At 45.1% G+C, this 52315-nt stretch carries 40 protein-coding genes and 1 tRNA gene; 11 read left to right on the top strand and 30 right to left on the bottom strand.

Annotated elements, in window-relative coordinates; all coding sequences use genetic code 11:
- Positions 1–565 precede the first annotated feature (565 nt).
- The 5 genes from QT984_RS00005 to QT984_RS00025 all read left to right on the top strand — a co-directional run bounded on the left by QT984_RS00005 (position 566) and on the right by QT984_RS00025 (position 11519).
- Complete coding sequence (locus QT984_RS00005; protein ID WP_333058429.1) at positions 566–931, top strand: response regulator; 366 nt, start codon at positions 566–568, stop codon at positions 929–931.
- Positions 932–1187: 256 nt separating this feature from the next.
- Entirely contained in the window at positions 1188–1691 is a 504-nt protein-coding gene (locus QT984_RS00010; protein ID WP_333058426.1) for a chemotaxis protein CheW, read from the top strand.
- Positions 1692–1781: 90 nt separating this feature from the next.
- Positions 1782–7574 carry a PAS domain S-box protein gene (locus QT984_RS00015; RefSeq protein ID WP_333372696.1) on the top strand — a complete coding sequence of 1931 codons (5793 nt, stop codon included), beginning with the start codon at positions 1782–1784 and terminating at the stop codon, positions 7572–7574.
- Positions 7575–7945: 371 nt separating this feature from the next.
- Positions 7946–10861: a hybrid sensor histidine kinase/response regulator gene (locus QT984_RS00020; protein WP_333372699.1), complete on the top strand. Its 2916-nt coding sequence runs from the start codon at positions 7946–7948 to the stop codon at positions 10859–10861.
- Positions 10862–11039: 178 nt separating this feature from the next.
- Complete coding sequence (locus tag QT984_RS00025) at positions 11040–11519, top strand: chemotaxis protein CheW (protein WP_333058420.1); 480 nt, start codon at positions 11040–11042, stop codon at positions 11517–11519.
- Between the two features lie 65 nt (positions 11520–11584).
- Here QT984_RS00025 and QT984_RS00030 read toward each other — a convergent pair whose 3' ends face one another.
- From QT984_RS00030 to QT984_RS00055, 6 genes are all read right to left on the bottom strand, one after another.
- On the bottom strand, positions 11585–12832 hold the full coding sequence (locus tag QT984_RS00030) for an adenylate/guanylate cyclase domain-containing protein (protein WP_333058419.1): 1248 nt from the start codon (positions 12830–12832) through the stop codon (positions 11585–11587).
- A 241-nt stretch (positions 12833–13073) separates the two neighbouring features.
- Entirely contained in the window at positions 13074–14354 is a 1281-nt protein-coding gene (locus QT984_RS00035) for a transposase (protein ID WP_333372703.1), read from the bottom strand.
- 152 nt (positions 14355–14506) lie between these two features.
- Entirely contained in the window at positions 14507–15091 is a 585-nt protein-coding gene (locus QT984_RS00040; protein WP_333055591.1) for a PepSY domain-containing protein, read from the bottom strand.
- Positions 15092–15407: 316 nt separating this feature from the next.
- Positions 15408–15905: a Fe2+-dependent dioxygenase gene (locus QT984_RS00045; protein WP_333055592.1), complete on the bottom strand. Its 498-nt coding sequence runs from the start codon at positions 15903–15905 to the stop codon at positions 15408–15410.
- 46 nt (positions 15906–15951) lie between these two features.
- Positions 15952–17349 carry a HAMP domain-containing sensor histidine kinase gene (locus QT984_RS00050; RefSeq protein ID WP_333055593.1) on the bottom strand — a complete coding sequence of 466 codons (1398 nt, stop codon included), beginning with the start codon at positions 17347–17349 and terminating at the stop codon, positions 15952–15954.
- Positions 17315–17992: a response regulator transcription factor gene (locus QT984_RS00055; protein ID WP_333055594.1), complete on the bottom strand. Its 678-nt coding sequence runs from the start codon at positions 17990–17992 to the stop codon at positions 17315–17317. The genes QT984_RS00050 and QT984_RS00055 overlap by 35 nt, the downstream gene beginning before the upstream one ends.
- A gap of 185 nt (positions 17993–18177) precedes the next feature.
- Here QT984_RS00055 and QT984_RS00060 point away from each other — a divergent pair, with 185 nt between their 5' ends.
- Positions 18178–18900 carry a pentapeptide repeat-containing protein gene (locus QT984_RS00060; protein WP_333055595.1) on the top strand — a complete coding sequence of 241 codons (723 nt, stop codon included), beginning with the start codon at positions 18178–18180 and terminating at the stop codon, positions 18898–18900.
- Between the two features lie 208 nt (positions 18901–19108).
- Here the strand turns inward: QT984_RS00060 and urtE are convergent, their stop codons facing one another.
- The 19 genes from urtE to QT984_RS00155 form a co-directional block, all read right to left on the bottom strand.
- Positions 19109–19807, bottom strand: coding sequence for an urea ABC transporter ATP-binding subunit UrtE (urtE, locus tag QT984_RS00065; RefSeq protein ID WP_333055596.1), 699 nt, complete (start codon positions 19805–19807; stop codon positions 19109–19111).
- A 211-nt stretch (positions 19808–20018) separates the two neighbouring features.
- Entirely contained in the window at positions 20019–20765 is a 747-nt protein-coding gene (gene urtD, locus QT984_RS00070) for an urea ABC transporter ATP-binding protein UrtD (RefSeq protein WP_333055597.1), read from the bottom strand.
- A gap of 179 nt (positions 20766–20944) precedes the next feature.
- Positions 20945–21673: a TIGR00266 family protein gene (locus tag QT984_RS00075; RefSeq protein ID WP_333055598.1), complete on the bottom strand. Its 729-nt coding sequence runs from the start codon at positions 21671–21673 to the stop codon at positions 20945–20947.
- Positions 21674–21859: 186 nt separating this feature from the next.
- On the bottom strand, positions 21860–23002 hold the full coding sequence (gene urtC / locus QT984_RS00080; protein ID WP_333055599.1) for an urea ABC transporter permease subunit UrtC: 1143 nt from the start codon (positions 23000–23002) through the stop codon (positions 21860–21862).
- 27 nt (positions 23003–23029) lie between these two features.
- A complete protein-coding gene (locus QT984_RS00085) occupies positions 23030–24184 on the bottom strand; it encodes an ABC transporter permease subunit (RefSeq protein WP_333055600.1) in 1155 nt (384 codons plus the stop codon).
- A gap of 487 nt (positions 24185–24671) precedes the next feature.
- Positions 24672–25991, bottom strand: a complete 1320-nt coding sequence (urtA, locus tag QT984_RS00090; RefSeq protein WP_333313055.1) for an urea ABC transporter substrate-binding protein — start codon at positions 25989–25991, stop codon at positions 24672–24674.
- A gap of 539 nt (positions 25992–26530) precedes the next feature.
- Positions 26531–26603, bottom strand: a tRNA-Ala gene (locus QT984_RS00095).
- 120 nt (positions 26604–26723) lie between these two features.
- Positions 26724–27452, bottom strand: coding sequence for an HAD family phosphatase (locus QT984_RS00100; RefSeq protein ID WP_333372707.1), 729 nt, complete (start codon positions 27450–27452; stop codon positions 26724–26726).
- A 129-nt stretch (positions 27453–27581) separates the two neighbouring features.
- Positions 27582–28481, bottom strand: a complete 900-nt coding sequence (locus tag QT984_RS00105) for a class I SAM-dependent methyltransferase (protein ID WP_333210705.1) — start codon at positions 28479–28481, stop codon at positions 27582–27584.
- Between the two features lie 252 nt (positions 28482–28733).
- Entirely contained in the window at positions 28734–31298 is a 2565-nt protein-coding gene (locus QT984_RS00110; protein WP_333055604.1) for an ATP-binding protein, read from the bottom strand.
- A gap of 295 nt (positions 31299–31593) precedes the next feature.
- The gene (locus QT984_RS00115; protein ID WP_333055605.1) at positions 31594–32319 is read right to left on the bottom strand and encodes a TVP38/TMEM64 family protein; all 726 of its coding nucleotides are present in this window, start codon (positions 32317–32319) and stop codon (positions 31594–31596) included.
- 99 nt (positions 32320–32418) lie between these two features.
- Positions 32419–33405, bottom strand: coding sequence for an arsenosugar biosynthesis radical SAM (seleno)protein ArsS (gene arsS / locus QT984_RS00120; RefSeq protein ID WP_333055606.1), 987 nt, complete (start codon positions 33403–33405; stop codon positions 32419–32421).
- 231 nt (positions 33406–33636) lie between these two features.
- Positions 33637–34032 carry an arsenate reductase, glutathione/glutaredoxin type gene (gene arsC, locus QT984_RS00125; protein ID WP_190732266.1) on the bottom strand — a complete coding sequence of 132 codons (396 nt, stop codon included), beginning with the start codon at positions 34030–34032 and terminating at the stop codon, positions 33637–33639.
- Between the two features lie 43 nt (positions 34033–34075).
- The gene (arsH, locus tag QT984_RS00130; protein WP_333055608.1) at positions 34076–34732 is read right to left on the bottom strand and encodes an arsenical resistance protein ArsH; all 657 of its coding nucleotides are present in this window, start codon (positions 34730–34732) and stop codon (positions 34076–34078) included.
- A gap of 6 nt (positions 34733–34738) precedes the next feature.
- Positions 34739–35890, bottom strand: a complete 1152-nt coding sequence (arsB, locus tag QT984_RS00135; protein ID WP_333055609.1) for an ACR3 family arsenite efflux transporter — start codon at positions 35888–35890, stop codon at positions 34739–34741.
- Between the two features lie 36 nt (positions 35891–35926).
- Entirely contained in the window at positions 35927–36955 is a 1029-nt protein-coding gene (locus QT984_RS00140) for a PstS family phosphate ABC transporter substrate-binding protein (RefSeq protein ID WP_333210710.1), read from the bottom strand.
- 116 nt (positions 36956–37071) lie between these two features.
- Entirely contained in the window at positions 37072–37431 is a 360-nt protein-coding gene (locus QT984_RS00145) for a metalloregulator ArsR/SmtB family transcription factor (RefSeq protein WP_333055611.1), read from the bottom strand.
- A 97-nt stretch (positions 37432–37528) separates the two neighbouring features.
- Positions 37529–37783, bottom strand: a complete 255-nt coding sequence (locus QT984_RS00150) for a hypothetical protein (protein ID WP_172188171.1) — start codon at positions 37781–37783, stop codon at positions 37529–37531.
- 177 nt (positions 37784–37960) lie between these two features.
- Positions 37961–38635 (bottom strand): HEAT repeat domain-containing protein, encoded by a 675-nt coding sequence (locus QT984_RS00155; RefSeq protein WP_333055612.1) that lies wholly within the window; start codon positions 38633–38635, stop codon positions 37961–37963.
- Positions 38636–38924: 289 nt separating this feature from the next.
- On the opposite strand from QT984_RS00155, the gene QT984_RS00160 reads away from it, so the two are divergent.
- Both QT984_RS00160 and QT984_RS00165 read left to right on the top strand, forming a co-directional pair.
- Positions 38925–40178 carry a transposase gene (locus QT984_RS00160; RefSeq protein WP_333055613.1) on the top strand — a complete coding sequence of 418 codons (1254 nt, stop codon included), beginning with the start codon at positions 38925–38927 and terminating at the stop codon, positions 40176–40178.
- Positions 40179–40272: 94 nt separating this feature from the next.
- On the top strand, positions 40273–42732 hold the full coding sequence (locus QT984_RS00165) for a CBS domain-containing protein (RefSeq protein WP_333272442.1): 2460 nt from the start codon (positions 40273–40275) through the stop codon (positions 42730–42732).
- A 373-nt stretch (positions 42733–43105) separates the two neighbouring features.
- On the opposite strand, the gene QT984_RS00170 is transcribed toward QT984_RS00165, so the two are convergent.
- The 5 genes from QT984_RS00170 to QT984_RS00190 form a co-directional block, all read right to left on the bottom strand.
- Positions 43106–45463 carry a polysaccharide biosynthesis tyrosine autokinase gene (locus tag QT984_RS00170; RefSeq protein ID WP_333055615.1) on the bottom strand — a complete coding sequence of 786 codons (2358 nt, stop codon included), beginning with the start codon at positions 45461–45463 and terminating at the stop codon, positions 43106–43108.
- 328 nt (positions 45464–45791) lie between these two features.
- Positions 45792–45965 (bottom strand): hypothetical protein, encoded by a 174-nt coding sequence (locus QT984_RS00175; protein WP_333055616.1) that lies wholly within the window; start codon positions 45963–45965, stop codon positions 45792–45794.
- A 536-nt stretch (positions 45966–46501) separates the two neighbouring features.
- Positions 46502–47932, bottom strand: a complete 1431-nt coding sequence (locus QT984_RS00180; protein WP_333055617.1) for an MFS transporter — start codon at positions 47930–47932, stop codon at positions 46502–46504.
- 393 nt (positions 47933–48325) lie between these two features.
- A complete protein-coding gene (locus QT984_RS00185) occupies positions 48326–48877 on the bottom strand; it encodes a hypothetical protein (protein WP_333055618.1) in 552 nt (183 codons plus the stop codon).
- 210 nt (positions 48878–49087) lie between these two features.
- The gene (locus QT984_RS00190; protein ID WP_333055619.1) at positions 49088–49765 is read right to left on the bottom strand and encodes an ATP-dependent Zn protease; all 678 of its coding nucleotides are present in this window, start codon (positions 49763–49765) and stop codon (positions 49088–49090) included.
- A 57-nt stretch (positions 49766–49822) separates the two neighbouring features.
- Between QT984_RS00190 and QT984_RS00195 the strand changes: the two genes are divergently transcribed.
- The 3 genes from QT984_RS00195 to nth all read left to right on the top strand — a co-directional run bounded on the left by QT984_RS00195 (position 49823) and on the right by nth (position 52077).
- On the top strand, positions 49823–49984 hold the full coding sequence (locus QT984_RS00195; protein ID WP_333096380.1) for a hypothetical protein: 162 nt from the start codon (positions 49823–49825) through the stop codon (positions 49982–49984).
- A gap of 35 nt (positions 49985–50019) precedes the next feature.
- Entirely contained in the window at positions 50020–51114 is a 1095-nt protein-coding gene (gene rseP, locus QT984_RS00200; protein WP_333345370.1) for an RIP metalloprotease RseP, read from the top strand.
- A 300-nt stretch (positions 51115–51414) separates the two neighbouring features.
- On the top strand, positions 51415–52077 hold the full coding sequence (gene nth, locus QT984_RS00205; RefSeq protein WP_333231660.1) for an endonuclease III: 663 nt from the start codon (positions 51415–51417) through the stop codon (positions 52075–52077).
- Positions 52078–52315 lie beyond the last annotated feature (238 nt).

Here is a 52315-nt window from a genome sequence, read left to right on the forward strand (position 1 = left end):
CTTATAGCCCGTCCACTCATGACGGGCTATAAGAGCCCATCCCACTTTCAAGAGTGGAAGTTATTTAATTCTCATTCTTAATAGCGACTGCTGAGGGAGATTGTGCTGTATTTTAACAAGAAAAACTTATTTGAATACCTGTAGTAATCTCGCTATGGCTCCTTTTAAATTGCTATTAATTCCGATACTTAAATATTTTAGCACCCTCATTTAGGCACTGTCCACAACTAGATTATTGGGAATCAAGCTAAAAAAAATACGTAGAATATCCGGCTTTTGTCTGCTTAGGGAGCTTTCTACTGAGAGTAGTTGGTTTCAAAACAGCGAATTACCACGAATCAATTACTAATTGCCGATTAATTTATTCAGAGCGATTCTGTTAGTCAAGTAAATTTTTATCGTTTTTGATCGCTGACAGCTAACCTTCAGCCCTAGGATCGGCTATATAATGTATTTGGAAGTACATTAATTTGTCCGCAAAGCGGTATAGTCCCATCGCCGCCGATCGCGTCAGCTTCTAAATAAACATAGTCCGCTGTCAATAACAGCAAGGAAGTGGGGAATCATGTCCAAAATTTTAGTAGTGGACGACGTTAAGAGCGAACTAGAAATTATCTGCCGCATTCTTCAAGATGCCGGATTGGATGTGATGCGGGCAGGTGACGGCGAAGAAGCGATCGCCCTGATCCGCAAAACCCCTCCGGCTTTGGTCGTTTTAGATGTAGTGATGCCACGAATGAACGGGTTTGAAGTGATCAGAGAATTGCGGGGCGATCGCACAACTGCCAAATTGCCCGTAGTATTTTGTACTCATAAAAACACCGAGATCGATAAAGCTTGGGGAACTGATTTAGGGGCCGACGCTTACGTCAGTAAACCCTTTGAACCTCAACAACTCGTCCACATAGTGCAGCGCCTGCTTTCAGCGTAAACCGAATATAAAGCGATCGGCCGCTTCCCAAAAAACATTATACCGACAAACCCCGTTTTTTTTAATAAACTGGGTTTTTGAATTCCATAAAAGTTTATGTTTAATGATAAAAACCTGCTTATTTGCCCAACCGCGATTTATTTAACGGAAACATTTGAGGCACCCAAAGTGATGCTGAAAAACTCGATGGGCGATCGGCTTTAGGGTCAAAGCAACACTCTAATTTGTAAGCTACACTAGAAACTAAAAATAAGCCATGAAAATAACGGCTCCCCCCGCTGGGGGGAATCAGACAAGTGCAACAAAGCAATTTCTCCTGTTCGGTCAAGGAGGCAGTCTGTTCGGCATAGAATTAGAGGCAGTGCGGGAAGTCCTTTCCCTCAAGGAACAACCGATTTCCCTGGTTCCCAATACCCAGCCATTTTTGCTGGGATTAACCAACTTGCGGGGCGAAATCTTAGCAGCGGCAGACTTTGGACTGTTTGTAGGTATTGAGTCGGTTGACACCTACCACCCAAACAGCCGCATCTTAGTGGTAGAAGCGCCCGATCCACGAGACGTGAGATTGTTGTCGAAAATGCGCCTGGGATTAGCCGTCTCCCGCGTCGAAGGAGTTTTACCTCTCAATCCCGATCGCATTGTCTCAGCACTAGATGTCAGTCCCGACCTAGCTCCATTCTTAAAAGGTCTGTACAATTCCGAAGGACGCTTGCTAATGATTGTCGATGTAGAAGCGATCGCCCATTCCGAACGCTGGTAAAAATCAACAATACAGATAAGTCTGCAACGGCTGTGCATGAATAAATTTAACTAACGATCGTCGGCATCCGATTTGCCCATCCTTAATTTTATGATCGAAATTCTCTATACCTGGATCGCAACGACTTTGACTCTGACATTGCCTGACTTTTCCCAATCGGTGGTAATTGGAGCTGCTAATTGCATCATTTGTGTGTGTTACTTTGCCATCGCCTGGATAATCAGCTTAGGTTTGTGGCGAAACCGTCAATTCGGGTTCGACATCTTCGCCACAGCCACAGCAGGCATATTTTGGAGCTGCGCTTTCGGCCACAGTGGCCACGCCGCCGAATACCTAGGGCTGCCCCACTCTCAGGTGGCACAAAGTGTGTTCGATTGGATAACTGTAATGGTGGCGCTCGTTTTTTTGAGTTTGTCCAACCGTTACGGATTCTTAGTAGGTTCCAAGCAAATCTTGAGCTCTAAAAAAGAAACAGAACAAGCACTGAGCGAAACTACCCAGCGATTTCACGCAATCTTCGACCAAGCTTTTCAAGCGATCGCAGTATTAGATCCAGACGGTACTCTGATCGAAGCAAATCAGACAGCGCTAGAATTGGGCGATTTCCAAGCATCAGAAGTGCTGGGGCTGAAATTTTGGCTGACACCAGGGTGGGCATCATCTCCAACCAACCAGCAGCGCCTAAAAACGAACATTAAACAAGTCTCGGCAGGCAAGTTTGTCCGGGAAGAATACGAAATCACCGGCCCCAACAACCATGTGACAGTAATTGATGTGTCCTTTAAGCCGCTGTTAAATGAAACAGGAGAAGTATTTCAAATCCTCGCCGAAGGCCGCGACATTACCCAGCGCAAACAGACAGAAGCGACCTTGCAGCAGCTAACGGCAGAACTAGAGCAGCGAGTGAATGAAAGAACCGAGCAGCTCCTGCAAACTAATGCACAATTGGAACAGGAAATTCGCGATCGCACCACAGTACAAGAGCAATTAAAAGCCTCAGAAAAATTTTTAAACAACATCCTTAACAGCATCCCCGACCCGATTTACGTCAAAGACAAACAGCACCGCTGGTTAATATTAAACGATGCTTTTTGTCAACACCTAGGTCACAGCAGAGAAGAACTAATTGGCAAATCCTACGACCAGTTTTTGCCCAAACAGGAAGCAGAGACATATCGAAAAAAAGACGAATTAGTTTTTTTGACAAATACCAGCACCGAAATCCAAAAAACTATCACAGACCAAGCAGGAAACACCCGCTTTGTCTCCGCCAAAAAATCTACCTTTGTAGATGCCGACGGTAGACAATTTCTCGTTTGCGCGATTAGAGATATCACCAATCGCGTGCAAATGGAAGAACAACTGCGGCAGACACTGGCAGAAGTAGAAAGCTCCCAAAACTTGCTGCGAACAGTCATTGACGCTACGCCAGACTGCATTTTTGTCAAAGATCGAAACTTGCGCTACACCCTAGTCAATGCAGGTTTCGCCGCCGCCTTCGGCAAAACCCAAGCAGAAATTATCGGTAAAGACGACGCAGAAATTGGTATATCGGTCGATCGCATCTTCGCCAACTTCCAGGCCGAAACCGATTCCGAGAACCAAATCCAAAACTTCCGGGCCGGCAACCACCTCGCGCCCGCCTCCAACGACTTAGCCACCTTAGCCGACGGCAAAGTACACACCTTCGACACCCAGAAATTGCCCCTCAAAGATGCAGAAGGCAACATTTTAGGAATGGTCGGCTTCGCGCGCGACATCACACAGCGCCGGAAATCTGAACAAGAACTCTTGCGATTCAAAGCAATTTTAGAAACCACAACAGACTGGGTAGGCATAGCCGACACCCAACAGCGCACCATTTATATCAACCGCGCAGCCAGAGAAATGTTGGGAGTTGGCGAGGACGCCGATTTAACCGGAATCCGCATTTCTGACCTGACATCCCCCAAAAGTATCGACACTCTTGTGAACGTCGGCATCCCCGCAGCTTGCCGGGACGGGGTGTGGAGCGGCGAGACAGTTTGGCAGAGTTTAGACGGCGAAGAAATACCAGTTTCTCAAGTAATTGTTGCCCACAAATCCGAGAATTCAGAAGTTGAATTTATCTCAACGATCGCCCGCAACATTACAGAACGCAAGCGCGTAGAAGAAGCCTTGCAGCAGAACTTGCAAATGCTCGATCTTGCCAGCGATGGCTTGATCGTTCGGGATATGGACGGCACCATTAATTATTGGAGTCAGGGAGCCGAACGGATGTACGGCTGGACAAAAAAAGCCGCCATGGGGAAAGTCACCCATACTCTATTGCACACCATTTATCCCCAGCCTTTAGCCGCTATTTCGGCACAGTTAGAAGAGCAGGATTATTGGGAAGGAGAAGTAATTCACACCACCAATTATGCTACCAAAATTACCGTATTCAGTCGCTGGAATTTGCAGCGAGATGAACAGGGAAAACCGAAAGCAATTTTAGAAACTAACAACGACATCACGGAGCGCAAGCAAGCAGAAATCGAAAAGCAAAGATTGATTTCGCTCGTAGAAAGCAGCTCGGATTTTATCGGCACTGCCACCATGGAGGGAGAGGCAACATACCTGAATGTCGCGGGAATGAAACTAGCAGGATTGCTAAATATTGAAGAAGTCAAAAGCAAAAGTATGTATGACTTCTTCTCAGTAGAAGATGGTAAGATTTTCCAAGAAGAAATCGTGCCGGCTACTGTACGAGACGGTTTTTGGCAGGGCGAATTCCGCTTGAGGAACTTTCAAACCGGCGAAGACTTTCCCGTTGACTTCACCCTATTTACAGTCAAACACCCAGAAACCGGCGAGCCGATGGGGTTCGCAACAGTTACTCGCGACATCACCGATCGCAAACGTGCAGAAGAGATGCTGCGCGATCGCGAAAGACTGTTCCGAGCCATTTTTGACCAATCGTTTCAATTAGTGGGGCTGCTCAAACCAGACGGAACCGTTTTGGAAGCCAACCAAACAGCCCTCGACATCGCCGGAATGGAGCGCGAAGACTTCGTAGGAACGCAGTTTACAGATAATTTGTGGTGGCAAATTTCCCCAGAAGCCAAGCAAAAAGTGCAAGCAGCGCTCACAAAAGCCGCCGCCGGCGAGGTTGTCCGCTACGAAGCCGACGTGCTCGTTGCTGGGGGTGCTGTGATAACTGTGGACTTCTCCCTCAAGCCGATCGTAGACGACAGCGGCAAAGTCGTGCTGCTGATTCCCGAAGCTCGCGACATCACCGATCGCAAAGCCCTAGAACGAGAATTAGTTTTGCGTCAAACCCGGTTTGACGCATTTTTCACAGCCGCCCCGGCCTCAATGTTTATTTTTGACGAGCAGTTGCGCTTCGTCCAAGTTAACGAGAAATTAGCGGAAACCACAGGCGTCTCAGTTGCCGAACACCTCGGCAAGACGGTGAGGGAAGTTGTACCCCAAATGGTCGATACCCTACAGCCGATGTTGCAGCAGATTCTCGCCACCAACCAACCGTTTTTAAACGTTGAGGTGTCGGGTACAACCGTCAACGAACCGGGCCTCGTGCGAGATTGGCTGGCGTCATATTTTCCTTTGCCCGGAGCTGACGGCAAACCCATCGGTGTCGGCGGTGTGGCGATCGAAATTACCGATCGCAAAAAAGCAGAAGAAGAGCGCGATCGATTTTTTACCCTTTCCCTAGACTTGATTTGTATTATAAGTTTTGAAGGCAAATTCAAGCGTATCAATCCCTCTTGGGAAAACACACTCGGCTACAAGGCGCATGAACTCGAAGACAACTATTATATCGATTTAGTCCATCCAGACGATCGCGAATCAACCCGAAAACAAGCGGAAAAAGTAGCTAGTGGCGCCGAATTAAAATCTTTTGAAAATCGCTACCGCTGCAAAGACGGTTCCTACAAGTGGCTGTCGTGGAAAGTGCGACCTGTAACCGAACAACAGCTCATGTATGCAGTCGCTCGCGACGTTACTGAAAGCAAACAGGCGATGGTGCAACTGGAAAAAACAACAGCCCAATTAGCCCGTTCCGAAGACCAATTTCGGCAACAAACCAATCTCTTGCAACTGCTAATAAATAGCATTGGCGACGGCATAATTGCTGCCGACGAAAAAGGCAATTTTGTGTTGTTCAATCCCGCCGCCGCAGATATCTTTGGCACGGGTTCGACAGATACTCTTCCCGACGAATGGTCGGCAAGATACGGTTTATTCTTGCCCGATACGGTAACTCCCTATCCCACAGCCGAGATCCCCTTAACACGGGCAATTAGAGGAGAATCTCCTGAGAACGTAGAGGTTTTCACCCGCCACGCAGGGAATCCAGAGGGCCTGTGGGTGAAAATTACCGGCCGGCCGCTCAAAGACGAAACGGGCGCACTCAAAGGCGGCGTAGTCGTTTGCCGCAACGTCACCCAGGAAAGATCGTCCCAGCAGCAAATGCAGCAGTTGGCCGAGACACAGGAACGCTTGCTGCAAGAACTCAAAACGCGGCAAAATGCCCTAGACGAATCGGCGATCGTCAGCGAGACCGATCTGCAAGGCATGATTACCTACGTCAACGACGGATTCATTGAAATCTCCGGTTACAGCATGGGAGAACTCCTGCACCGCAACCACCGCCTCGTCAATTCCGGCTACCATCCCAAATCATTTTTTGAAGAAATGTGGGTGACACTTTCTCGCGGTTTGGTGTGGAAAGGGGAAATCAAAAACCGACGCAAAGATGGCTCGTTTTACTGGGTAGATTCGACGATCTCCCCCATCTTTGATACCAGTGGCACAATAGTCAAATATATCGCCATTCGCTTTGACATTACCGAGCGCAAAGAGGCAGAAGAACGACTAGGAAAATTAGCAGCAGAACGTAAAGCTGAAGCTGATTCTCTGACGCAGCAAGTCCTTAAATTGTTGGGAGAAATTAAAGGCGCGGCTCAAGGCGACTTGACAGTCAGGGCGGAAGTGACTAACGATGTTTTAGGTGCTGTCGCCGACTCTTTCAACTTCTTAATCGGTTCTCTGCGGAAAGTAGTAACGGGAATTCAAACTTTAGCCGAACAGGTAACATCTGCCACCGACGAGTCAATTAACAATACCAGTCAACTCACCCAACAGGCAGAAATTCAAGCAGCAAAAATATCTGCCATCATGCGCGAAATAGAGCGGATTGTGAATTCGATCCGCGACGTGCGAGATGTTTCGGTGCGGGCAGAAACCGTTGCCCAGCAGTCTTCTCAAACGGCTGAAGTCGGCGGTATGGCGGTCGATCGAGCTGTCGAAGGTATTAACGGGCTCCGGTTGACGATCGCCTCTACCTCGAAAATGATGAAGCGTTTGGGCGAATCTTCGCAGCAAATTGGCAAAATTGTGACTTCGATTTCTCAACTTGCTTCGCAAACTAATTTATTAGCTCTGAATGCTACTATTGAGGCGGCGCGAGCCGGCGAACAAGGTTTAGGCTTTGCAGTTGTTGCTGAAGAAGTGCGGAAATTAGCAGAAAGATCCGCCGGCGCTACTGAGGAAATCTCGGAAATTGTCGGTACGATTCAAGAAGAAATCAGCCGCGTGATGAAGGCAATGGAATCGGGGACGCTGGAGGTAGTGGAAGGCACTAAGCTAGCAAGCGAAGCCAAAACTCACCTCAATGCCATCATCGAAGTTAGTCGAGAAATGAATGCTTTGGTGCAGAATATTACTATCGCATCTGCCAAGCAAACTGTTTCGGCTGAGGGAATTGCTAACAGTATGCAGCAAGTCAACGAGATTGCGAATACAACTGCACAAAAAGGTGCGGATGTCAAAGCATCTTTGGACGAGCTGTCTGGTTCTCTGGGCCAATTGCAAAAGTCGGTGGCGAATTTCCGCAGTTAGTTATTCGTCATTAGTCATTAGTCATTGGTCATATTAAATCCGGTTAAATACCACAATTCTGTAGGGGCGGGTTCATCAAAAATCTTGAATTATTACCGACAATCTGCATAAACCCGCCCCCTCCCAACGCAAAAAGTGCGCTCGCATTTCTGTCGTTGGGGCAAGAAACCGGGTTTCTCCGAAAAATTCGGGTTGAGTACGATAAATCTAGGAAGAAACCCGGTTTCTCCGAAAAATTCGGTTTGAGTACGATAAATCTAGGAAGAAACCCGGTTTCACCAGATTATTTGAGTGGTGCGGGTTGAAATGAACCGGACATAATCTAAGAACTGACTAATGACTAATGACTGCTAACCAATGACTAATTTAATATGAATGATGACGATTTAAACGAATTAATAGATGCTTTTACCGCAGAATGCGAAGAGTTTCTTCAGTCAATGGAGACGAATCTGCTGGCGATGGAAGCTGCGGGTTTGAAAGAGCGACAAGCTGCCGTTAAAGAAATGTTTCGGGCGGCTCACTCGATTAAAGGTGCGGGTTCGATGTTGGGCTTTCAAAACGTATCGGCGGCGGCTCACACGCTGGAGGACTGTTTTGTCATTTTGCGCGATCGCACAGACTTGGCGGCCCTGGAACCGACTACTGTGAGTGTTTTGCTGCAGGGGGTGGATGCTCTCAAAAAGATTACGATCGAATCAGTTCAACACTCCGATGTCACAACTCCGGATCAAACGGAAAACTTGGAGGCGATCGCCCAAATTTTCGCCCAGTTCCAGGCCAAGTACGGCAAGTCAGAACCGTCGCCAGTCACCGCAGCCAGTCAATCGCCCGCCCAGGAAACCCTGAAACTGATTTTTGAACAGCAAGTGCCGGCACTCTTCAATCGCCTAGAAACCGAGCTTTCCCAAGCTGACGAGGCAGATTTGGCAACAACTGTCACCGCCCTCAAGCAGGTTTACTACCAACTCTCCGGTTTGGCTGGAATGCTGCAATTGCCGGATTTTGGGAAAGTCGCCGCCGCCCTCAGCGCTTTGATCGACTCTCCCGACTTGACTCTACAACGGTTGCAATCCGACGGTTGGGCGATCGCCCAAAACTTGCAAACCGCACGCCAACAAATATTGGAAGGAAGGGCGATCGACCTCCCCGAAATCTCCCCCTCCCCGACTCCCCCCGACTCCCCCCGACTCCCCGACTCCCCCCGAATCTCCCCCTCCCCTTCCCCGACTCCCCCGGAAATCTCCCCCTCCCCGACTCCCCCCGACTCCCCCCGACTCCCCGACTCCCCGACTCCCCCGGAAATCTCCCCCTCCCCCTCCCCAACTGTCCCCCCCTCCCCGACTCTCCCAGTCCCCAACCTGCAAAGGCCAACAATCCGGGTAGACTTAGAACGCTTAACTGAATTGGTGAATTTAGTCGGGGAATTAGTCATCAACCGTACAAATTTAGAACTTCAAGAATCCGAACTGCGCGGCGAAGTCAAGCGCATCCGCCGCAATATCGTAGATTTAAACCAATTCGGCGGTCAGTTGCGAGAAGAATACGACAGACTGAGCTTTGCAGAATGGAGAGGGGGAAACGGGAACTCTGGATTGGGAAAACTTGCAGCAGCAGAACCAGAATTCCCCATGATTGCTAACGGCAAATCCTCTCCGGTTCATGCTCACTTCGATATCTTAGAGATGGATCGTTATACAGAGTTCCACTCGACAGCCGCAGAAGTCATCGAAACTGCCCAAGCAATTTCTCACTCCGCCACCAAATTAGACACCTTAGCCATGAAATTCGAGCGCAGTACCGACCAACTGCGCCGCATTACCGAACAACTACGCAGCCGCGTCATGCAGTTGCGAGTCGTGAGTTTCAGTCGCGCCGTCGATCACTTGCCCAGAGCGCTGCGGGAGATGTGCCTCACATACGATAAAGATGTCAACCTGCTGCTAGTGGGAAGAGATACCAAAATTGACGAAAGTTTGCTCGAGGCTTTGCGCGACCCCTTAATACACTTAGTGAGAAACGCTTTCGACCACGGCATCGAAATGCCCGAAGTTCGGCAGGCAAGCGGCAAGCCGGCCAGCGGTCAAATAGAAATAGAAGCCCGCCACCAAGGCGGCCAAACTATTATTACTGTCGCCGATGACGGCAAAGGCATTGACCCGGAAATGATTCGCCGTAAAGTTGTCACAAAGGGTTTGGCTACGGAGGAACAAGCTCAAGAATTTTCCATTGCCGAACTCTACGATTTTCTGTTTTGGCCGGGTTTCAGCACTACAGAAGAGGTCAGCGACCTTTCGGGGCGGGGAGTCGGGCTCGACGTGGTGCGAACAAATTTGCGGACTGTGCGGGGGACTGTGAAGGTAGACTCTCGCCTGGGAAAAGGTACGAGTTTTATCATTAAACTGCCACTGCTGCTGTCGATTACTGATGCTTTGATGGTGAAGACAGATCACAATAAAATAGCAGTGCCGCTGGATGCAGTCGAGGAAATTCTGCACATTAAAGCCTCGGAAGTTCACATTGCCGGCAATCAGCCGATGCTGTGGTGGCGGGAAGAATTTATTCGTTTGGTGAGGATGCAAGATTTGCTCGAATACAGCGTCCTCCCGCCGGATGCCCCCTCTCCTGACCCTTTGACCCAAGAGGAAATTCCTGTCCTGGTTTTGGCTTCTACCGAAGGAATGCTGGCGGTGGCCGTGGAACGGCTGATCGGTCAGCAGGAAATTGTGGTTAAACCTTTGCCACCGCCTCTATCCAAGCCTCGCGGCGTTTTGGGGACTACGATTTTGGGGGACGGGCGCGTGGTGAATATTCTGGATGTGGACGATTTGGTGGGCCAACCTGTGGTAAATAGTTCGATCGCCGCTGTCTCCGGTAAAGTGCAGGAGATGCCGGCGAGTGCGAGTCGGTCACCGCAGATTTTGGTAGTGGATGATTCCTATACAATTCGCCAGTTGTTGTCTCTGACGCTGACTCGTGCTCGCTACCGGGTGGTACAGGCGAAAGACGGCGTGGATGCCCTGGAAAAGTTGCAAAATGGTCTTGATTGCAGTTTGGCGATCGTGGATATTGAAATGCCTCGGATGGATGGATTTGAATTGTTGCGATCGATCAGATCGACCCAGCGGTTTGCTAAGATTCCCGTAGCCATGCTGACATCCCGTAGCGGGCCCAAACATCGGCAAATGGCAATGGAATTAGGCGCCAATCAATACTTCACCAAACCTTACAGCGAAGCCCAACTTTTACAAGCTATACCCAAATTAATCCACCACTCAATAATTTAAGCCAAAATCTCAAATCTCCACTCAAATAATCCCTAATCTCAAACAAAACTTAGATCAAAAGTAATTGCACCAGCGAATAATAGTGGTCAACTACGCAGCCGACTTACCTACTAAAATCCAATAATCTTCAATCCAATAATCCTCAATCTAAAATCTAAAATCTAAAATCTAAAATCGAATGACTCACGCCAATTACAATCGCCGCTTTCGGAGCAAGAAACAAGCCACTGTTAGAATTGCCCCTAAAAAAATGGTTTCCTTTGAACTGGGGAACGTCTACTATGCTGTTCCTATAGAACGAGTGCAGCGTATTGTTAAAGACTTTACTCCCTACGGTTTTTTAGATAGCGGTCAAAGTTTAGTGCGACACCAAGAAGAACTAATTACGCTGATTAGTTTATCTAAAATATTTCCCAGCATCCAGACTATTGCCGACAACAACTACCTGATTGTTTGCAGTTTAAATAAGAGCGATCGCCTGGGAATTCCGGTTCCTAATATGCCGAAAATATTGGAAATATCCGAAGAAAACTTATGCGAAATTCCCGAATTGTACCGCCAAGATCAACTCCCTAACGCCGTAGAAAAGTTAATTCGCTCGCCAGACGGTACAGAAGTTTTTTATCTAAACTTAGAGCTATTTCACCAGAGGATATAATCAGAGTTTTCTGATTGAATATATCGCCATTTTTTTACTCTATGTTCGCAATCCGTGACGGCTAGCTATATTAACCGCCATGCAATTAAAGCTGCTGTTTTACCTTTAGCCACTATCGGTTCACAAGGTTCCACCGTTAGATGTTGTGACATCCCTTGATAAACAGCATCAGAAATAGTAATTGCACCACCAGGCGTGGCACTTTCTAAGCGTTTAGCTGTATTGACAACATCACCAATCACCGTATAAGTCCGAACATCTGCACCGCCAAATAGCCCTTCAATAACGCTTCCGCAATGCACCCCGCATCCCGCACCAATTCCATATAATTCAAGCATTTCTGAAGCAGCTTTACTCATAGATTTAGCCGCAGCAATTCCCTGTTGTGGCGTAGCATAAATAGCCATAATTTCATCGGCTGTAAAAGTTATTCTTAAAGGCTGAAACTGAGAAGCTGCTGGTTCAACACAACGGTAATATTCATTGAGAACCGCTGCAACTGTCTCAGGGGAAGTTTTTTCGCACCAACTTGTAAAACCGCGAATATCCATAAATAAAATCGTGCGATCGCACTTTTGAAAAGCCAAACCTGCTGGATTATTAAGCGCTGTGTCTACTACATGACTTCCCATTCCCCATTTTGCCATATTTCCTAGTAGTTGAGCTGTTTTTTCTAGCTGCTTTCTTTGTTTTACAATCTGTAGTGACTGCAACCCCAAAAGCAAACCGATAAACACCATACTCCAAGTAAGAAACCAGTGCGTTGCCGTCCGCGAAAATGTCACTATCAATTCTAAATTAGCAATTAAATATTGAGACTTAATCCCAATCACAACATAAAAAGCTACCACCATCAGAGCCCTTACCAAACTTTCCAGTGGAATCAGCCAATCATCAATACCCTTAGCCCAATGGAATCGCAATCCTTGCAAAGTAGCAATCATCAGAGAAAATAACCAAAAGACAATGTGACTCAGATTTTGGAAAAAATCTAGCCCGTCTATCGGCACATCAATCAGCGTATAGATACCAACGCAGATCAGGTTTCCCCAAAAACGGTGGCATTTCGAGCTCGACAGATACCAAGCCTGAACAAGCATTGCTACTATCAGTAAATATTCAGTTGGGTCTGTGATAAATTGGAACAAACCCGCTAATATCAAGTCTGATAAAGTCTTCAGAATTAAAAAGTGACCGCTGTTACTTAATACTTCACTGAGAAATGCACTGGTGCGACTTCCTTGTAGCCGACTTTCCCATACATTTTTTGAATTTAGACTTTTTTTTGCCGTTTCAATACCTCTATTCATCATCTTAATTAAAGGTCAGTGACCAGATAATTATTGTATACCAGTTCCCCAAAAAAGATGCAACTGTAAAGAGGATTAAAACCACGATATTCATCAGTCATTCCCGGAAAAAAAATCTATAGCGGTTCTCAAAAAAGTGAGATATGCCCTATGCCCTATGCCCTATGCCCTATGCCCTATGCCCTATGCCCTATGCCCTATGCCCATGAGTACCTCATTTTTCTGACAATACTCCGGACAGTTTTTAAGCAGCGAGAGTACCATAGGATAGGACTGACGGAAGGTTAGGGTGATTTAAAATTAAATTCTGGTCTAAATCTAACTTCTCAATAAAGGTGTAAAGTATATGCCTATTGAATTCAAGGCGTTTATAAGAAGCCATCGAAAACACGAATGGAGCGGGAGATGAATGACGATTATAAGCTTCATATTTGGCTAAGTTTAAAGCAGTCAGACTGGCATTAAAATGAAAATCCAGGCGTTGACCACTACAAGATTGGCAATCGGATAAACCTGTAAATTGTTTGGCATCACGAAAAATAAATTCAATTTGAAAACGAGCCCGATAATACTCAAGTATTTGCTCACCTGTCAGATCGAGAGCAGTGCTGAACAATAAAATATTTTTAATTTTACCGTTAGGTTGAACTTCTTGAAGACAAGCTAAACGTATTTGACATTTTAAACAAACACTCCATACTACTAATGAATAAAGCTTAACCCCCGGCTTGATTTCTTTGATAAAAGTTAAGTTTTTTAATTTGTTACAGTCTACTTTTCCATCATATTTGCGAGGGGCACCTATTTTGTTTTTTTCACCTGTATAGATGTAATTCAAGTTGGCATCAGACCGTAATTTGCTAATCAAATGTAAATTTGAATCCCGTACAGCATCCCAGAACTTGGCGCGACAATAATAACCGTCAGCTACCAAATAACGTACAGATTCTGGCAAGATAAAACGAGTTTCTTTTAAATGTTTGGCATAGTCGTCAACTCTTGTTAATTCAGGCGTTGAGCTTTTAACTGCCTCTTTTTTTGTCTGTTTTTTTGAAGTTTTTTTCCCTTTAGTAGTTAGGGGACTTTTGGGTAGTTCTGTAGGAGGACGCCAGGGCGTTTGTTGTACGCTCACACTATAAGATAAATGAGTTTCAACTTCGACAAGAGAAATGACAGAAATTTCTAATCCCTCTTCAGGTCTGCCAGCTACACCATTATAAAATGTAGCTTTACCTTCAGTCTTTTTGCCACTTTTGTTAATAAATGAACAATCGATTGCAGCAATAATTGTTCGCTCAGAATTCAATGCTTTCTTGATAAAACATTGATGGAATTCACTAAAACTAAATTTTTTCAAAAAATGACGACGATAAGTTTTTTCACTCAAGGAACTATAACGGCTCAGATTGGTAAAATTCACTTTGCCATAAACAAGTAATATGGTGGAAAATAAAATTACCATAAACTTTTTTTGGGATTGACTAATCCCTGACATTTGTTGTAAGATAGATTCTAGAATATTCATCGGGCATTTTTTTAAGTTCGTGTGTTTTTTGAGCTTAACGTAAAAAGTGCCTTTTTTTTGATTATCGGTTAAAATCTCAGGGAGTTTTTGGCTCTGCTCGCGGAGCGCCGCTGTTCCAAAACTGTCCGAAGTATTGTCTGAGAAAGGCTATATTAGCTATCTTCCTCTGTTGTTTGCGGGCGACGTTTCCGAAAAATACCAGTCATATTGATTCCTGTTACCAGCAGCAAAATCACACCCAAACCCACCAAAAACACATAGATTGGCATCAAAAAATCTCCCAAATATTCTCCTTGGTGGATATTCAAAAAAACTTCTCCTACCTCTTTCGGCATCTTAAACCAGCTTCTGCCAACTCGATAGATTACACCTGTCACCGTACTGACTGTTAAAGGCAATAAAATAATCGGTGCAGCAATACGGTGAACCTTACGAAAATCAAGTTTAGCACCTGGTCTTTCAGGGCGTGCGCCACCCAAAAATTTGGTCATCGTCAAACCAGTGACTATCAGCCCAATCACTCCCAAAGCCAGCAAAAGCACATAAAAAGGTCTGAGTTCCTTTCCGAGATAGCTTCCTTGGTGAATCACCATAAAAATCTCGGCAGCATCATCTTCTATACCAAACCAACTTTGTGCGAGCCGATAGGTAACACCAGTTAATGCAGTCAATAGTAAAGGGATGAAAATAATCGGTGCAACTTGGCGGTGAAGTTTGCGAAAATTAATCCTAGCCATCTATTTATTCTCCTATTTTTTAGAGGTTTTGTTGTTGACAAATCAGATTCTCTTGGACGCACGGGTAGGCAGAAACCGGGTTTTTGCGAAAATATTTTGTGATCCCCGCAGATTCGGTAAAAAACCCGGTTTCTTTGGTCAAAATGGGTAATTCATGTTGCAAATAATTTCATTTTGATAGAAAGTGCCGTCACTTGTGTATCCATAATTGCTAAAACTCCCTGAAGTACCGCTTTGATAACCATAATTACTATGACAAAACAAAGTAAAGAACTCGGAAAGACCTAAAATGTATTTCATCCGCCTCCAAAACCTCCTAAATAGTCCTGGACGCACGACATCTATATCTCGTGTGAATGTAGGGGCAATCCCCCCGGTGGTTGCCCTTATTCCTTGGTCTCTTGCGTAAGTCCTGCTCAACCATTGAACCAGCAGCAAGTTTAAAAGCTTGTTGTCCTTGGGTACTTTCAATCACTAATTCCCCGCCCGTATAACTTGCAGGATAGCTGAGAAATAGAGTGAGAGACAAATCCGATCGCATTAGTTCTTCATCTCCCATAATCGCATTATCAATATGTGTGCCGTAGTACATTCCTCCCTGATAGCGACTCAACATAATCGGACGCATCGCTTTAGGGCGCGCCGCTATTTGGAATAAAGAATTTCGTTTTAGTGCTTGGTTGACTAAATTTCTGAGTTCTTGAGTTGGAGCCGCATCATTTTTTAGTTGAGCGTTATTTTTTACTTGTTGGGCGTACCAACCTGCTGTTAACTTCCCATCAACAAATTCAGCATTGGAGAAAGCGGTGAACAAGGAGAATCTGGGAAGAAGAGTTAAGGTTTTTTATTAATATCAACTCTTAAGCTACTGAGGATAATTTTACATGAAAACAGCTACCTACTCCTAGCTGACTGGTAACGCTAATTTCTCCTCGATGGCTTTGGACAATTGCTTGGGCGATCGCCAATCCCATCCCCAAACCCCCTTCGCGGCGATTTCTGGCTCGATCTGCTCTCCAAAATCTGTCGAAAACTAACTTTACATCTTCTGGAGCAATGCCGATACCAGTATCCTCTACACTCACAATTGTCGATCGGTTCTGTCTGCTCAGAGAAACAGTCACACTTCCGCCCGCTGGTGTGTAATGAATTGCGTTTCCGAGCAAGTTGGAAAACAAACGAGTTAGCTGTGCAGCATCTCCCATTACAGACGTATTAATGGCTAAATTTGACTTGAGAATAATTTGCTTTTCTTGAGCTTGCAGTTCCCACAAATCTAGCAAATCCTCTAATAGTTCATCTAACGGCACCGCTATCCACTCGCGGGCGATCTTGGCTGCTGGTGCATCCATTCTAGTTAATAAAAGTAAGTCTTCAACTAACTGAGTCATCTGTTTAGTAGCAGAGGCGATCGCCGCCATTTTCTTAACATCCGCTGCATGAATTCTCTCTGGATGACTCTGCATAACTTCCACAGAAGTTTTAATCGCTGTCAGCGGACTTCTCAACTCATGGGAAGCATCAGCAGTGAATTGTTTTAACTGCTGAAAACTATCCTCAATTGGCTTGAGAGATTGCTTAGTCAGCCACAAACCACCAACCGCAGTCAAGCTCATAACAATAATACTCCCATAACCCAAATTCCAGCGGAGTCTGCTGAGAACTTCTTCGACTTCTTTAGTAGATTCGCTGGTGCGAATATAACCTTTTAATTCTTGCTTTTTATTATCATAAGAAATGTAAACTGGAATGGTCGCCGAGCGAATTTGCCCGTTTTGTATGGTTTGGAAACCCGATTTTATCGGTACTGGCGGTAAAGTATTGCCGGAATTTCCTAACATTTTACCTGCTTCATTAAACCATTCTACAGCTTGATCTGGTTCCCGCAGATTTTGCCAGGGAATGTCTAAGTCTCCGTCTTTATCTAACTGGCGCGTTACTTTTTTCCGATGGAGTTCAATTTGAATATCATCATTGCGCTGTTCACTTTCTTGGTCAGATTCATCGCCTTTTTTTTCTGGATTTTCTGAAATATGCTGCTTTTCGATCGCAACTAAACTGTGAGAAGCTGCTTGAGCCAAAACCTCCAATCTCTGGTCTAATTCTTGATACAAACTGCTGGCAAATAATTCATAAACAGCAATAGCAGAAGTTCCTAAAATAGCTACCATTACTGTTAAGTAAGATAGCAATAAACGCCATCCCAAAGCTTGAAATTGGGGATTAGAGGTTTTGGTTGAGCCGATAACCGATGCCATAAATAGTCTCAATAAAATTAGCTGGTGCACCTGCAGCTTTCAGTTTTTGCCGCAAACCCCGGAGATGAACTTTTACGGTTTCTTCTCCTGGCGAGTCTTCAAAAGCCCATATATGGTCTAGGATAGCACTCCGTGTTAAAACGCGCCCTCCTGTTCGCAGGAATAATTCTAGCAAACTGTACTCCTTTGGTGTAAGATGCAGCAAATTATCGCGATAAGTAACTTCGCAGGTATTCGGGTTTAAACGCAGATTTTCCCACTCTAATACTGGTGGTAAAGTTGTACTTCCCCGCCGCAGTAAGGCTCTAATTCTTGCTGCTAATTCGGGCAAATCAAAAGGTTTAACGACATAATCATCGGCTCCCGCATCTAATCCCATGACTTTATCATTGCTGGTGTCTCTGGCTGTTAGCATTAACACGGGGGTTTTTAAACCTTGTCGGCGCAAGCGCTGACAAAGGCTAATTCCATCTAATTTTGGCAGCATCACATCTAGCAGAATTAAGTCATAAGTAAAAGCTTCTGCAAAGTTCCAACCTTCTTGACCGTCGGCGGCTATATCTACGGCATAATGTTGGTCGGTGAGGGCTTCTGCTAATGCTTGGGCAATGCGATAGTCATCTTCTACTAACAGAATCTTCATAGCTCGCTGCTAAATACTGACTGCTAAATACTGACTGCTAAACAGCAATATAAAAGATAATTGGCACACCAGACGGTTCCGAAGTATTTGATCTAAGTTGAGATTTATTGATCTCAATGTAGGGCGTTCGCTTTTCGGAGTATCATACAATATCAATGGTATTTTTGCACTCTTGTTATTTATTTATGAGAAAAATCACAATATTATCGATCGCCCTACTAATTTTTGCAGCAACTCTCGAACTGCCGAAGGTGGGGCTGCAACTAAGTGCGATCGGGCAAATAGAAACACCCCAACCAATCCCAACACCCCAACCAATCCCAACACCCCAACCAATCCCAACACCCCAACCACAAACACCCCAACAAATCCAAACACCCCAACAAATCCAAACACCCCCAATCCAAACACCCCAACCAAAAGCAAACGACCCCAAAAAGCTCGGCTACGTCTCCCCACAATTTGCCGAAAATTTCTCCCAGCAACAAATCGACCAAATCAACGCCAACGTCGAAACGCTGCTGCTAACTCAAAGCTGCTCCCGCTGCGACCTCCGAGCCGTAAAATTAGTTAACCTTAACTTAAAAAATCCCATCCTGACAGGATCGGATTTATCAGATGCCAACCTCAGCGGTAGTCGCTTCGAGATATCAGATTTTGTCAACACCAATCTAGCTCGCACAAACTTAAGCGGAGCCGAATTAGTAGGAGCGAGAATCAGCAACGCTAACCTTAGAAAAGCTAACTTGACAAAGACAAATCTAGACGGTGCAGACTTGCGATTTTCTGACTTGAGAGATGCCAATCTTTCCGATGCCAACCTCCGCAATGCTAATATAGATGGCGCTACTATCGATCGAGCAAGTATGGCCGGCACCACAATGCCAGACGGCAGAAAAAATCAATAATATAGTCTCGTTTCCGGCGCGATTGAAATCGCTTCTTGTCAAACAAAGTCCGCATGGTGCGCGGACTGCATCCCTTCCAGGCTCTGCCTCCTTGTCCTTGTTCCCAGGCAGAGCCTGGGAATAAACACCTAGAGGCTCTGCCTCATTTCCAGATTGTTAATTAATCCGTGTATCCGTGTCCAAATCCGTGTCGTGCCTTCCTTCTGAATCAAACAGCCAAAAACCTCTGAATCACCTCATCACTTAACTCGCTAGTGCTTCCCGAAGCCACAATCCCGCCTTTTTGCATAGCATAATACCAGTCAGCTTGCCGCACAAAATGCAAATGTTGCTCCACCAACAAAACAGAAATTCCCCTAGTCGCAACCACACGGCGCACCGCAGCTTCAATATCTAAAATAATCGATGGCTGAATCCCCTCCGTAGGTTCATCCAAAACCAGCAACTGCGGCTCACCCATCAAAGCCCTAGCAATAGCTAACTGCTGCTGCTGTCCCCCGCTCAAATCACCTCCCAGGCGATCGAGCATAGTTTTCAAAACCGGAAATAACTCAAAAATTTCATCAGGAACTTCAGGATTTTTGGTTTTGCTTGGTTTCGCTTCCAAACCTAACAAAAGATTTTCTTTTACAGTCAAACGTGGAATAATTTCACGCCCTTGAGGCACATAACCAATGCCTAATCTAGCCCGCTGGTAAGTCAACTTAGAAGCAATAGATTGTCCGCCAAAAGCAATAGTGCCACTGCGCGGTTGCAGCAACCCCATAATCGTTTTTAGCATCGTAGTTTTGCCCACACCATTGCGGCCGATCAAGCAAACCATTTGCCCAGCATTTACGCTTAAATCGACATCGCGCAAAATGTGACTTTCGCCGTAATAAACATTCAAATTAGAAACTTGTAGCATAGTTTTTAGATGGGTAATGGATAATTGGTAATTGGTAATTGGTAATTGGTAATTGGCCTCGTGTCCGTTGAATTACCCGCGCTCAAATTTGGTCGCTGGGGCGGGTTTCTGTAGATTGTCGGTGAGGATGAAAGATTGTTGGTTAACCCGCCCCTACAAATCTTGTGGTTAATTTACCAAAGATGATACGTCAACTGTCAACTGTCAACTGTCAACTGTCAGGTTTTCCCAAATATACCTCAATTACCCGATCGTCATTTTGCACCTCATCCATAGTCCCCTCACACAAAACCGCACCCTGATGCAACACCGTCACCTGCCGCGCAATTTGCCGCACAAACTCCATATCGTGTTCAATTACCAACACCGAATGACTTTCGGCCAACGAAATCAGCAACTCCCCAGTTAACATCGTTTCCTCATCCGTCAAACCCGCCACAGGTTCATCTACCAACAACAAATCAGGAGATTGAGCCACCAACATTCCAATTTCCAACCATTGCTTTTCCCCGTGAGAAAGCAAACCCGCCGAAATATCAGCCTTAGCAACTAAACCAATGGTTTCTAACAAACCAGAAACCGTGCGTTTTTCAGCAGCAGAAGCAGGCTGGAACAAAGTTGAAAAAACATTTTTGTGGCGACTGCAAGACAATTCCAAATTTTCGCGTGGCGTTAAATTCAAGTAAACTCGCGGCGTCTGAAACTTGCGGCCAATTCCCAAACGCGAAATCCTATCTTCCGACAACTTGCGTAAATTTTGTCCCTTAAATAACACCCTGCCCTCAGTCGGCTGCACCTTCCCAGTAATTGAATCGAGAAAAGTAGTTTTCCCCGCACCATTGGGCCCAATAATAACTCGCAGTTCGCCCGCATCCATACTAAAATTTAAACCGTTGATGGCTTTAAAACCATCAAAACTCACAGTCAAGTTTTCTATTTCTAATACTTTGCCATTCATAGGTAATTTCTCCGGGTAGGGTGCGTCAGTTAAAAGTCTCTCGGTAAGCCAGAAAATCTGTGGGCTGACGCACCTGAGAGCGCTGATTTTCTCTGAGAAGGTGCGTCAGTTAACAGTCTCTGGGTAAGCCGGAAAATCTGCTAGCTGACGCACCCTACACAAGCACATAAATGGTTATTTTACTCTAAACTAAAACTGCTAGAGCTGCTCGAAATAGGAGGTGGAGAAGCAGCTAAAATCCGTTCAGCTAACTTCGAGAGTGGCAAACTTTGCACGTATACTTTTCCCGGCCCAGTCATCTTTGCCAAAAACAAGCCTTCACCTCCAAATAAAGCATTTTTAAACCCGCCAACAAACTGAATATCGTAATCTACAGTCGCTGCAAAAGCTACTAAACAGCCGGTGTCTACTCGCAACACTTCGCCAACTCCCAAATTTTTCTCAACTATTGTTCCTCCCGCATGAACAAAAGCTAGCCCGTCACCCTGCAACTTTTGCAGAATAAAACCTTCTCCGCCAAAGAAACCGGCACCGAGCCGCTTCGTGAAAGCTACCTCAATGTCAATGCCGTTGGCCGCACAGAGAAATGAGTCTTTTTGACACAAAAATTTACCGCCAAGTTGGCCTAAATCAAGGGGAATTACTTTACCCGGATAGGGGGCGGCAAAAGCTACGCGGGCTTTACGATTTCCGGCGTTGACAAAGGTGGTAATGAAAAAACCCTCTCCTGTCAGCATTCGTTTGAAACCTTGAAATAAGCCGCCGCCTGTGGATGTTTGCATTTGGATGTCGCCTTCCATGTATGTCATGGTTCCAGCTTCAGCCCTGACGCCTTCTTTGGGGTCGAGTTCAATCTCGATGAGTTGCAAATCGTCGCCGTAGATTTTGTAGTCAATAATATCTGCCATATGTTGTCCCTCAAGTTAAAGAACGAAGCTACTTGCTACGGATATCTAAGTAGGTGGACATATATATTGCGTCTCCTCAGAGAGAAACGCAGATTTTCCCAAGTCTATTGCGATTGCTTTGTTTGTCTGTTGTAGGTGACATTTATTTATGTCAGCCTACTTATAAATTACACGATATTTTTGCACTCAATGTTCAAGTTCTTCTTTTTCGAGCTGCACTTGGGGGTCTTGTTCCAGGCTGGGGTAAGTAGATACGTACTTCGGTTTTCTGAACAAGCTGCGGATTTGGTCGAAACTTTGATCTTGCAGCCATCCGACTATGCCGTCGGGCAGGACTGTGACTACTATTAAAAATAGCGCGCCTTGGAAAAATAGCCACACTTCGGGAAATTGTTCGCTCAAAAAACTCTTGCCAAAGTTGACTAGCAGCGCTCCTAATATTGCTCCAGATAATGTGGCGCGGCCTCCCACTGCGACCCAGATTACCATTTCAATTGAAAAGGCAATATCCATTGCTTTTGGCGAAATGATTCCGGTTTGTACGGTAAATAATGCGCCGGCAATCCCGGCTAAACCGGCGGAAATTGCAAAGACTAAAACTTTATATCCTGTGGGATTGTAACCTGAGAAACGCAGGCGCACTTCGTCGTCGCGAATTGCTACTAGCAGGCGACCGAAGCGTCCGCTGGTCAGCCATCGGCAGAGGGCATAACTTGCTGCTAGAAATAGTATGGTGAGAATGTAGAAAATATATTGAGTATCTCGGTCATTGACTGTGGCTCCGAACAAGGTTTTAAAGTCGGTGAGTCCGTTGGTGCCGTTAATCAGTTTTTGCTGACCGTTAAAGAAGTTGAAAAATACAATGGTTGCTGCTTGGGTAAGAATTGAAAAGTAAACGCCTCGAATCCGATTGCGGAATACTAAATAACCTAAAAGTGCACCCAAGATGGCGGGGATGAGAACTATTGCTAATGCTGAGAAGGGAAATGAATAAAATGGTTGCCAAAACCAGGGGAGTTCGGTAACGCCGTAGAGGTTCATAAATTCTGGCAATTGACTGCTGGCGGTTGGGGGAATTTGCAGTTTTAGGTGCATGGCGAAGGCGTAGCCGCCGATCGCAAAAAACACCCCATGTCCTAAACTAAGTAAACCCGTGTATCCCCAAATTAAGTCTATGCCGAGGGCTGCAATTGCTAGTGCTAAAAATCGCCCTAATTGATTGAGCCGAACGTCGGGGAGTATTCCTGGGAGGAGTAAGATGAATGTGAGGGCGATCGCGCTGACAATTGCCGCTTCTTTTACCCAGGGTTTTTGATGTTTTTTCTGCATTTTTCGCTACACTCGCAGTTGTAATTTTTAATTTTCTACCGTCCGCCCTTTTTGCGGGAAAATCCCTCCCGGCTTCACTTGCAGAAAAGCCATAATTAAGGCGAATACCATTACTTTTGCCATGCTGGTTGTGGCGAAAAATGTGAAGAAGTCGGCTAAAGGCTTGATAGGAGCGAACATTAATGCTAGAGTTCCCGAACCGATCAGGTAATTGGCAGTGCCGATCGCGATCGCAGCAACTACACTCCCCACAATCTTGCCAACACCGCCCACAACCACCACCATAAAGGTATCGACTATATAATTTTGTCCGGTATTTGACCCTACCGAACCAATCAAACTAATCGCGCACCCAGCGACACCAGCCAAGCCTGAACCCAAAGCAAAAGTCAGCGCGTCTACTTGTTCGGTAGGAATACCCAAACACGCACTCATGCTGCGATTTTGCGTCACGGATCTAATCCGCAATCCCCACACAGACTTTTGCAAAAATAGGTAAATTCCCGCCAAACAAATTCCGGTGAGGACAATAATAAAAATTCGCGCGTAGGGCAACTGAAAATTGCCCAGCGGTATGCCGCCCCGCAACCATTGCGGTGCAGTCACGTCCACATTTTGAGCGCCAAACCAAGGTTGAGTTACGGCCAGTTTGTAAGTTTGCCCTAAAAAGGTGCTCACCGCCCAGGAAATACCCAAAGATAAAGGCAAAATTATGGCGATAATTGTGCTGCGAATGCGATCGAAATCCAGGCGCGATTTCAGCACCCGCAAACCGCCAAAAAACAGCAAACAAAACACCGCAATCCCAATTACCAACACCCAACTCACGCTGCGGACAAACTGCTGCAAAATTAAACTTACGCCCCAAGTTGCCAGCAGAGTTTCTAGCGGCCGCCCGTAAAGATAGCGAATCACTCCCCGTTCGAGAATTAATCCTACCAATGCAGCCACTAAAAAAGCTAGGGGAATTGCAAATAAAATGTAGGTTTCAAAAGCAAATCCTCCGATACCTTTGAAGACATTTTGCACTACGAAAGTTGTATAAGCCCCCAGCATCATCAACTCGCCATGAGCCATATTAATTACGCCCATCAGCCCGAAAATAATCGCTAATCCCAGGGCTGCAATTAGTAAAACAGCGCCGATGCTAAGGCCGTTAAATAAACCATCTAATATCGCCAATTGTGTTACTCCTGCATCAAGTCGGTTAACTTTGTTCGCGGATAATTAGGGGCTGATTTTACCCCATTGGTGTCAAGTTAAGCATCGAGTTTTATATAAAAAATGCTTAGATTCAGTATCTCGATTCCCCTAAATCCCCCTTAATAAGGGGAGTAGGGGTTGACTTTGAAGAGTCCAGTTCCCCTATATTAAGGGGGAATTTGAAGACTCCGGTTATATCATGTCCGATCGAGTGACTGCGATTAAAAGGGCGGGTTTTTGAGATTGTCAATTATTGGCAGATATTTTTCGTGAACCCGCCCCTACCGTATTAGGAGTAATCGACCGGACATGATATTACCTCTTATTAACGGGAGTAGGGATTGACGAAAGAATGCTCTTACTCCCCCCTTGGTAGGGGCGGTGCTACCCCTACTCCCCGTGCCCGCCCTTGGCTAGGGGGGATCGGGCTTCACCCAAGCGTATTGAAATTGGTATTACCTACTTATCAAACTTTGAATTTGCCACCTTTTGCGGGGTCTGACCAATCGCAAGCAAAGCCTTGTGTTTCAGCAACAAATTGATTCCAAGGCACCGGCTTCACTGCTTCGGGTGTAGCAAATGCGATGTTAAATAAACCGTCATCTCTAACTTCGCCCAACCGCACAAATTTAGAAAGGTGATGGTTAACTTCCATCGTTACTGTGCCCCCCGGCGCGTCAAAGGTTTGACCCAAAGCGGCTGCCCGTACTTTTTCCAAATCGTCGGCTGTCCCTGCTTTTTCGACAGCTTGCTTCCACAGGTAAACCATGATATAAGCTGCTTCCATCGGGTCATTGGTCACTCTATCTTTGCCGTATTTTGCCTTGAAAGCTTCCACAAATTTTGTATTGGCCGGAGATTCCACAGTCATGAAGTAATTCCAGGCGGCGTAATGGCCTTTAAGATATTCTACGCCGATCGCCTTTACTTCTTCTTCTGCAATACTGACTGACATTGACGGATATTTGTCCGGGCCCAAACCTGCACCCTGCAACTGTTTGAAGAATGCTACGTTGCTGTCGCCGTTGAGGGAATTAAAAATGACGCCGCCGTCTGGCAAAGCTGCCTTAATTTTACTAATAATTGGCGTGACTTCTGTCCCACCCAAAGGAATGTAATCTTCCCCAACTAATTCGCCACCTTTGGCTGCTAGCTGGGCCTTGATAATTGTATTGGCAGTGCGGGGAAAAACGTAGTCAGACCCGACTAAGAAGAATTTTTTGCCTTTATTTTCTAGCAGCCAGTCCACTGCGGGTTCGATTTGTTGGTTCGGGGCTGCCCCAGTATAAAAGATATTTTTGGAACACTCTTGACCCTCGTATTGTACGGGATACCAGAGCATATGATTTTTTTCTTCAAATACTGGCAATACTGCTTTGCGGCTAGCGGATGTCCAGCATCCGAAGACGGTGACAACTTTATCTTGGTCGATCAATTTTTTGGCTTTTTCGGCAAAAGTCGGCCAGTCTGAGTTGCCGTCTTCTATTACTGCTTCGATTTGTTTTCCGAGAACGCCACCAGCTTTATTGATTTCTTCGATCGCTAATTGTTCGGCATCGACAACGCTTTTTTCGCTGATGGACATCGTGCCGCTCAAGGAATGCAAAATTCCTACTTTGATCGTGTTTCCGCCCCCGGCTGCTGCTGGTGTAGTTCCTGTTGATGTGGGAGAAGCGGCTGGAGTTGCTGTTGGAGTTGGAGTTCTACAAGCTTTGAGAAATAAACTTGATGTTAGGGTAGCAGAACTGTATAAAATAAATTTCCGCCGATCGAATCGCTTTGTCATTTTTTCTTGTTACTCTTGAATAGATGAGTCAGATGATTGAGAATAATAACACATAGCGACTTGATATTAAGACTCGCGCCAGCAGACTGTTGTATTTTTAGCTACAAAACTTATTGTTTTTGACAAAATGAATGTTTTGTGGGATTGAGGGCAACTGCGCCAGAAACCGGGGTGATACCATTTTAGATTTTCGATTTTCGATTTTAGATTGACTGATGACATCAGGGTTGGGATCGCGGGCGTAGCGGATTTTTTTGGCAAACCTGGTTTAGACGCCCAAATACGTCTTTTCAGGAATTAGTGTGACATTAGAAACCCGGTTTCTTTACATAAATTATCTTATTGATGCTACCAGTTAGGCAGCAACCGGGTCGATCGCACACTCATAGAAAGCGGGTTTCTCGCTCTCGACAGGTTATTGATGCTAAAACTTAAGCAGCAACCGAGTCGATCGCACTTGCATAGGCGAGTATCAAAGCAGGTGACGATCGCACTTCGCTTTGAGTACGATCGTCACCTGTAGAAATACCCCTAATTTATGGAGAATAGCGGACTCGAACCGCTGGCCTCTGCGGTGCGATCGCAGCGCTCTACCAACTGAGCTAATTCCCCTGATTGAGTTTTAATTTAGCATTTTAGATGCGAGATTGCCGAATCTAAAAGGCTGACAGGTTTTGCTTGCTCTCACGTTCGCAGACCGTCACTTACACTAGCACGTAACTGCTAAAAAGGTCAAGTGTTTTCCGCAGCCGGCTCAGTGGGGGCGATCGAGCAAAATGCCGCCACTCTATCCAACTCTAAATCAGCAAAATAGTCCACCGTCCAATTAGCTTGGCGCTGAATCATGTGAAACGGGTAAGTGTGAGTCACACCCGCAACCTGAATCCCCGCTTTTTTCGCCGCTTCAATCCCCGCAAAAGTATCTTCTAGCGCCAAACACTCGATCGGTTGCAGGTTAAAGTCGGGATATTTCTGGTTGAGAAGTTCCACAGCCAATAGATAGCCGTCGGGTGCTGGTTTGCTTGCCGTCAAGTCATCGCCTGCAACAATTAACTCAAAGTTTGCTGCCAAACCGGCCCGATCTAACACCAATTCTATATCCGATCGCATTGCCCCGCTAACTACGGCCATTTTCAGTCCGGCGGGCCGAATTTTATCAATAAATTCTGCCAAACCGGGATAAATCGGCAGTTTCTCCAAAGTATCTATTTGAGCTTTGTAAGCTTCGGCCTTGCGCTGCAGCAGTCGATCGAGATATGTTTCTGTTAGATATCGTCCCCGGCGCTTGAGCAGTTCGGTAATGCAAGCGCGATCGCTCCTTCCCAAACAAATTTCTCGAAACTCCCCACGTTTGAGCTGGAGATTTTCATCGAGCATCAATTGTGCGATTATTTTCTCGTGAATTGGCTCGTCATTAACAATCACACCATTAAAATCAAATAAAACTGCTTTTAGAGTCATTAGTCATTAGTCATTAATCATCAGTCATTAGCAAGTTAGTAGGGGCGGGTTTTACCAACCATCTCAACCTAAAACTAACCATCTATGAAACCCGCCCCCAAAGGGCGAAAAATACACCTCAACAATAAGTCAAGCCGGAGCTGGAATGCCCGGTAAATCGCCATCAAAATCAGGAGTTCGATCGCCCCAATTCCACCCCCTCGCCACCTTAGCCTGTTCCAAATCTTCCCCCGGCAAAGGTTTCACGCCCTGCGTCACCTGATTCACCCACCAGTGTTCGTGAGTTTGCACCCCCGCGAATCCTGCAGCCCCCACCCAAGCATCGAGGCTGCCAGCCGCGTAAGACTTAATATAAGGCTCTTCAAAGATATCAGTCAGCCACTCTGTCTGCCGCAAAGTTTTTTGGTTTCCGTCCAAAATTGCCACTTGTCCCCCAACCTTCAGCAGTCGGAAGCTTTCTCGCAAAATTGCCCGCGATACAGCAGGTGGCGTCTCGTGAAACAGCAAGGAAGCTGCGACTAAATCGAAGCTAGCATCGCCAAAAGCAACGCTTTCGGCATTTCCGTGCAACCACTGGATATTTAAGCCGGCTTTTTGCGCTTTCATGTCGGCAACTACCAGCATATAAGGCGACAAGTCCAGGCCGACAACTTCCGCTTCGGGAAAAGCCTGCTTGAGCATGAGCGTTGTCGAACCGGTGCCGCATCCCAAATCGATGATTCGGCGCGGTTTCACCCGCACAGCGTCAATTAAGCCTTGCCTGACGACTGTTTCGTGGGGAGGCAAAACATATTGCGTGATGGGATCGTAGGAAACGGCGGCACTGGGGTTGAGATAGCCGCGTTTAATGCCGTGAAAGTTTTGGCTGCTGTAATATTCGGGATAAACTAAGTTGGGTTGTCGGTAGCGATCGCCCGCTGTTTCCCAGTCGATACCTTCGTAGAGTCGTTTCAGCGCTTCTTCGTCGATCGCCAGTCGCATCAGGGGCGACAAAAAGCGCTCGAAAATTGTATCCTTGCCAACAGCCATAAAACACCTTTAACAAAAACTATTCTAATTTTAGCCAACCGCCGTAAATTTAGCATTAATTAAAACTGTTTAGCCCCTCTTCCCTCTTCCTTCTATCCCTTACCTCCGTTAAAACTTTACAAAATCTGCGGGCTTCCTTTCCCACTTCCTACTTGTACGAGTTTAAACAAGGCAACTGTAGACAAGCTATAAACTCTTATTTTATCAGTCCTTCCCAAATCTAAAATCTAAAATCTAAAATCTAAAATCGTTTTACTTTCCGTTACTAATAGGAATTTTAACCAAAAATTCCGTTCCTCCCCCCGGAGGTTTAGCAATTGTGATGCTACCACCATGTCCATCTACTACAATTTTGTAGCTAATTGCTAACCCCAAACCCGTGCCTTTACCCACATCTTTAGTAGTAAAAAATGGGTTAAAAATTTGGTCTTTAACGCTGTCGGGAATGCCGGGGCCGTTGTCGGCGATCGCCACTTTCAGAAATTTACCGCCATGTTCGCGAACTACCCCCGTGGAAATAGTAATAATTTTATCCAGGCGATCGATCTCGTTCAAGGCATCGATCGCATTACTCAGCAAGTTCATAAACACCTGATTTAGCTGAGACGGATAGCACTCGACTGAAGGCACTTTTCCGTATTTCTTGACTATATAAATTCTATTTTTAATGCGGTTGGAGAGCAGCAGCAAGGTATTTTCTATACCTTCGTGAATATCCGCTAGCTTTTTGTCAGATTCATCCAGGCGAGAAAAGTTCCGCAAAGAAAGAACTATGCTGCGAATGCGTTCGCTTCCTATTTTCATAGAATTCAATATATGCGGCAAATCCTCCTCGATAAATTCTAACTCGATTTCTTCGCTAAATTCTGCGATTTCCTGGGGAACCTCTGGGAATGCTTCTTTGTATAAACTCACCAACTCTAATAAATCTTTAGTATATTTGCTGGTGTGAGGCAAATTAGCCGAAATAAAGTTAACGGGGTTGTTGATTTCGTGCGCTATTCCAGCCACCATTTGACCTAGGGATGACATTTTTTCGCTCTGCACTAAATGAGTTTGAGTTTTTTTCAGTTCATTTAAGGCACTATTAAGCAGTTTTACTTGGTCTTGGGTTTGACTGTAAAGGTGAGCTTGAGTAATTGCGATCGCCAATTGGTCTGCTACAGCTTTTAACAGTTGAATTTCCTCCCGACTCCAAAGCCAATGAGTAGCGTGGCTACAAATTAAATAACCCTGCGGCTGGTTCTGAGTCTGGACAGGTACGGCTAAATAGCTATTAGCTTTAAGTTCCGGCGGTTGAGTTACACCCTCCGCCCAAGTGTCGCTCGAAAGAATAATTGGTTCGCCTTGACCACTCCGTACTAACACATTTTCGATAAAGTAAGACTCAAACTTTAGGGCTTGTGTCGGAGAATCAGATGGGCAATATTCCCACAGGATTTGTAACGTTTTTTCTTGCGGTTTGTACCAACCAAAAGCCGCCCGTTCTAGGTGCAGCAAACTTACTATTTCTTCGACTGTACTTTGCACAATCTTGTCTAATTCAAGAGAAGCGCGAATGCGTCCGGCAATCCGGTTGAGCATGGCTTCTCGCTCCGCTTGAGCGCGATTGTTTTCGGAGGAGTAAATTAGCCAAATGGCTGCTAGCATTGCCGGGATGAGCAGTCCGGCGACTACGGATGTCAGCAAATTTAATGCTTGCAGTTGGGATTCAATATTTTCGCGGGGAATTACTAAAGCCATCGACCAGTTAACTTCCTTGAGGGGAGCATAGGCTACATACACCCATTTGTTATCTATTTTTACCAGTTCGATGTTCGTCTGGCGGTCGATCATCTGCCGCGCAATTGTGGAGAGAGCGGGGTCTTTTGACTGTAAAAAGCTTGGGGCCTCCTGGTCGATATTTCCGATTAAGTTATTGTTGGGATGAACAATTGGCACTCCTTGTGAATTGAGCGCAAAAGCATAACTTTCGGAACCGTACAGTAAGCTGTTAGCGACAGATGTTACTCGGTCTAATTTAATGCTGCCCGATAGGACTCCAATTACTTGATTGGGAGCGGGAGGTAAGGCCCAAATAGGAGCTGAAATAATAATCGTAGAAACTTTTGTACTGCGGCCGATCAGCGGGTCGGAAACGTTGAGCTGTCCGGCCATTGCTTTTTGAAAGTGTTGGCGGTCTTTGCTGTTCGCGCGGTTGCCTAGAGTATTGATAAATGAGCCGTCGGGTTGAATTAATGACAGGATGAAATACTCTTTTAACCGGTATATTTCTCCTTGCAACCGGGGTTCGACTAATTGCCAATTGAGAGTGCCAACCGTAGGATCGTAAGCAATGGTTTCTATTTCTGCTTTGCGGCTGCTTAGCCAGCGGTCGATTTCATCGGTGCCTTTTTCTAGTTTTAATAGTGCTATTTGCTTTAAATTGTCAAGGATTAGTCCGCGTACAAAAAAATAGCTGATGCAAGCTGTTGTGCTAATGGTTAAAGCGGTGGTACCCAGAATTAGCAGGGTCAGCAAATGGCGGCGCTGCCGTCTGTGTTGCCAAAGACTGTGCGCTTGCTGCCACTGCGATTGAGCAGAATTGCTAATGTTGTCCCAGATTTGGCGCAGCTTTTTTGTTTGGTGTGGCGGCGGCGCAGACACAGATCCGGCTTGATTTGCTGGGTTTTGCATCATCAAATGTTCTCTCCGAATCAAATTCATCAAACTGTATTGGTCATTCGGCAGAATTAATATCAGCCAAGTCGTGAAACCAGTTTCAGAAAATAATGCAACTGTAGACCGGTGCTGCCAACCCTGGTGGTCATCAGTCATTCCCAATCTAAAATCTAAAATCTAAAATCTAAAATGGTAAGACTTACATTCCGGATTGCAAACAATTTTTCTTATGGTTGGGCACTCGCCTTCTATTTTGGCATCAATTGTATATTTCGACGTTCGATTTACCTATTTGAGGTTTGTGCTTTACGATATCTTTAATATCTATCTCGTTTGTATAACAAAATAATTGTAAATAACACAGAGAAAATACGGAGTTTTTTAGATTTCTAATGTATTATAATGTATGAGCAAAACTCTATTGACAATTTTACTGATTTGTGCTTTGGTTTCAAGGGGAAATTTTTTCGTCTAAAGCTTTTTTAGCCAAGCGGGTTGCATAAACGGTGAGGGCGATCGTTGCTACCAAACCAATGCCGTAAAGAGTCCACTCAGCAGCAGTGCGCGATCGCCCGCTAGATCCAAGTGCAGCCAAACTCCCGGCCAGGGAACCGATATAAACATACATGACTGTTCCGGGAATCATGCCGATCCAAGATGCCAAAAAATAATCTTTTAGAGATACCTGCGTGACTCCAAAAGCATAGTTAAGCAAATTAAACGGAAAAATGGGAGAAAGTCGCGTCAGCAGCACAATTTTCCATCCTTCAGAAGCAACTGCGGAGTCGATCGCCTTAAATTTTTGATTGCCCTCTATCTGTTTGGAAACCCAGTCGCGAGTTAAATACCGCCCTACCAAAAAAGCGCAAGTTGCACCTAAAACTGAGCCGATGGAAACACAAACCGAACCGCCAACGACTCCAAACAAAACGCCAGAACCGAGAGTCAGCAAAGAACCGGGGATAAATAGAACGGTTGCGACAATGTAAATGAGAATAAAAGCTGCCGGGCCCCACGGGCCGAGACTCGCGATCGACTCCAAGGCATTTTTCAGAATTCCTTGAAAGTTAAAAAACCTAGTCGCTGCAATTAAAGCCACAGCTAAACCAATCCCTAAAATCAGTTTCCACCTATTTGATGGCGGCGGATTTTCATCGGGCGATCGCGAATCATTCATTACCTAAACTCTCCACTCATTCATTGCATACACCGTAAGGTCTATAGTTGCGCTTTAGCGCTAAAAAACTTTGTAATAAAGCGCAACTTTTCCCTTAAATTAAATCAAAGTACCGCCACAGCTAGAACCGCTACCCGCCGTACAGCCGTAACAATAAGCAGCCGTTTGCACATCTTGAATCACATCTAAACTGCCAGATGCAAGCAATTTAGCAGTATTTATCTTTTCCCCACTGCCAGTTTTCGCCGGCAGATTTTCCATTTGGTTAAAATCGCAGTCGTAGACATTGCCCAAATAGTCGATCGACAATTCGTTACGGCACATTAAATGTTCCAGAGTACCGGGATTAAAATTATCCTCCAAAAACCCCAGATAAGACTTGTGAAGTTTCTTATGTTCCAAATGAAACTTAGTCCGTCCCACCGGCAAATTAGTAATCGCGAACAATTGATTAAAACAAATCCCAAAATCTTCGGCTAAATAAACCTTGTAATCTTCCTCTAACTTGCCTTGTTCCGGTGTTAGCGAAAACTTGTCTGTTGCCGGCACTTGTGGATTGTACACCAAATCCAGAGTTAAATTTGGGTTTTTTCCGTATCCCAACTGATTTAGCTTTTGCAGCGCCCGAATCGAACTGTCAAAAACACCGTTGCCACGCATTTTGTCCACATTGTCAGCTTGGTAGCAGGGAAGCGACGCCACAATTCTGAGTTGGTGCTGCGCGCAATATTCGGGAATATCTTCAAAACCTTTTTCAAAGTAAATAGTCAAATTAGAACGAACAATTACCTCTTTACCTGCAGCCCTGGCAGCTTCCGCTAGCGGTTTAAAACCGTAAAGCATTTCGGGAGCACCGCCGGTGAGGTCAACAGTTTGAATTTGAGGAAAGCGGCGAATGATTTCAATTAATTGGTCGCAAATTTCCGGGGAAAGTTCTTCTGTTCGTGTCGGGCTAGCTTCAACGTGGCAGTGAGTGCAAGCGAGGTTGCAGCGTTTGCCGAGATTTATTTGTAAAACTGTAATCTGCTTTTTAGTTAAAGCTGAGTGAAGTTTGTTTTTGAAAGGCGTGACTGCGGTCTGAATCATGTGCTAAACTTTTTAGTCTCTGCTCGCAACGGATTTAGAGGCGTTCCGGCGGAACGCCTCTCATAATTTAGCACTAATTCTTTGGATGCGAAAGCGACAAATTTTAACTGTCGCTACAAAGTTAATTGAAACTCACATCTTGCACCATTCTTAAGAACAGGCTTTTCGGCCTGTTCCACAAAAGTTAATTTTATTGTGGGGTGGGCATCCTGCCCGCCCGTCTACTTAATCTTACTTGAGAGAGTCCACTAATGTTTCAACTCGTGCTTTAATTTCATCTCGAACGCGGTGAAAAGTTTCGATGGGTTGTCCGTCGGGATCGTCGAGTTGCCAATCTTCAAACACTTCTCGCAATACCCACGCTTCGGGTAAATTCACGCCGCAGCCGCAGAGAGAAATTACGGCGTCGTAGTCTTCTGCATTGAATTCGTTTAATGGGTTGGATGTTTGATCGGTGATGTCAATGCCGATTTCTGACATGACTTGAATTGCTGTTGGATGAACTCTGCTTGATTCTAACCCGGAACTGGTGACTCCAATCTTGCCGGCGCCGATGGTTTTAGCGAATCCTTCTGCCATTTGCGATCTGCAGGAGTTTCTTTTGCACACAAACATTACTTTTTTCATGGGATTTGTTGGTTGTTGGTTGTTAGTTGTTAGTTGGTGGTTGTTAGTTAGATGTTTCAAGGGCGCGATTTGCTAGGGCGATCGCCTCTTTAGCTGCTTGTTCCTTGCGTTCGCTGTAGCGATCGGTCAAATAGTCGGTTTGCTCCCGCAACAGCAAGGTAAACTTGTACAGTTCCTCCATTACGTCGATCGCGCGATCGCGGTAAGGCGAATCCTTCATCGTCCCATCTTCATTAAATTCCTGATAAGCCTTCGCAACCGAAGACTGATTCGGAATCGTAAACATCCGCATCCAGCGGCCCAAAATTCTCAAAGTATTGACAGCATTAAAAGACTGGGAACCGCCGCTGACTTGCATCACCGCCAAAGTCCTGCCTTGAGTTGGTCTGACAGCCCCAATATTTAAAGGAATCCAGTCAATTTGATTTTTCATAATGCCAGTAATATTACCGTGCATTTCTGGACTAGACCACACTTGACCCTCCGACCACAGGCTCAATTCCCGCAATTCTTGAACCTTCGGATGCGTATCGGGAACGCTACCGTAAATTGGCAGTTCCAGAGGATTAAAAAACCTAACCTCTGCACCGAACCCCTCAATAATTCGAGCCGATTCTTCCGCCAACAAGCGGCTGTAAGAACGCTCTCTTAAAGAGCCGTATAAAAAGAGAATTTTGGGTTTATGAGTGAATTCGTTCATGAGATTCTAGCAATTGGAATTGGGCAGACAACGAGGGTCTCGCAGCGATGCAGTTTCTGGTTTTCGGGGAAACCAAAATGCTGTTCGCTTGCAGATTTCTACCAACATTAACATCACTGGAACCTCAATTAAAACACCGACAACTGTAGCCAAGGCTGCACCTGAGTTTAAGCCAAACAGCATCACAGCCGTAGCAATCGCTACCTCAAAATGATTGCTGGCCCCAATCAGCGCGGCAGGTGCTGAATCTTCGTAGCACAAGTTGAGTTTTAAAGCTGCTACATAAGAAATCAGAAAAATGAAGTTTGTCTGGATAAACAGAGGCACAGCAATTAAAAGAATGTGCAGAGGATTGTTGACAATCAACTCTCCTTTGAAGGCAAACAAAAGAATTAGCGTAATCAAAAGGGCCGCCGTAGCAACTGGACTCAGATATTGCATAAACTCTCGTTCAAACCATTCTCGCCCTTTATGTTTAAAAATCCAGAAACGGCTATACATTCCGGCGGCTAAGGGCAAACCGACATAAATCAATACAGACAATACTATTGTCTGCCAAGGAACAACTAAATCATTTGCTGCTAACAGCCATCTGCCTAATGGTGCATATAAAAACAGCATTGCTAGGGAATTAATGGCAACCATAACGAGGGTATGTCCTTGATTGCCGTAGGACAGATATCCCCACATTAAAACCATCGCAGTACATGGGGCAATTCCTAATAATATTGTACCTGCAATGTAGGAACTAGCGATGGAGACTTCACTGCCACGAATTATTTCGGTGCCGGTAATGAGGGGGCGAAATAGCCAACCTAAGAAAAACTGAGAAAAGGCTACCATTGTAAATGGTTTGATAACCCAGTTGACGACTAATGTTAAAATCACTGGTTTGGGCGTTCGCGCTGCATTAGCCGCCTGGGTAAAGTCTATTTTTACCATGATGGGATACATCATAAAAAACAGACAGATGGCAATAGGAATTGACACCTGATAAAAGCTGAGAGCATCAAGGGTGACGGCGACGTTAGGGAATAGTCTACCGAGAAGAATACCGCCTAAAATACAAAGAAATACCCAAAGGGTGAGGTATCTTTCAAAAAAACTGAGTTTGCTTCCTGCTTTGACAGGTGAGTTAGTTGCTTGAGGATGGTTCATTTAGTTAACTGGTAAGTGAAACTTGATGAGAAAAAATTAAAATTTTGCCTCTTTTCGTAATAACTCTCCAATGGTTAAGTCAAACCTAGCTTGACCATCGAAGAAAGTCCCAACTTTGCCATTGTAGAAATTCTTGTAAATCAGTTGATAGCCTTCGCTTGGTAGGGGAATGTAACCGACCGACTGGACTAAAGTTGGTGCTTTTTTCATGTAGAATTGCACAAACTCGCCCACCTCTGGTTTATTTTGGACAGCGGTGTAACTGACATAGATAAAAAGAGGTCTACCGAGGGGTTGATATTGAGCGTTTTCTACAGTTTGTATGCTGGGTAGAACTGGCCCTTTACCATTGTCTATTCCTAATGCTTTTAATTGATTTTGATTGGTTTCGTAATAGCTTAATCCAAAGTAACCCAAGGCATTTGGATCTTTGATAACTCCTTGGGCTAAAACATTATCATCTTCACTAGCTGTATAGTCGGTACGGCTGGATTTCGCAGTACCTACTGTTGCTTCTGTGAAGTAGTCAAATGTACCGGAATCTTTGCCTGCACCGTAAAGGGTTATAGGTTGATTTGGCCAATTAGGTCGAATCTGATTCCAGCGGGTAATTTTTCCTTGGGCGGCGGGTTCCCAAAGTTTTTTTAGTTCGGCTACTGTGATGTCTTTTGCCCAGCTATTGTTGGGATTGACTACTACTGTGAGCGCGTCAAAGGCGACTGGTAATTCGTAGTAGCGGATGCCTGCTTTGTTGCAGGCTTCCATTTCCCCTGGGCTGATGGGGCGCGAGGCGTTGCTGATGTCTGTTTCGCCAGCACAAAACTTTCTGAATCCTCCACCAGTACCGGAGAATTCAACAGTAATTGATGCTTTTTTGGGATTGGTATTTTGATATTCTTTGGCGATCGCATCCGTAATTGGATACACGGTGCTGGAACCGTCTATTTTAATGCTTTGCGATTCTGGCGACTGGACTTGTCCGCAGGAGCTGAGAAGCCCGATCGCACCTATGGTCAAAGCAATTATACTTAGTGCGGAAACCTTGGCCTTTTCTGCTCGGTTCATTGACCTCACCCAATGCCATAACTAAGGGGTACACTGGAATCATATCAATAAAATTTGATATGTCAAGTATGAGGGAAGACAAACAGGCCATCAACACATTAAGAAATATTGATGGGTTAATCTGCGTCAGAACAGGGGCGTGCCGGCAGGATCTGGCTGAAGCGGCGGTATTCGGCGAGGTACTGTTCGAGGGCGACAAACTGAGCTAAATTGAGGCTGTAGTAAATCCAGCGGCCTTCTTGGCGGCTGCGGACTAAAGCTGCATCCTTCAAGGCTTTGAGGTGAAAAGAGAGTTTAGGCTGAGGGACAGAAAGCCGATCGCACAATTCGCAAACGCACAACTCCTGTTCTCGCAGCAACTCCAGAATCTGAATCCGCAGGGGGTCAGAAAGAGCGTGAAAGCCGGAGGAGACAAGTTTTTCCGAAATCTGTCGCTGTGAAATGCGATCGGGCGCAGCCGTAGAATTTTTAAGCATCAATTATTTAGAAAACATCCATACAAAACATCATAGTTACTCAAGCTTCATCCCAGAAAATCAGTGCATTCAGCATCGACAGATTCTTCGGAGTTGATTACTTGGGATTCTGTACCCTTGCCGGCACATCAGTGAGTCCGGCTTTCTGCATCAGCGAAATCACCCCTATAGATAGAATTCCCCCAATAATTGCCCCAACAACTACCAGGATGATAAAGACTTTTTGCAGAGTTTTTTTAGTAGCTGGGTGGTACTGTCTTGGCAATGCTTCACCTTGCTCGTCAACTTCTTGCTCCAAGGGGTCTAGCGGATTGGAGGGATTTGAGTTAAAGGGATTGGGCGCTTGATTCATGGTTAGTTTCGGTTAAAGGAGATCGACAACTATTTTAACTTGCGATTTAGCCTCGCAGCTTAAATAATACATTCTGGTTTTACTGAATAGTCTATAAATTTTATTAAGATTGCTAACATACGGATTAACCCGGTTTATTGAATAAACCGGGTTTTTTAACATACTAAAAGTTTTATGTCACACTTCTGCTTTTGACAAACGATCGAGAGAAATTGTTGCCGCCTCAGATACTTGAGAATTGCTATCTTTTTCTAGGTATTTCAAAGCCGAAACGCTCTTAACACTCGGCAAATTGCCCAAAGCTTCAGCCAGCCTCTGGCGGATCAGCCAATCTTCCGACTGAGCAAAATTGAGGATGCGATCGATCGCCCCAATATCTTTAATTTCCCCCAAAGCCGAAATTGCCGCCTGCTGGATCACCACTTGATCGCTGTCGAGAGCTTTCAGCAGCACGTCGCGGGCCCGGGGATCTTTGAGATTTCCCAGAGAAACAGCAGCGCTGAAGCGCACCAGCCATTGAGTATCTTCGTAAAAAGCGCGCACCAAAGCATCAAAAGCTCTGATATCTTCGAGATAGCCCAAAGCACCCGCAGCGTCAGCGCGAATGCCGTAATCCGGGTCTGTTTCTAGCAATTTGACTAGAATAGGATAGCACTCTGCTGTCGGTTTGACCCCAAGAGCAAACACAGCCATCGATCGTACCTGCAAACTTTCGTCGTTCAACACCTTTTTAATCAAAGGCACCGCCTCTGCAGCAGGCACATTCCGCAAGTTGGCCAAAGCCACCATGCGATCGGCGGAATTTTGGCTTTCTAACTTGGCTGCAATTTGCTCTAAGCTTAAAGTTGTCATTATGGATAAATCTTGTAGTAAAACTTTACATTCGGGTTATTTTGATTATAGGGGAGTCTCAGGGGAAAAGCAGGCCGTAAAAACCGCCCTGCGTATTTGAGATGAATGAGATTGCGGATTATTTCCATTAATCTGAAGCTCAGATTAATGGAAATAATCAATTAGAAAGTCTATTATTTAAGTCGCAAGCATAGGCGAGGTGTTACACTATATCGGATAATCCCAAGACTTTATTGTACAGTGCTTAACAAAGCAACAAAAAACTTTTCGTTTATCCCCCAAAAAAATTATGATTGTCGTTGAAAGGCATTACATAGATCGGCAGCATCAGTTTTTTAAACAGTTTGATGACTTATCTTTCCTGTCCAAAAAACTCTACAATTATGGTAACTCTTACATGAGGCAACACTTTTTTAACTCTGAGTCAAAAGTTGGCGCTGCCAAGAGTCTAAAACAGTTATATGCCATCCTAAAACCCACAGCCGACTATAAATCCTTACCTGCTAAAATTAGCACTCAAGTTCTCAAACAAGTTATTCACGATTCGGAGGCTTGGAAAAAGTCAATCAAGGCTTATTACCGAGATATCCATCAATTTTCATCCCCCCCCCGAATTCCCAAATACAAACATAAAACCTGTGGACGTAACTTGTTAATTTATGATAACCAATCGATAGGACAAAGGGGAAAAAAGAAAAATAATGGGCTACTTCATTTATCTCAAAGTGACATAATAATTGCTACAAAAGCGCAAGATGTCATAGAGGTAAGGATAGTTCCTGCCACAGCGACCTACGTTGTTGAGGTTGTTTATAAAAAGCCTGTAACGTTGGTGGATTTAAACCCTCAACTCATAGCAGGTAGAGATTTAGGGATTGATAACCTCGTCGCTTTAGCATCAAATAAGCCAACATTTACTCCAACTCTATATGATGGAAAACAGCTCAAATCAATCAATCAAGGTTTGAATAAGCGCCGAGCATTTTTACAGTCAAAACTTGAGAAAGGGAAATATACCACACATCAAATCCAGCAAATCATCTTTAAGCGAAACAATCGAGTTGAAAACTATCTTCATCAAACCAGCAGTTTGATAGTCAAGCGGTTGGTGGACGCTCAAATCGGGCAGTTAGTTATTGGGAAAAATGTGGGGTGGAAACAAAATTTACAATTAGGAAAAAAAACGAATCAGACGTTTGTAGCAATTCCTGACGCCAAGCTCGTAGAAATGATTACTTACAAAGCTGAGTTAGTGGGGATAAAGGTAACAGTTACAGAAGAATCTTATACAAGTAAGTGCAGCTTTTTGGATTTATATCCTGTCGGTAAGCAAGAGTCTTACCAGGGTAAGAGAGTTAAACGTGGGTTGTTTCGGTCGGGGAATGAAACGCTGATTAATGCTGATGTGAATGCAGCATTAAATATGATTAGAAAAGTAAACGGAAACTCACCCTTTGAGGAGTGCAGCAACCGTATAGAGGTGTTTGCAGTTTCACCTGTACGGGTTTCACCTGTACGAAAAGAGCCACAAAAAATCCGGTAATGTCAAGTATTGCCCGGTTTTTTGTGAACTGTTTCTGCCGTTCCCCAAGGCTTTGCCCGATCGTTAGCCGCCCTCTGACAACCTGCCATCCACTATGCCGTTCTACCACCCGCCCTTTTACTCCTCAGCCTTAGAACAAGCGATCGATCGCTACCCCCTCACTGCCGGGCCAGAAACTTCCTTAGCAGTGGCGATCGCGCTGATGAGTCAGTTGCAAAACAGTTGTCCCCTAGTCAAAACACCTGTACCCTCAGACCGGGGGGCGATGACCGAAACAGCCGCGCCGGAAAAGGTGCGGGCCCGCTGCGTGTTCGTCGTCCAGAACCAGCAGACTATTACCACAGGCAACTTATCCGACAACCCCAGCCGCGGACTGTTAATCGGCATATTAACTCCCGCCGACCTAGTGAGGCTGATAGCTTCTGGCACAATAGACAGCCAGCACAAAGTAGCCCTGCACAAAATACCAATTTCCGAAGTGATGTCTCCGGTGTCGGTCTCCCTCACAGAATCCGACGACCAAGACGTGTTTACCGCCTTATCCTTATTTCGCCAGCACAAGATTCGCTATTTGGCGATCGTCAATCAATTTCGCCACTTGGTAGGAGTGCTGACACGGGAAAGAATTCGCCAAGTATTGCAGCCTTCAAACATTCTTAAATTGCGGCGGGTAGCAGAATTAATGACTACCCCAATTACAGCGCCTCACACTGCCTCGCTGCTGAGCATAACCGAACTGATGTCAGAGCATCAAGTCAGTTGCGTAGTGATTACAAAAAACAAAGAATTAACAATGGAGAAACCCAAAGATGACTATACCTCCATTTTTCACTATTCCTTTCACCAACCCCTGGGAATTATTACCGAATATGACATTGTGCAGGCACAGTTTCTTGAACTAAATTTCCAGCAAACCCCAGGTCAAAAAATCATGAGAACTCCCCTGCAATTTCTTCAACCCTCCGATTCCCTATGGACGGCGCACAAAGAAATGCAGCAGCAACAAGTGCAGCGGTTAGTCGTGTGCGGGGGGCGCGGAGAACTGTTGGGCATTATTACTCAGACCAGCTTGCTCAGAGTCCTCGACCCCACCGAAATGTATCGAGTTGTCAAACAGTTGCAGCAGTCGGTTTATCAATTGCAAGCAGAAAAAGTGGAACTGTTGCAAAGCCGCAACGCCAAACTGGAACAGCAGGTGCGGGAACGGACGGCAAAACTCCACGAACAATTGCAGCGCGATCGGCTGTTAACTCACATTTCCTTGCGGATTCACCAATCCTTAAACCTCGAAGAAATTCTCAACGCCAGCGTCGATGAAGTCCGCCAAGTTTTGCAAGCTGACCGAGTAGCCATCCTGCATTTAGAGTCGAGCAATTACGGCATTGTAGTGGCAGAATCAGTTGCCGAAAATGGGCCTTCAATCTTAGGAGAAATCCTGCCCGATAATATTTGGCAAGAATCTGCTTCGGTGATAGAACAGGAAATTTATGCCGTCCCCGACATCGACCAAGCCCGTTTGAGTGCCGAAAAATATGCCTGGTTCCACCAAGCGCAAATCAAAGCTTATTTGATTGTACCAATTTTGCAAGACGGCAATTTGTGGGGGATGATGTGTGTTCATCAGTGTTCCCAATCCCGTCAGTGGCAGCCTTCGGAAGTGGATTTGCTGCTGCAACTGGCAACTCAAATCGCGATCGCCATTCAGCAAGCCCAACTCTATCAGCAAGTCCAAAATCTCAACACCGACCTCGAACGCCAAGTCCAAGAACGCACCGCAGAATTGCAGCAAAAAGTTCACGAACTCCAGCATTTAAATGTCCTTAAAGATGAATTTCTCAGCACAGTTTCTCACGAACTGCGGACGCCTTTAGCTAATATAAAAATGGCTATTCATATGTTGAGAATTTCTCCCACGCTAGATCGACGCCAGATTTATCTAGAAATTTTAGAAACAGAATGTACTAGAGAAACAGACTTGATTAATGCTTTGCTAGATTTGCAGCGGCTCGAAGCTGCAACTTGTCCGATCGACCTCGAACCAGTAAACTTAGAACTCTGGCTGCCTACTATTATCGACCCGTTTTACACCCGGGCCCACGACCGCCACCAGGATTTGCGAGTAGAGTGCGATCGTCACCTCCCCACGATCAGTTCCAACCGCGCTAGTTTGGGACGAATTTTAGCCGAACTCCTCAACAATGCCTGCAAATATACTGCCAATGGCGGCGAAATTTTTCTGAAAGTTGAGTGCAAAAACGGAGAGGGGGAACAAGGAGAACAAAGGACAAATTCGCGACAAGCAAGTGCTGTGGCTTCAGAAATCCAATTTACACTCAGCAATCAATCGTCCATCTCAATAGAGGAATTGCCTCGAATCTTTGAGAAATTTTATCGAGTTCCCAACGCAGATCCTTGGAAACAAGGAGGTACAGGTTTGGGTTTAGCTTTGGTTCAAAAACTTGTGGAACAGTTGCAGGGAAAAATTGAGGTTGAAAGCAGCAATGGCTGGACTAATTTTATCGTTACATTTCCTACCAACCCCGATGGAAATTAGTCCGCACTCAGTCAATTTGAGATTTGAGATTTGAGATTTGAGATTTGAGACTTCGGCCTAAGAGGTTGGGCGAGCGCGAGCTTCAAGTCGCGCTCAGTCCAAGGATTTTTGATTTTCGATTTACTCCACAGACAAATCTGGGAGATTGAACAAGAATCTAAAATTTTGGGAGTTCCATGACCGCGAATTTCTTCATGTGGTATCCGCCACGTGATTTATCCGTGGAATCAATCCCAAATCGAAAATCAAAAATCCTCAAGAAAGAGCATTTATCTCGCCCAAGTCAATTCTAAAATCTAAAATCTAAAATCTAAAATCGATTGACTCATGTCGAGGGCGGGCATCTTTTTTTGGGGGTCTTCTTTGTTGGGTTTCACTCTTTTTTTGGAGCTAGTTTGCGGATACGAGACGGTGCTGGTGTCAAATTCAAATATTCACTTTTATCTTCAACAACTGATGCTCTCGATGCTGGATACTTCTTGCGTTTAGGGGCATGATTCGCAACTGTGCCCAAGCATGGTATGCCAAAATTTTCTAATTGACTGAAAACTTTTTTGACTACAGAAAAGGGAACCTGGCGAATTGCTACAACCATCAGTATGCCATCGGTGCGCGCCGCTAAAAAATTCGTATCTTTACTGTCAGCCAGCGGCGGCGTATCGTAGATAACTAAGTCAAATTTTGCCTGAAGTTCTTCCATTAAATACTGCATCTGAGATGATGCCAGCCGTCTGGCAGTACCAGGATTCGGGATACCAGCAGTTAATACAAAAAGATTATCTGCTAGATGCGATCGTTGGATAATTTCATTGGGTTCGTTTTTATGGTCTAGCAAGTTGCTCAATCCCTTGACATTAGGCACTTCCAACAGCAAGTGCAGGCTGGGGGAATGCAAATTCGCGTCTACTAACAGCACTCGCTGACCCGCCAGCGCTGCCACGTGAGCTAAGTTTAAAGCAACGGTAGATTTGCCTTCGCCAACTGTAGCCGAACCAATTGCCACAGAGCTAATCGTTCGATTTGAAGAAAGAAAGCGGATATTAGTATAAAGAGAGTCAAAAGCTTCTATAAATTCCGCAGCAATTTTCTTATTACCCTCTTTTCCTTCAATATAAGCATAGGCATTAGCAATAGAAGGCGGCAATTTTCTAGCATTTTTGTCCAGAGGAATTGCTCCCAATAAAGGCACATCAACCGCATCTTTCACGTCATCAGCACAGTAGAAAATATTGCGAATTTTTTCAATGAGGATAGCAGTTCCCAGACCCAAAACTAGCGCTCCAACAACTGCCATCACTAATTTGTTTTTAGCTTTCGATGGAACTGGCATCAGGTTGCCCTTCTCATCTAGCGGTATCCGTGGTTCAGAAATTATTTCCCAAGGTACTTGGCTTTGAGCTGCTTGGACGCGCAGAGTTTCCCGCTGGCTTAGAAGTTGATCGCGGGTGCGGGCGGCTACTTCTAATTGCTGTTGCAGTTCGTTGTAGCGGCGGGCTATGGTGGGAAATTCTGTTGCTTGCCTGTTTAAATTGTTTTTAGTTTGGCTGATGGCCTGACGGCGAGCTTCTAAGACCTCAACTTGGTTAGCAGTATCAACCAATTGTTTAATCAAGCCTATGCGAATAGAATTTTGAAAATTCTGAACTTTAGAATTGGCTTGGGTACCGACTAAATTTTGCCCCAAAATTCTATCAGTTTGCTGGTTGAGCAAAGCTACTAAATTTGCCCGCTTGCGCTCTAAAGCTTCCACTATAGGGTTAGCAGATTTAAACCGAGCTGTTTCTACAGCAATCTGACCTTCTACTTCCTTAACCTTGGTCAGCAACTCTTTATATTGAGGTTCTTCGCTTAAAGCAGAAGCAGCAATAGCTTCATTTGGTGTAAAATCTAATTGTTTTTGCAAGTTAGCGTACAGCGTTTTCTGTTCTTGCAGTAGCCTTTGAGTTTCTAACTCTAAAGTTTCTACGGCACGAACTTGCTGGATTAATTGCGCGCCTTGTTCTTGAGGATTGGTAATCTGTTGCTCCTGCTGTATCACCTGTAACTCCGATTTCAGGTCGTTTACGCGCTTATTGAGTCCCGGAAGCTGGTCTTCAATAAATTTAACACCTTCACCAATCCGAGTCTTGCGTTCATCAAGACTGTACTTTAAATATTTCTTTTTAGTTTCTTGTAAAACGAACTCAACAAATTCAGGCTCATTCCCCATGAAGCGAACTTCCAAAATTTTAGTCATCGTCATCTGATCTTCTCCGAGCCGCAAAACGACTAATTCTTTTTGAAGCATTTTCTCAGTGAATTTTGGATATCGTTTTTGGACTTGTTTAACAATAGCTGACAGCATCTGAGGACTCTGGAGAATTTGAAGTTGAGTTGCGTAGTCCAAACTAAAAAAATCTCTACTAGGTACTCCTCCCCCCTCGCTGCGATTGGCTAGGGCAGAGGGGTCAGCAATTCTTGCCTCCGTTGTCACGGGTTCCACTAGCATCCGAAAATCGCCTTGATATGTTTTCTTGGCTCCCTTGATCTGATAAACAACTCCGCCGACTACTAGACCTATAATCCCAATAATGATTAGGGCTTTTCGCTGAACAGTCCTCAACAACGGCTTTACATTCAATCCTTTCTGAGGCTGCGCGCTTAAATCTTCTCCCTCGTCAACGGAAAATTGCTGCACCTGTCGGCTCTGGTTGCTAATGGGTACGATATGAGCGTCCTGTTCTCTTTCCATGTTGACCTCTTTGATATTTTGTGGGTAAAATCAGCTTTCTTCTGCGAGCCTTCAGGTTGATACTTTGAGCATTGGCTTAAGGATATCACACGAAATTATTGGTTGGTCGATCCCACTTCCTTCTAATAGTTCTCACTACTTTCACATAGTATACAAAAATCACTAAATCCTTATGCTAGGCCGGCGGTAAAAGTTCTTTTACAACTGCTGGAGAGTTAGATCGGACTGCATTTGGCTCGGCTGCGTTGTGCTTGTATTTAGGGTTTCCGGGCGACGAAGCCAACTTTTTCAGGTGTTGCTCAGCTTCGCGACAGCGGGTTCCATAACTTTACCAAACTTTTACAATTGACCGTAACACCTCAGCCGCCGCTTGCGCTGGTATTGGTTTGTCCTCTATGCCATTTTTCGGTTCGGAGTCAACGACAAAAGCACTTGTTAACTTACGCGCTAACTGATCGGCTAAAAAGTGTTGCATTTCCCCTGTAGATATAATTAGCCACATTCGGCAGATTTTTGGGAACGGCAACTAATCGAATCAATTTCCGAAAAAAATCTGTTTCTTCTTTTAATTATAAACTTTTTGAGGAGTTAGATGAATGATTAAGTGTATATACTTATTTTACCGTGGCGATCATATCGCAAACTCATTTCGATAGTGCGCGAGCGACATAAAATTTAATAATTTGTGTTCTCAAGCTCGATCGACATTTAGAACAACTCAAGCATTCGGGGTTTTTCTACTGGGGCGGATGGCGCGGCGCGATTTATGTATTTTCGTAAAAAAAACTAGGTTTCTGCGTTCCGGGGCTATTACTAAAACTATCGCTTTTATTCGCCCTCCGAGCAAGCTATAGCAATCCTTTCAGGAAACGCGCAACGTTTTTTTTAAATTAACCGATGCCATAAGAAGATGACACATTGTTCAAGAAAAAAATAGTTTGCATAGGATGGGAGGATTGCTATTAATATCGCCCGGATTAGCTATCGGTAGTTGTTATTTTTCGATTTTACGAATTACCAACTATTGGTTATTAGCGCTTACTGATTTTGTGCTTTTCTTTCTCGCAGCTTCAACAATATTTCTGCATGAACTTCGCGGGTTATGGGATAAAAGTATGTGAGAATCATCCCAGCAATTAAAGCAATTGTGGGGAGCGGCCCGATCGCAACTCGAATCGCAAACAGTGCAGACTCTGGCTGTACGGGTGCAGGCTGTCCCGGCACTGTAGATAGAAATCCAGCTCCTTCTAATGCTTGACCTACCAACCACAAACCCCCTGCCAATCCGATTTTTTGCAGCAGTACCATAAACGAATAGAAAACCCCTTCGCGTCTTTCTCCTGTTTGCAGTTCGTCTAGTTCGATCACATCCGGTATCATCGACCAAGGTATTAGATAAGCCGTGGAAACTCCGACACCTGCCATGACTGCTAATAAGTACATCTGCAAGACTTGTCCTGGTTGGAGAAAAAATAGTCCAGCTTGAGCAATAATCCACAGACTCATGCCCATAAAATATACGGCTTTTTTGCCGTATCTCTCGCTGACTTTACTCCAAACAAATAGCATGATTAATGCAGTGCCTTGAACTGCGATCGCCACCAAGCTAAAAACGTACTGTGGCTGTTGCATCCAGTTAACAACAAAGTAGGGAATAATAGTAGCCGTCAACTGCACTCCCAGCCAAGAAAAAAGATAAATTCCAATGACGTACAAAAAAGGGCGATTGCTAAATGCAATCTGCAACTGTTCTTTCAGTGGCAAGGATGTAGAATTATCGAGTTCGGCGTTTTCTAATAGTTGGGCTGCGACGTGCTTGCGAGTTCCCAAAACGCACCAGTACAAAGGCAAGACAGAGATAACTGCACAGATTGCACCTAATACTAAATATTGTTGATTCGGGTCTTTTTCAAATACACGAAAGATAATTAGAGCTAAGATTAATGAAAAGATGCTGCCGCCAATGGAGAAAGCAAACCGAAAACTATTAAGGCTAGTGCGTTCGTTGTAGTCTTGAGTAAGTTCTGGAGTCAGGGCAGTGTAGGGAAGATTGACAGCCGTGTAGGCGGTGTTGAACAAAATACTGATTGCAACATAGTACCAAAATAACACTGTGTGATCCGTGCTAGGTACTATCCACTGCAATAAGAAGAATATGCCGAAGGGAATGCCACCATATATTATCCAAGGATATCGGCGGCCCCAAGGGTGAGAAGTGCGATCGCTCAAAACCCCCACAATCGGGTCATTTATAGCATCCCAAATCTTGCCAACTACCAAAATATTACTGGCTAAACCGGCAGGTAAACCAGCAACATTGGTAAAGAAAACTAGGAGGTAAAATGCCAAAACATTAGCGGTAATTGCCGGGCCGAGGTCGCCGGCACCGTAAGCTAATTTTGTTGAGAGGCTGAGTTTTTGTGTTTTGGGGTTGTCGGCTGCAGGTCGAAGCCCGGAAGTGTTGCTCATAAACTTTGATGTCGAGATTTTTTGGCAGTCACAGTCTTTCCAGTAGGAGTATAACTCGCGCTACGCCCTAATACTAAGTTTTTTGTAGCGATCGGGATTATTTTGAATAATTGGTAATTCATAATTGGTAATTGATAGATTTGTTGGGGCGGGTTCACCAACAATAATCGCCCCAAAACAAACAATCTCAAAAACCCGCCCCCACCCAACTTTCCCAGCTAAATGTACGTTCAGATTTACGGTGGGGTGGGGGCGGGTTTATATGAATTGTCGGTCATTGTTATGTATGGTTTGTGAACCCGCCCCTACAACGTTGTGGTAATTAGTATAGTCCCGGACTACTTTAAATCCCAAATCCCCAATCTAAAATCTAAAATCTAAAATCTAAAATTGCTATGTCAGCAATCTCGATTTAGCTGTAATTGCTCCCACACACCACAAAATGGCATTGACAATTTCCGATCGCTGAATATCTTCTGTGTCTAAAAAACTTGCAAACTCTTCCTCAATATTCAAATGGTCGGCAAAATCATAAAGTATGCGCTTGTATTCAGTTGGCATCGGTATTAAAGTAGCTTTCACTAAATCGAAAAGCGCGTTCAAACAGTTGAGGATAGTAGCTGACTCGTCAAAATCTTCGGCATCGAGCAGGTATAGCGTTTCTGCAATGTCGCAAATAGCGTCTATTTGTGTGGGTGGCTTTCCCAGTTTGCTGACATCGATATTGCACAATTGGAGAGCGTTAATCGCTAGTTCTGGACGGGTAAAAAATACAAGTTGACCGCCGGCTACTAAGGGCGGCTCTTGTTCTCCATAGACAATTAGAGTATATAGATTTGGTATTTCGGTGCCAGGGTCGATCCGCAAACCAAACAGCCACAACAATTTTTCTGTATTTGGGTTTGCTGTTTGCAGTGTTGTTGGGAAAATATTTGGTTCTGACATTAATTTTTAATCCCTATAATACGCTCTTAAACTCGGTTTCTACGCAAATTTTTTGTGTTTTAGGACTTACGCCATCATTCCAGGTATGGGGGCAACCACGGGGGTTTGCCCCTACAAAACACTATATATTGAGGCGGTGCGTAAGTCCTGTCTTTGTGAGAAATCTAGATATAAACCGGGTTTATAAGGCAAAACTGCGTAATTTTTTTGCTATAAATTTTGCTGGATGATGTCGCAGCATTCGGCAACACTTGCTCTTTTTTCCATGGCTGATACTAGGGCTTCGTAAGCTGATTGGTGGCTTTCGATCAGGTTTTTTGCTCGCAGCAAACCCCAGTTTTGTTTGAGTTGAATTTCGGAAATTGGACGGCGCAGTTGTGTTAAAATTGCACTGATTTTGGTGCGGTCTTCTGCTCCTCCTTCTGCACGGCCGTAAACAAATTTTTCTGCGACTATTCCGGCCATCCACACGGTGCAGTATTGGTCTAAAAGTTGGGCGGAAAGAGTGCCACTTTGGAGTTGAGATGCTAATTGTTGGTCTTCAAATCGGACGCCGCCTTGGGCTGTTTGGCCTTGTTTAAATGCTTCCCAAGCATTGAGGGCGTAGCTGGTTACGGGAATTCCCAATAGGTGGGCGACTAGGAAGTGTCCGGCTTCGTGGTGAAGGATACGATCGCGCTTTTGTTTGGAAGTTCCTCCCAGCAAATCTAATAAAATTGTACCGCCTTGACCTTGCCACTGGAAACTGTCGAGGGTGGCTAGCCCCAACAGGCAAAAAGTGGCGATCGCAGGTACGGCTTCTGGCAAGTTGAATAGGGGGCCCAACAATATGGAAACGGTGATGGCAAAGATAGAAATAGCGATAATATTCAAAGAAGTGTCTTTCATAATCGGGAATTGGTAACTGGGAATTGCTAATGGGGAATTTGTAATAGGGAATTGGTAATGGGAATGGGTTTTAGAGGTAAACTCAGGTACGATCGCGCGATCGGTTTGGCAGCGTCGGGTCGATCGCAGCAGCCGGGACTTCCGACAAAAACACCACCTTCCAGTTTGACTGAAAATTGTCCCTCCGAAGCCACCGATATTAAAAAGATATTAAAATAAATCAAAGTCCAGTAAAAGTGTTAGTGGAATCCTTCATGTCAGTTTTGGCAGCGATCGCAGTTTTAGGTATCTTGATTGTCGTTCACGAACTCGGCCACTTCTTGGCGGCGAGACTTCAACACATCCACGTCAACCGCTTCTCCATCGGTTTCGGGCCAATCCTCTGGAAGTACCAAGGCCCGGAAACTGAATACGCCCTCCGCGCGTTTCCCCTGGGAGGTTTCGTGGGTTTCCCGGACGACGATCCCGACAGTACAATTCCCCCAAATGACCCGAATTTGCTCAAAAATCGCCCCGTGCTCGATCGGGCGATCGTCATTAGCGCAGGGGTAATTGCCAACTTAATTTTTGCTTACTTCCTTTTGGTGGTGCAATTGAGCACTGTCGGCGCGGCAGAAATGAACTACCTACCGGGAGTTAAAGTCCCGGAAGTCGCCGCAGAAGTCAGTTCGGCCGCCAAACAAGCGGGAATTCGATCGGGCGACGTTGTTCTGTCTGTTGACGGCAAGGAATTGGGCGCTTCCCGCGAAGCAATCAAATTATTGGTCACAGCAATCCAAGATCATCCCAACCAACCCCTAGCGTTGGAAATTCAGCGCCAAGAACAAAAATTTCTGGTGACAGTAACTCCTGAAGAGTCGCCCGACGGCAAAGGTCGCATTGGCGTGCAACTAACTTCTAACGGCACTGTGGTGCGGCAGAGGGCCGGATTTGTAGAGGCGTTTAGCAAGGCCGCCAAAGAATTTGAGCGGATTGTGGTGCTGACGGTTCAAGGCTTCGGGCAGTTACTTAGCAATTTCAGCCAGACTGCCGACAAGTTGTCCGGGCCTGTGGCGATTGTGGCGATTGGTGCAGGGATTGCCAAATCGGATGCTGCGAGTTTGTTTCAGTATGCGGTGTTAATTAGCGTCAATTTGGCTGTGATTAATATCTTGCCTTTACCTGCTTTGGACGGCGGTCAGCTAGCTTTTCTTTTAATAGAAGGACTGCGGGGCAAGCCTCTGCCGAACCGCATTCAGGAAAATGTCATGCAGACTGGTTTGGTGTTGTTGCTGGGTTTGGGAGTTTTCTTGATTATTCGCGATACTGCTAATTTGGCTGGCTTTGATTTGCGAAATTTCATGCAATAGTAAATGAAGGAAGAAGGAAGAAGGAAGTTCGGCAACGGATTCGCTCGACGGATGTAACGGATGTAACGGATGTAACGGATGTAACGGATGTAACGGATTTCAGGAAGAAGGAAGAAGGAAGATTTATGTCTAGTTTTCCGTTTTCCTATTTTCCTATTTTTCCCTCTCTTTTTTTCCTACGCAAGCGAGGCAGAGCCTCTGGTTATGGGTTCCCCGGTCGTGCCTGGGAACCATTTAAAAACAAATAACAAATGACTAATGACTACTGATTACTGACTAATGACTAATGACTACTGACTAATGACTAAAAAGTTAAGTTTAAAACAACGATCGCTCGAAATTCTGATTCGCCTCAAGCGCCTCTATCCCGAAGCTCCTTGCACTCTCAACTACGAAACTCCCGTGCAGTTGCTGGTGGCGACGATTCTCTCGGCTCAGTGTACGGACGATCGCGTAAATTTGGTAACGCCGGCTTTGTTTGAGCGTTTCCCCGATGCGGTGGCTTTGGGAAATGCTGATTTAGAAGAATTGGAAAGTCTGGTGCGATCGACTGGTTTCTACCGGAATAAGTCTAAAAATATTAAAGGTGCTTGTCAGGCGATCGTCAATAAATTTAACAATCAAGTGCCGCAGCGGATGGAACTGCTGCTAGAATTGCCCGGAGTAGCCCGCAAAACGGCTAATGTCGTTCTCGCCCACGCTTTTGGTATTAATATGGGCGTGACGGTAGACACTCACGTCAAACGTTTGACTCAGCGGTTGGGATTGACCGAACATACCGATCCTATAAGGATCGAGCGGGATTTGATGATATTGTTACCGCAGCCGGATTGGGAAAATTGGTCGATTCGGTTGGTTTATCACGGCAGGGCAGTTTGTAATGCGAGAAATCCGGCTTGCAATATTTGCGAACTGGCAGATTTGTGTCCTTCTGCTAATAGTTTGGTCTTGCACCAAGGTTAAGTACAGGCAAGATGCCTGTACCACAAAAAAAATGAGTTATTGCAGATTTTTACCCTTCTGCTAATAATTAGGTGTTGCACAAATGCTAAGTACAGGCAAGATGCCTTTACCACAAAAATGTAGAGTTATTGTGGAACAGGCATCTTGCCTGTTGCTAAAAATGTAGAGTTATTGTGGAACAGGCATCTTGCCTGTTGCTAAAAATGTAGAGTTATTGTGGAACAGGCATCTTGCCTGT

The sequence above is a fragment of the Microcoleus sp. Z1_B2 genome (assembly GCF_036700325.1).
Lineage (GTDB): Bacteria > Cyanobacteriota > Cyanobacteriia > Cyanobacteriales > Microcoleaceae > Microcoleus.

Excerpts from the sequence above, each read along its gene's own strand:
- QT984_RS00155 (WP_333055612.1), bottom strand. The coding sequence starts at position 38,635 with ATGACAACTTTAAGCTTAGAGCAAATTGCAGCCAAGTTAGAAAGCCAA.
- QT984_RS00115 (WP_333055605.1), bottom strand. The coding sequence starts at position 32,319 with ATGAATGATTCGCGATCGCCCGATGAAAATCCGCCGCCATCAAATAGG.
- QT984_RS00030 (WP_333058419.1), bottom strand. The coding sequence starts at position 12,832 with ATGATGAATAGAGGTATTGAAACGGCAAAAAAAAGTCTAAATTCAAAA.
- QT984_RS00040 (WP_333055591.1), bottom strand. The coding sequence starts at position 15,091 with ATGGCTAGGATTAATTTTCGCAAACTTCACCGCCAAGTTGCACCGATT.
- QT984_RS00160 (WP_333055613.1), top strand. The coding sequence starts at position 38,925 with ATGATTGTCGTTGAAAGGCATTACATAGATCGGCAGCATCAGTTTTTT.
- QT984_RS00190 (WP_333055619.1), bottom strand. The coding sequence starts at position 49,765 with ATGAAAGACACTTCTTTGAATATTATCGCTATTTCTATCTTTGCCATC.
- arsB (WP_333055609.1), bottom strand. The coding sequence starts at position 35,890 with ATGAACCATCCTCAAGCAACTAACTCACCTGTCAAAGCAGGAAGCAAA.
- QT984_RS00170 (WP_333055615.1), bottom strand. The coding sequence starts at position 45,463 with ATGGAAAGAGAACAGGACGCTCATATCGTACCCATTAGCAACCAGAGC.
- QT984_RS00110 (WP_333055604.1), bottom strand. The coding sequence starts at position 31,298 with ATGACTGATGACCACCAGGGTTGGCAGCACCGGTCTACAGTTGCATTA.
- QT984_RS00165 (WP_333272442.1), top strand. The coding sequence starts at position 40,273 with ATGCCGTTCTACCACCCGCCCTTTTACTCCTCAGCCTTAGAACAAGCG.
- urtA (WP_333313055.1), bottom strand. The coding sequence starts at position 25,991 with ATGACAAAGCGATTCGATCGGCGGAAATTTATTTTATACAGTTCTGCT.
- QT984_RS00005 (WP_333058429.1), top strand. The coding sequence starts at position 566 with ATGTCCAAAATTTTAGTAGTGGACGACGTTAAGAGCGAACTAGAAATT.
- QT984_RS00050 (WP_333055593.1), bottom strand. The coding sequence starts at position 17,349 with ATGGCATCGGTTATCGGCTCAACCAAAACCTCTAATCCCCAATTTCAA.
- QT984_RS00015 (WP_333372696.1), top strand. The coding sequence starts at position 1,782 with ATGATCGAAATTCTCTATACCTGGATCGCAACGACTTTGACTCTGACA.
- QT984_RS00025 (WP_333058420.1), top strand. The coding sequence starts at position 11,040 with ATGACTCACGCCAATTACAATCGCCGCTTTCGGAGCAAGAAACAAGCC.
- QT984_RS00150 (WP_172188171.1), bottom strand. The coding sequence starts at position 37,783 with ATGAATCAAGCGCCCAATCCCTTTAACTCAAATCCCTCCAATCCGCTA.
- QT984_RS00100 (WP_333372707.1), bottom strand. The coding sequence starts at position 27,452 with ATGACTCTAAAAGCAGTTTTATTTGATTTTAATGGTGTGATTGTTAAT.
- arsS (WP_333055606.1), bottom strand. The coding sequence starts at position 33,405 with ATGATTCAGACCGCAGTCACGCCTTTCAAAAACAAACTTCACTCAGCT.
- urtD (WP_333055597.1), bottom strand. The coding sequence starts at position 20,765 with ATGAATGGCAAAGTATTAGAAATAGAAAACTTGACTGTGAGTTTTGAT.
- QT984_RS00010 (WP_333058426.1), top strand. The coding sequence starts at position 1,188 with ATGAAAATAACGGCTCCCCCCGCTGGGGGGAATCAGACAAGTGCAACA.
- QT984_RS00075 (WP_333055598.1), bottom strand. The coding sequence starts at position 21,673 with ATGGCAGATATTATTGACTACAAAATCTACGGCGACGATTTGCAACTC.
- QT984_RS00055 (WP_333055594.1), bottom strand. The coding sequence starts at position 17,992 with ATGAAGATTCTGTTAGTAGAAGATGACTATCGCATTGCCCAAGCATTA.
- QT984_RS00105 (WP_333210705.1), bottom strand. The coding sequence starts at position 28,481 with ATGGCTGTTGGCAAGGATACAATTTTCGAGCGCTTTTTGTCGCCCCTG.
- urtE (WP_333055596.1), bottom strand. The coding sequence starts at position 19,807 with ATGCTACAAGTTTCTAATTTGAATGTTTATTACGGCGAAAGTCACATT.
- QT984_RS00185 (WP_333055618.1), bottom strand. The coding sequence starts at position 48,877 with ATGTCAGAACCAAATATTTTCCCAACAACACTGCAAACAGCAAACCCA.
- QT984_RS00180 (WP_333055617.1), bottom strand. The coding sequence starts at position 47,932 with ATGAGCAACACTTCCGGGCTTCGACCTGCAGCCGACAACCCCAAAACA.
- QT984_RS00195 (WP_333096380.1), top strand. The coding sequence starts at position 49,823 with ATGGGAATGGGTTTTAGAGGTAAACTCAGGTACGATCGCGCGATCGGT.
- QT984_RS00060 (WP_333055595.1), top strand. The coding sequence starts at position 18,178 with ATGAGAAAAATCACAATATTATCGATCGCCCTACTAATTTTTGCAGCA.
- QT984_RS00140 (WP_333210710.1), bottom strand. The coding sequence starts at position 36,955 with ATGAACCGAGCAGAAAAGGCCAAGGTTTCCGCACTAAGTATAATTGCT.
- QT984_RS00020 (WP_333372699.1), top strand. The coding sequence starts at position 7,946 with ATGAATGATGACGATTTAAACGAATTAATAGATGCTTTTACCGCAGAA.
- arsH (WP_333055608.1), bottom strand. The coding sequence starts at position 34,732 with ATGAACGAATTCACTCATAAACCCAAAATTCTCTTTTTATACGGCTCT.
- nth (WP_333231660.1), top strand. The coding sequence starts at position 51,415 with ATGACTAAAAAGTTAAGTTTAAAACAACGATCGCTCGAAATTCTGATT.
- QT984_RS00145 (WP_333055611.1), bottom strand. The coding sequence starts at position 37,431 with ATGCTTAAAAATTCTACGGCTGCGCCCGATCGCATTTCACAGCGACAG.
- rseP (WP_333345370.1), top strand. The coding sequence starts at position 50,020 with ATGTCAGTTTTGGCAGCGATCGCAGTTTTAGGTATCTTGATTGTCGTT.
- QT984_RS00035 (WP_333372703.1), bottom strand. The coding sequence starts at position 14,354 with ATGAATATTCTAGAATCTATCTTACAACAAATGTCAGGGATTAGTCAA.
- QT984_RS00175 (WP_333055616.1), bottom strand. The coding sequence starts at position 45,965 with ATGTGGCTAATTATATCTACAGGGGAAATGCAACACTTTTTAGCCGAT.
- urtC (WP_333055599.1), bottom strand. The coding sequence starts at position 23,002 with ATGCAGAAAAAACATCAAAAACCCTGGGTAAAAGAAGCGGCAATTGTC.
- arsC (WP_190732266.1), bottom strand. The coding sequence starts at position 34,032 with ATGAAAAAAGTAATGTTTGTGTGCAAAAGAAACTCCTGCAGATCGCAA.